We start from the raw sequence: 57,671 nt of genomic DNA on the forward strand, positions 1-57,671 counted from the left end.
TGGGCACGGCGTGGTATCCGGAGCAATGGCCGGAGTCGCGTTGGGATGCCGATCTCGAACTCATGCAGAAGGCCGGCATCCACATGGTGCGGGTCGGCGAGTTTGCCTGGAGCCGCATGGAGCCGAGTGAAGGTCAGTACGATCTCGATTGGCTCGATCATGCGATCGCGGCCGCTTCGAAGCACGGCATCTACACCGTTCTGGGAACTCCGAGCGCCGCTCCACCTGCATGGCTCACGCAGAAATATCCGGAAACACTGCGCATGGAAGAAGACGGGCGCCGGGCCGAGCACGGGAATCGGCAGCAGTTCAACTTTGCCAATCCGAAATACCGCCAACTGGCGCGCAGCATTGCCGAGCAGATGGCGAAGCGATTTGGACATAATCCTTGGGTGATCGGATGGCAGATCGACAACGAGTACGCCGAAGAATCCTATGATCCAGACACAAAGGCGCAATTCCAGCAATGGCTCAAGGCCCGATACGGGACTCTCGATAACCTGAATACACGCTGGACCACAGCGTACTGGAGCCAGACCTATTCCAGCTGGAACCAGATTCCGATCGAAACCCGATACGGGAATCCCGGCCTCCTGCTGAGTTGGCGACGATTCGTGAGCGATACCTGGCGCAGCTATCAGAAGAACCAGCTCGATGTGATCCGCGCCAACTCCGATCCGCGACAGTTCATTACCACAAACATGATGGGATGGTTCGATCGTTACGATCACTATGTCGTCAGCCAGGATCTCGACCTGGCTTCTTGGGACGACTACGTCGGTGAAGGCCATCTTGATCCGGCAAAGAATGGTGCAACGCACGATCTGACGCGCGGCTTCAAGCGCAAGAACTTCTGGGTGATGGAGACCCAGCCCGGCTCAGTGAACTGGGCACCGATAAACAATGCACTCAACAAAGGCGAAGTGCGCGCCATGGCGTGGCACGCGATCGGCCACGGCGCTGACACGGTGAGCTACTGGCAGTGGCGCAGCGCTCTCAATGGTCAGGAGGAGTATCATGGCACGCTGGTTGGAGCCGATGGCACACCAGTACCGCTCTACTCAGAGGTTCAGCAGCTTGGTCAGGAGTTTGCGAAGGCGAGTCCGGTGCTCGCGGGAACTACGGTGAAGTCGGATGTCGCCATTCTGCATTCTTACGACAGCCGCTGGGCGATCAACTGGCAGAAGCACAATTCGAAATACGATCCCGTAGCGGAGATCGTGAGCTACTACAAGCCGCTGCGCGCGATCAGCCAGTCGATCGATATCGTCGCGCCTACAGCTCCGCTCACGCAGTACAAGCTTGTGGTTGCCCCTGGACTGAATGTCCTGTCGGACGCTGCCGCGAAGAACCTCGAGAACTATGTGCGGCAGGGCGGGCATCTTGTGCTGGGTCAGCGCTTGGGAATGAAGGATGACGACAACGCTCTGCAGACGGAACGTCAACCGGGTCCGCTGGTCAATCTGCTCGGCGGACGCGTCGAGCAGTATTACGCACTCACCGATCCCGTTCCCGTTCAGGGAAACCTCGGATCGGGCGAATCGAAGCTGTGGGCAGAGTTGCTGAGCGCCAAGGACTCGGGAACGGAGGTCCTCGAGACCTATGGCAAGAGCAATGGATGGCTCGATGGTCAGCCGGCAGCAATCACGCGCAAGGTTGGCAATGGCCGGATCACTTACATTGGGGCATGGCTCGACGATGCTGCCATGCAGTCCGCTGCGAAATGGATGACCGATGTCAGCGGCGTGAAACCCGTGCTTCCGTCAGTGCCCGACGGAGTCGATGTGTATCCGAGATATGGTAGCCGGGGAGCGGTCCTTATTCTGGTGAACTTCTCGAAAGCTGACCAGACGGTGCCATTGCGGACAGCGATGACCGACGTCTTAGCAGGAGGAGCGAAGCAGTCCGTGAGTTTGCCGGTGTATGGAGTGGCGGTGCTGCAAGCGTCGAGGTGAGCCAAAGGAGGAGGATCCGGCGGCTATCCTTCCCAATTCAGCAACTGCTTCAGGTTCATTTGCGAAGCAGATTCGGTGCCGCGAGGCACAGTGGGACCGATCATTAACGCTTGATTGTGGCCTTCGAACCAGACCAGGAACGACGACTGCTCGGCTCCGGGCAGGCGCTGCTGGTTTAGCCAGTTGTAGTACGCGCCGATGTCGCCGTCGATCAGGGAGCCGATCGGGTCTGGTTCGGCTGCTCCGGCATTCGCCGATAGAAGCTCGTTCATCGGTTTCTGACGCTGGCGCGGCGCGAAGCGCACCAGAAGCGTGAGCGGCTGCGCGCGCCGCAGAGCTTCACGCGCCGCCCACTGGACGAAGCTGGTACTAAAGATCTGCGTGCCTGATCCCTCGGTCAGAACTTTCATCTGAAAGCGATCGAGCACCGCGTCGTCGCCGTTGAATCCGAGATCGTCAGGCCGCATCTGGGCGAGCGTCGTCCTCAGCGCCTCAGGTCCCATTCCGGGACGCTTCGTCTGCGCATCGATCTTTTTCAAGAGTTCTCTGCGCACCGGCTCAAGCGAGGTGTAAGAAATGATGCTGAGCGCCGGATCGTGCGCCACCGGTCCGCCGCCATCGATGTACCAATGCCCGTAGTTGGCTGGATGAGCCCGAGCCCGTTCACCGACCGCATCTATCAGGCTCGCGAGCCCATTCTCCGGATCGATTTTGCTGAAGTAAGCACCGTGAGGCCTGAGCTTACGAAACAGCGCCTGGTCGTATGAAGCAACCCCTTCTCCGATAACCGTGATTCCCAATCTGGGCATCGCGGGTTGCTCGGGACGAACAGCCTGCTGCAGCAGACTCGCATAATGCACGGCGGCCGCGCGAAAGGCGTCGAGCTGATGGGTTCTCCACAGATATTCCGATAGCTGTTCTACAAATTGAGCCGGCGATGCCGCCCAGTCGAAGTCTGCCAGCGTCTGAGCGATCTGGATTGCAGCGAATCCACCGAACCACTGGGTGCGCTGTTCGGGCGAAAGAGATGCCAGGTTTTCGAGCTCCTTCTCTAATGCTCGTCGCTCAATCGGAAACTTGTAATCGTAATCCGCAACTTCTCGTAGTAGGTTTGGAAGGAAACTCAGGGGCAGAGTCTGGAATGCTCCGATGTAGTTCGTAGCCAGGCGCTTGGCTTCGGGAGGATATGAGCTGAAGTGTTCCGGTTTGAGATCGCGGGGCAGCACGTTACACCAGCTCCGAAATGGGCTTGCCTTTGGAGAGCGTGGCAGAGAATCCCAAAATGGATCCGAGCGTCGGAACCAGATCGGTTGGCTCGATGCGGCGATCGTAGATCACGCCTTCGCGAACGCCATGCCCGAGTGCCATCATCCACGTTGTACGCGAGAGCGTGTCGCCGGTGCGGTGGTGCTGGAAGCCGTTGCCGCCGGCATCTTCATCTGAATCGCGTCCAAAATCGGGAAGAATGAACAGAGTGGTCTTGCCCGCGTATTCGGGTTCAGACTGGATTGTCTTCCATAGCTCGGCGCACAGACGGTCCGTACGGCGAATTCCTTCGATATATAGCGAGTATGCACCGGCGTGGGCGATGTCGATGTCGTGCATCGTAATCCACAGCAGACTGGGCGCGACTTCACGCATCAGCCGTTTGGCAATGTAGAGCGAGAGCTCGTCGGGGCTGGAGAGCGTGCGCGCATGCGCGCGAAAATCGTCGACCGAGAGTTTCAGGATGGATTCCAACTGCTGCAGCTCAAATTCACTCCCGCCGAGTTGCGGAGCGTAGAACGGTGTTTCGTAATTGTCACGAAGCAGATGTTCGTAATCGGGGGCGCCGGAGGTCGCTGCAGTCAGCAAGTGTTTCGGCAGAATTACGCGTGCTCCGAGTCCGGAGCCGTAAGAGCGATTGCTGCTCTCGCCAATATGGTTAAATCCATTGCTCGGAGCTACCACCCAGGCATCCGATGACGGCCGTTTCTGCTCTTTACGGAAGTACTCAAATACCGTGGGGTTTTCGGGAGGCAGTGAGGCGAAGTTATTGATGGTTTCGTAAGCTCCAGTAGCGAGACTTGCCGTCGCGACATAGTGGCCGAGGATGCCGCGATTCACCACCTGGCCGAAGAAAGTCGATTGCGGAATCAGCTCCCGCATCAAATTGGGAATATTTTCCTGACCTTCAGGGGCGAAGGTCTCCTGGTCGCGCGCTCCGCCGCCAAAGGTAACTACAACTACCTTTCTCTTCGAAGTCGGAGCAGCCCAGGAGAACGCACGCGAACCGAGAAGAGTACTCCCGAGCGCGAGTCGAGCCGACGTTCGCAGAAAATCGCGACGGCTGCTGACAAGAGAACGCGCGAGTTCCTGCGCAGACTCTCGCGATGCGCGCGTCGCCGATTTCAGGAAAGTGGTAGACATTACTCTATTCGTGTGTCGCCAAGCCTATGACGAGTGTCACACGCAAATCAAGAATTCTTCTCTTCCTTCCTCACTCCGACTTTGGCGGAGACGCATTTTTGGCCGAGTACACGAACTGCCGGATCTCAGCTTTCTGCTGATCGATTTCCGCCAAATGCTGCGTTCGCAATTTTTGATAAACATCGAACTGCTGCTGGGCATGTTGCTTGTCACCAGTCCGCACGTACGCTTGCCCAAGCCGGTAGTGCGCGTCGGCTAGATCGGGATTTTGCGTCAAGGCCTGCATATATTCCGGAATCGCCTCTGCGTAATGCTTCTGGTCGGAATAGAGATTGCCCAACTGGAGATGAGCTTCGGCGAATTTGTTATCGAGCGCGATCGACGATTTCAGAAGCTTCGCGATCTCGCTAAGGTCTTGATCCGTTTGCTGCGCTCGCTTCCCTTTCCACAAGCTCATCGCGTAGTAGTAGAGCGCTCGAGGGTTACGCGGCTGAAGCTGCGCGTAACGATGGAAGCGCTCAATCACTTCATCCGCCTGATTGGGAGAGCTGTCGTAGGCACGCGACAAGAATAAGTAGCAGCCCGGATCAGACGGATTCAGGTCAGCCGCCCGCAGCAGCGACTTCACCGCATCCTCGTAGTTCCCACGCGCGTACAAAGCCATGCCCAGTCCAACCGCCAGCCGCGCCGATTTGGGATAAAGTTCGGTGGCTTTCTGGAACACTTCAACTGAGGGATCGAGCGTGCGATGCACCAGCAGTTCGCTGCCCCAGTCGAAAAGATTGCTCTCGCTGGGCTCCATATGAGCGGCAGTTTCATATTCATTGGCTGCGGCAACAAACTTGCCTTCCTTCTCCTCTACTTCCGCGAGCAGGTTGTGCAGCTCGGCGGTGTTCTTCCTCGCAATGAGTGAACCGATCGTCTCGCGCGCCTCATTCGTCTTGCCGATGAGCAGATATGCACGCGCGAGGTCGTATCCGTTGTCATACGAGTCAGGCTCGATCTTCTGCGCCTTCGCCAGAGATTCCGCAGCCTGTTGAAGCTTTCCGCGCTGAATATACAGTTCGCCGAGATTGTGATTGGCGTCGAAATTGTTCGGCTCCAATTCGACGGCTTTCGCGAACTGAACTTCGGCCAAATCGAGCTTCTTCCGTCGAACGAGGTTGGCAGCCAGGTTCGTTCTCGCCGCAGCTGAAGCCGGATTGAGGCTCACGGCCTTCTGCAGATGTTCCGTTGCTTTCGCGTTCTGAGATTCCGCGGAATATATGAGACCAAGCAGTTCATGAACATCGAAACTGTTTGGTGCCTGTGGCAGTAGTGCTTCGAGCTTTGAAGCAGCTTGAGGAAAATGACCGGCGTTGTAGTCAGCGACGGCGGACTGGAAGGATCGATCAAGATTGCGAGATTGCCCATTCGTCTGGGCAGCAAGGAGTCCGCAGGCAACGATTGCCCAAGTAGTAAAGAGGCCCAGACAGAATCGGAGAGTCACAGCCTTCGCATGCTATCACCGTATTGTGGAGCACGCGACCACATGATCGAAAAGGAAAACCGTTGTGCTACTGGCGGAGAGGCTTCCCCTGAAGCCTCTCCGCCTCTACGGCTAGTAATACAACTTCAAAGCAAACTGAATCTGTCGCGGGTCGTAGGGAGCATCGCGAGTCGATCCAATCGCCCCAAAGTTCGAGTTCGTGAAGTTAGTTGATCCAGGAATGGCGACCACACCGTTCCCGCCGAATCCCGGAGCGTTGAAGTTCGGGTGATTAAGGATGTTGAACATCTCCGCCCGGAACTGCAGGTGAAAGCGCTCCTTAATCGGGAATTCCTTGAACATTGAGAAATCGAGGCGATGGAATCCCGGCCCCTCAAGTTCGTTGATTCCGCCCAACGCAGCATTCCCGGTAAGCGGGACGCATCCGGCGGGCTGATTTGGAATGGGAGCGCCTCCGGCTCCCAAAACGCACGGCTGCGTGAATGCCTTGGGGTTGAAGAATTGAGTAACGTTATGTGGGCCAGCATAAGGATCCTGCCCAGGAATCTTCAAAGATTGGCAGCCCACCCCAGCAGCCACACCGGTGGGACAACCAATTGTGACCGGCTGTCCACCCTGTAGTGTGGCCGACCAGACAATACTCCAGCCTCCAAGCATGCCATTGGTCGCGGCGCTGGATGAGTTCATATAGCGTTTGCCGTTGCCGAATGGAAGTTGGTACGTGCCGCTGAAATGAAAGACGTTACGAATATCGAACGGAGCCAAGGCGTAATCTGCCTTGATTCCCATTCCGGGAACGCCCGGAGCCCGGTAGCCAGAAACGCTGCCGCCGTTGAGCAAGTCACGGGCGTCACTGCGCACTTGCGACCACGTGTAGGTTGCGAGGAAGTTCAGGCCTCCTGAAAATCGCTTTTCAGCTTTGGTCTGCAGCCCGTGATACGCGCTCGCTCCCTCGGTAATCGCATAGCTAGATCCACGAGCAAAGTCAGGGAATGGAATGAACTGATTCGCGTTCGCCGACGCGGGCAAGATCTGCGTGACGATGTTCGATCCGGGGAACACCTCCAAGTGGCGCGCCAGGGACGTCACGTAACCAGCCTGTACGGCGAAGGTGGGCGTAACCTCATATTCCAAGGTTAGATTGCCCCCCATGGAGTAGGGCGTTGCATAGTTGAACTGAATGCCGCGCAGGTTCAGTCCGTTCGCATTCACTAGCAGCGGATTCAGCGGGGTACAGGAGAATCCAGTCTCGAATGTCGCAGTGCCACCGGGACCAGCAGTGCTGCAGCCGGAAAACACTGGCGCATTCCCCGCGCTATTCAGGATCGGATTCGCATCGTTCGGGCTGTTAAACGTGAAATTAAATTGGAAAGGATAGTTCTCTCCGAGATTTGGCGAAAATCCGCGATTCTCGAACCCGTTGTAGAAGATGCCGAATCCCGCCCTTGCTACCAGCTTCGGGGTGACTTGATAGGCGAAACCGACCCGCGGAGCGAAATTGTTCTTTTGCGAGTTTCCGAGACCCTGCCCATAAGCATTTGTGATTGCGAGCTTGATCCCATCCTTGGTTAAGAGATCAGTGAAGCAAGTTGCGCAACCCGAAGACAAGTTATTGGCGTTGGGCCCAACTGGGATTATGTACATCGGTCCTCCAGTTGGAGGGCCACCGGGCACAAAGTTCGCCTGGTTTTCATGATGCTCGCCGACCAACCCGAAGAAGTCATAACGGAGACCGAGATTCACAGTCAGCTTTGACGTAGCTTTCCAGTCATCCTGGAGATAGCCTCCGTAATACTCCTTACCGTTATCAGTCAGCGAGATGTTCGAAATTTGGACGGTCGTCGCACCGCCCACGAAGTTGATTCCACCGGGTACCGTGGATGCAGTTGGACTTAGCAGGAATGCCGCGCGCCCGGTATTGCCACCCCCAACGTTGGGGATATCAGTGTAGTTGCCGTTGTAATCGAACTCGCCATGCGACCAGGGTGGCTGGAGAGTCGAGAACTTTACGTGCTGGAACTCGAATCCCATTTTGAAAGTGTGCTTGCCGTAGATCTTCGTCAGATCGTCAGTCGCCTGGAATGTGGAAGTCACCTCATCGGAAGGCAAGAATGCATTGCTTCCCAAGGTCTGAAGGCCGTTAATGCCGAAAGCCGGAAGACCACCATTGTTGTTTTGTTGAGGAATTCCCTGGATTCCATATTGAGCCGGGATGTTGCTCAGATCAGTCGCAACCGGACCCGCGCGGGTAGTGTGCAGATAGTTGAGGCCTGCTCGAGCAACGTTGACCAGAGTTGATGAGAAAACGTGCGTCTCCGCTAGAGCAGCCTGCTCAGCAAGAGCGGTTTGATTGCCTTGGAAAAATCCACCACCATCGGCTATTCCGCCAAAGATGCTTGGGATGAAGATGGGATCATCGACGAGGCTAAACCGGAAGAACGTCTGATCTTTTGCGCTGAAGTTGACATCCATTCTCGAGTCAAATGCATTCCGATGCTCATTCAGCTTTGGCGAATTAGTGAAATTCTGGAAAAGGCTCGAGCCCGTCGGCTGAGGATAAAGACTCAGCAGCTTAATGGCATTGGGATCCAAGCGACCCGCGGGCAGTACATTGAGGCCACAAGTAGCAAGGGTAAAGGTAGTTGTGCTCGCGGGACAGCTCCCAAACGGATCACGAACAAAGCCTGTCGCTGTAGCGACAATGCCCGAGACAGGATCCGCTACGCCTTTCGTGACCGCCCTTGTTGTTGCAGGATCCAGAATCGTACCTAGTGGAATTGATCTTCCCAGCGCATCGGTGCGAGCATTGCCGGACTGACCAGTGATCAGATCAGTAAAGTTCGTGAAGTTGCTATTCCGTTCAGCTAGTGTCGGGACTGAGCCACTCAGAATGGTGCCTTGAATTCTCCGCGTACCTTCATAGTCGGCAAAGAAGAAAACCTTATCCCGACCGTTGAATAATTTGGGAATCACAACAGGTCCGCCAACAGAGAATCCAAATTGATTCTGCCGGAGTTCGCCTTTGTGGGTGGTGCAGGCTCCGTTATTGCAAGTCCGCTCGAAATAATCAGCAGCATCAAATTTGTCGTTACGCAGGAACTCCCAGATTGTTCCATGCACGCTGTTGGTTCCTGACTTAATGGTGGCATTCAGAACCGCGGCGCCCGAGCGTCCATACTCCGCGCTGAAATCGGAAGTCTGGACTTTGAACTCTTGAATCGCGTCTGGAGGAGGCAGCACGACGTAGTTCGTTCCATTCAGGAAATCGACGGTATCAGAGTTATTGTCGATACCATCGAGCAAATAGTTGTTCTGCGCTGGACGCAGACCGTTAGCCGAAAAGGCTCCACTGGCGGCATTGCCGCGCGTGTCGGCCTGCGGAGTGTTTACGCCGGCGGCGAGCTGGGCCAGGAAGGTAAAGTTTCGTCCATTCAACGGCAGACTGTCGACATTCTGGCGATCGATAACCTGACCAACCGATGCGCTCTGGGTCTCCAGCACCGGCGCGCTGCCAGTGACTTCGACTACTTCGGTCACATTGCCCGGCTTAAGCGCGAAGTTCGCCTGTACATGGGAACTAACGTCCACGACGATGTTGCGCTGGCTGGAGGTTTGGAACCCAGGCGCGGATACGTCGATCTTGTAGTTCCCTACCCTGACAGGCGTAAACGTGTAGGTACCGTCCGATCCGCTGGTGGTCGAGAGCGTGGCGTTGGTGCCGAGGTTGGTAAGAGTGGCCTTGGCGCCTGAAACCACCGCGCCGGAGGGATCGGTCACCGTTCCCGAAATGGTACCGGTGTCCACTTGAGCTTGAACCGAGATCAAGCCGAAAGAAACGAAAGCGACGAGCAACAACGAACGGACCCAGGAAACGGCTCCAGGCTTCATGACCTTGCCCTCCTCGGTTCTTCCGGATTCCTGGCCGAAAGACCGCGTCTGCTGTTTGCACAACCCTATGGATGACAGAGTTCTTGACTGCGGCACAGACGAAACGTCAGACAGGCTCGACCTAGTCCGAGAGTCGGCAAGTAGCGGCGCTCGGGGACCAGCGCGAGGAGTCTGCTTACTTGGGGCCCAACTGCTTAAGACAACCGCCGTTTTCTTTCGAAACGGCTAAAACAACTTAAACGCTTAACCTGCGTTGGTGTCTTGGGATATCACGTTGATTTGAACATTGTCAAGATTTTTTTGATCGTCTATACTCCGCCGCATCTCTGCTGGGCCCAATTGATACAACGGGAAATCGCTTGCCAACCCCGCCGAACAATCGCGCGAAGAGCCTCACCATTCTCGACGTTGCAAAAGCTGCGGGCGTCTCGACTGCAACTGTTTCGAACGTGCTGAACAAGACCGGCAAGGTCGGCGAGAAGACGCAGAGGCTCGTTCTCTCTACGGTGAAATTGTTGGGATATGTTCCCGACGCGCATGCGCGCAGACTTGCATCTGGCGCGGGGAAAACGTTTGGCATCATCGTTTCCGATATCGAAAACCCGTTCTTCCCGGAAGTGATCAAGAGCTTTGAAACACGCGCGCGGCAACTCGGATACGAAGCGATCCTGAGCGATACAAATTACGATCCGCGACGCACGCGTGAAGCCGCCGAGCGCATGATGGAACACAAGGTCCGCGGTGTCGCCGTGATGACTTCCGAGATTAGCTTGAAGTTGATTCACGAACTGGCGCGCCGGCGAATCGCGGTTACGTTTCTCGATCTCGCTCCCGTGCGCGAGTACGTGAGCAAACTGAAGATCGATTACGTAGCCGGCATTCAGCAGATAGTGCAATACCTCTACGGACTTGGACATCGCCGGATTGCATTTATTGCCGGCCGACCTGGTTTGAAATCGAATGTGGTGCGCCTGAAGGCCTATGAGAAATCGATGCGAGCGGTAGGACTCGAGCCAGGACCAATCCTGCGCGGTGATCTCCGTTTCGAAGGTGGATTAGCCGCAGGCCATGCCGTTGCAAAACTCAATCCGCGACCCACGGCAGTAATGGCAATCAATGATCTCACTGCGGTCGGCGTGATCAAGGGACTGTTCCAAGCAGGAGTTCGCGTACCCGACGAAATTTCCATAACCGGTTTCGATAAGACGCGGTTGGCCGAATACAGCAACCCCACCATTACCACGGTTGATGTCCATCGCGAGATGCTCGGCAAGATCGCTGCCGATGCCCTGCACGAACTTTCGGTGTCGTCAAATCCACAGGGTAAGGAGTATCTAATTGGGGCGGAGCTGATCGTCGGCGAGTCGTCTGGGCCAGCGCCGGTTGAAGAGCGCTCACCAATGCACGCCGCTTTCGTACCGATTCCGCCAATCTAACGTGGAGCCGGGCGCCCTCGCCCGGGTTTTGCTGTTGCGTTCTGTCATTCCAAAGCACGGCTGTCAATGTGAGGAATGCCTACGGATTTACAGAATCCCACGTGTATGAATGCGCCATGGATTCTCCGCTTCTGCTCATGCGAAAAGCACGCCTGAGGCCACGGCGGGATGGGAAAGCAACACCCGGGCGATGGCGCCCGGCCCCACGTCGTTGGTGTTTCGCTTTCAAGCGCGCAAATGCTAGCATCCGAGCACACCACCCCGGGCGCAATTGAGGAATGTCGGCTTCTCACAAATCAATCACAATTTCCCGCCGAACATTGCTCAAACAGTTACGCTGGGCGCCAGTGCTCTTTCTGCCTGGAAGGCTTGCCGGCCTTCCCTTTCGTTCGACAGACCGAAATCGAATAGGCTCAGATTGCGAGTTTCACGACCGTCATTTAATTCCGCACTACGCAACCAAGCCTCCCATTGAAGATATGTTCGTTCAACTCCTGCCCGGAGCCGATGAATTCTTCAGCGAGAAATATGCTGCGGAACTCGAAGCAGTACTAGCGGAGTGGTCGCGCGAACTGAAGGCGGGCGGATCTTCTTCCATTTTGGGAAAACACTTTGGTTCGCGGGTGGAAGCGATTTCCTTTTCTCCAGTTCGCGACAGCGTGGTTCGCTCGCTGTATGAAATGGAAGTGCGGCGGCGGCAGTTCGGGAGTGCGCAAGACGTCAAAGCCGAGGCTGTAATTCGCAATTTCGATTTGTTTTTTAAGGCCTTTAATCAGATCGAGGTTGCTGAGTTTCATCTCCTCTCCCTGCATGAAAGCTCTCCATCTCAATTCGAAACGCGAATTCGATATGAAATTGCCGGTCAGCAGGCGCAGGGCGCTTGCGAGCAGCGAATCGGACATTGGCGGATGCAGTGGTCGCGTGCCGGCGAAGGTCAATGGCGAATCCTGAAATGGGAAGCCGAGGAAGAGAGTGCCGCTCGCGTTCGCGCTCCGCTCTTCGCAGACATCACGGACAAAGCGCTCGGTGCAAACGACTCCTATAAACATCAACTCCTGCACGGAAACGACTACTGGCGCACCGTTCTCGATGGTGCTTGCGGAATCGACGTCTATGGAAACAACGGCATTGCCGTGGGCGATTTCGATGGGGATGGATTCGATGATCTCTATATCTGCCAGCCCGCAGGCTTACCCAATCGTCTCTATCGCAACCGGGGCGATGGCACGTTTGAAGATGCAACTGAAAGTTCTGGACTAGGCGTTCTCGACAATACCTCCTGCGCGCTCTTTGCTGATTTTGAAAACAAAGGAGTCCAGGATCTGCTCGTAGTTTGTGGAAGTGGTCCCCTGCTCCTTCTGAACGACGGCAAAGGCAAGTACTCGCTCAAGCCTGACGCATTCAAGTTTCAACGGCCTCCGGAAGGCACCTTCACCCACGCCGCTCTTGCTGACTACGACCACGACGGCCGCCTCGAAATCTATTTTTGCCTCTACAACTACTATTTAGGCCTCGATCAGTATCACTATCCAGCTCCGTATTTCGATGCCCGAAATGGGCCTCCTAATTTCCTCATGCACAACGAGGGCAATGGCACCTTCATTGACCGCACCGACGCTGCTGGTTTGAATGTCGAAAATGATCGCTACAGCTTTGCCTGTGCGTGGGGCGACATGAACGGAAATGGCTGGCCGGATCTGTACGTCGCCAACGACTTCGGCCGCAGCAATCTGTATCGCAATAACGGCGATGGAACCTTCACCGCCATTTCCTCGGACGCTCACGCCAACGATGCTGGCGCAGGCATGAGTGCGTGCTGGTTCGACTACGACAATGATGGTAAGCAGGACATCTATGTCGCAAATATGTGGTCGGCGGCAGGAATGCGCATTTCCGAGGAGCAGGTTTTTCATCAGAACGATTCAGAAGAAGTACGCGCCGACTATCGACGGCATGCTCGCGGCAATTCTTTGTACAGGAATGTCGGAACTAACAAATTTGAAAATGCCGCTGCAACTGCAAATGCCGCCGTAGGCCGCTGGGCCTGGTCGTCGGACGCATGGGACTTCGACCATGACGGCTATTCAGATCTCTACATTGCCAACGGTTACATTTCGGGCTTCGACGCGCAAGATGCCTCGAGTTTTTTCTGGAGACATGTCGTCGCCAGGTCGCCCGCTTCGGCGACTCCGAGTTCCCCTTATGAACTAGGTTGGAACGCAATCAATGAACTCATCCGCTCGGATCGTTCGTGGAATGGGCCGGAACGAAATGTCTTTTATCTGAATAATCGCGACGGCAGCTTCTCCGATATCTCTGCGGCCGCGGGCCTCGATTTTGCCGACGACGCCCGATCATTTGCCTTACTCGATCTCGATCACGACGGCCGGCCTGAAGTCGTAATCAAGAACCGCAACGCGCCGCAGGTGCGTGTGCTGCGAAATGTAATGACTGAGCTTGGGCACTCGATCAGCTTTCGCCTGCGCGGCACAAAGAGCAATCGCGATGCGGTCGGCGCTGCAGTAACGATCGAGGCTCCGCATCGGCAGACGAAATACGTGCAAGCCGGTTCGGGATTTTTGTCGCAACACACCAAGGAGCTTTTCTTTGGTTTGGGAGATTCCTCCGCACCGATTCGAGCCGTTGTTCACTGGCCCAGCGGACTCACGCAGACCTTTGCCGATCTGCCTATAAATTCCCGAATTGAGATCGAGGAGGGATCCGACAGGTTCGCTGCCAAGCCGTTTGCTGCCCAAGCCCGTTTCGGTCCGGAGGCTGCCCGGGATAACAGCGACCCGCTGCCGGATTCCGTAGAGACTTGGCTGATTCAGCCGTTAAAGGCTCCAGATTTTGGGCTCCCAGATCTGAACGGCAAATCCTGGCAGCTTGCATCGCTTCGTGGCTCTTGGGTGTTGCTGCATTTTTGGACGAAATCGTCCAGCGCGTGCAGCAAACATCTTCAGTTGCTAGAGCAGCACAGGGCGGACCTAAGCAGCGTTGGTCTGAAGGTCGCGTCCGTTAACGTTGACGATGCGCAGGATCAAAGCTCTATTAAGACGTTTGCTGCGACAACTGGCCTCCTCTCGTTTCCCATCCTGCTCGCGAGTCCGGAGATCGCGGGAATTTACAACGTGACCTTCCGCTACCTTTTCGATCGCCATCGCGATCTGCCGATTCCTTCAGCGTTTCTCGTCGATCCGGCAGGAATGATCGTGAAAGTTTTTCAGGGCGACGTGAATCCCGACCAGCTGGTTCGCGACATACGCTCCACCTCGCCTGGAGATGAATCTCGCATCACGAAAGCTCTTCCCTTTCCGGGAACACTTCATCTCGGCACATTTGGCCGCAACGACTTCACCTACGGCGTAGCGCTGTTTCAGCGCGGCTATCTCGATGAGGCGGTCGAGTCCTTCAAACAGGTGATCGCAGCCAAACCGCAGGAACCGGAGGCGTATTACAACCTCGGCACTCTGTATCTGCGAAAAAATGATTTCGATCAGGCGCGCCAATATCTGGAACAGACGGTGAAGCTGCGCCCCACGCACGCGGAAGCATGGAACAATCTGGGAATGCTGGCTGCGCAAACAGGCCAGACTGAAGAAGGGGTTCGCGACTTCCAGCAATCGCTGAGCATTAAGCCGAACTATGCGACGGCTCTGTTGAACTTAGGAAATCTGTATCGCCGGGCACGCAATTTTTCGGAGGCCGAGGATCTTCTTGGTCGCGCTCTGGAGGCCGAACCTGATAATCCGGAGGCGAACTACAACCTGGGCATGGTCTATGCACAACAGAATCAGTTTCCGAAAGCTTCTGAATACTTCGAACGAGCTTTAGCCCTGCGGCCCGATTATCCTGACGCACTCAACAATCTCGGCGTTCTTCTCGTGCGCCAGGGACATTACGCAGAAGCACAAGAGAAGTTCGCAAGCTGCATTCGCGTCGCGCCCAATCTGGATCAGGGATATCTCAATCTCGCGCGTCTCTACGCCGTGATGAACGACAAGGAGAAAGCCAGATCGGTGTTGCAGGACTTGTTACAGCGTCAACCGGAAAACAAAATCGCCCAGCAATCACTAGAAATGCTAAAGTGAGCCTGCATTTTCGCGCGTACGAAAACCAGAGAACCAGAGGCCCAAAAGGCCGAAAGATGCGGAGCCCAGGGGCGTGAGCCCTGGTTGATAAAAGGCAGTTCTGCCTGAGCCCTGAAAGGGCGACACGTATTATCGATCAGAACTAGACAGTTGTTGCGGCGTGAAAAGACCTTCCTCAGAATTGAACTCCATTAACGGCTCCCGGCGAACGATATTTGGCACTGGGGCAATGAAATGTCGCCCTTTCAGGGCTCGACCATTCGGATTTGTCTACCCAGGGTTTACGCCGCTGGGCTCCGCTTATTCCGGCCCTTCGGGCCTGGCAGTTGTATCAGGAGCCGAACCAAGAAGACCATTTTGGAACCGCTGTGCATTCCTGAGTCTCTGCTGGATTCTCCTCATCCTTTGTGGTCAGGCTCTCGCACAAAAAGCGCCCCACTCATCTCAAAATCGCGACCCACTCCTGGTAGAAGCGGAAACGCTGATGAGCCAGGGCCAGACCGCCGAAGCCAAAGAGAAGCTGACGCAGGCAATCGCGGAAAATCCGTCGAGTGTCGAAGCCTACAACCTGCTGGGGATCATCTACACCGGCGAGAAGGACTTCTCCAATGCCTCCAACGCACTGCAGCACGCTCTCAAGCTGGATGCGAACTCGGCGGGAACGCGTATCAACTTGGGAAACTTGTACATCGCGGAAGGCAAATCTGCTCTTGCTGAGCAGGAATTCCGGAGAGTCTTACAGAGCCAGCCGGCGAATGCCGAGGCAAACTACGACCTTGGCGTCCTGCTCCTAAGTTCCGGCAAGCCGGCCGAGGCCATTCTGCGCTTCAAACGCGTGCAGCCACAGAATGTACAAAGCCAGATGAATCTGGTTCGCGCGTATCTTCACGCACGCCATACAGCTCAAGCTCTGGCGCTCGCAAAGCAACTTTCGGCTGCGCACAAAGACCAGGTACAGGTGCATTTCACGCTGGGCATGCTGTTAGCGGGAGAAAAACAATATCGTCCGGCATTACTCGAGCTTGAAACCGCCGACGCACTCGCGCCCGAAACCTTCGAGATCCTGCGTAACCTGGGAGAGACCTATTTTCGCGCTGGAGACTACGCGAAATCGGAGATCGCGCTCAACCGCGCACTCAAGATCAAGCCTGAGTCGGCGGATACGTTGTACGTGCTCGGCGAGGTTTATGCCGGCCAGGGACGCTCCGTTGATGCGCTCGATGCCTTGGTACGCGCGCACAAGCTCGCGCCGGAGAACCTCGACATCATCCTTCTGCTCGGACGCAGCAGCATCGCGCAAAACTACTTCGAAGATGCGATTCCCCTTTTGGAATCGGGTGTCAAGCTGGCTCCCCAGCGGGCGGATTTGCGCGCCGCCCTGGGTGAGGGTTATTTCCTTTCTGGAAAGGTCGAAAAATCTCTCGATGAATTCCAATCGTTAGTTTCTCTCGATCCTTCGGCTCGCTCTTATGCGCTTCTCGGGCTCACGTACCGCCATTTGGGCCGATTCGCAGAGGCGTCAAAGTATTTTCACGAAGGGCTCAAGCACGATCCTCGCAACGCATTCTGCATTTTTAACCTCGGATATATCGAAGAGCGGCAAGGCAACACGGCGAAGGCCGAAGTACTGTTTCGTGATTCCTTGCGATTGAATCCAAACCTGGCGGACGCGCTGCTGGAATTGGCCGATCTCCGCATCGCGAGCAAGAATTTCGCGGAAGCGGCGCAGATGCTGCGGCGCTATGTAAAGCTCAGTCCGAATCCCGCTTCGGGATACTACAAGCTCGCAATGGTCGAGCGCAGCCTGCATCAGACTGAGGCAGCAGACCGAGACCTCGCGACCTTTCAAACGCTTTCAAAAGATACTTCCGCAGGCGCATATCATCCCCACCTGTTCGATTATCTGGATGATCGCGCGAGTCTTAGCCCGCAAGCTCGCGCCGAAGTCGATGTCGCAGAGTTAAAAGAGCGAGTTCAGCAGCATCCCGACAGCACGCAGGACCTTTATCTGTTGGCCGGCACGCAGTTCAAATTGGGAAATCGCGCGGAGGCGCTGCAGGCCATCGCGCAGCTCGATCAGCTCAGCAAGGGCGATGAACGTTTGCAGACTGCGCTGGGAGTGCTGCTGGCCCGATATCATCTGTACCAACCCGCCATTCAGCATTTTCAAACCGCACTGCAAGTCAATTCCGAATCCGACGACGTGAAGTTTGACTTGGCGGAAGCGTATTTCCGGACCGGCAACTATACCGAGGCACTGGCTTCCGCCAAGACAATTTCCGAGTCTGCGCAGCAGGAAGACGCATATCTCGCCCTCGCAGGTGATATCGAGGCTCACCTTGGCAACACTGACGATGCGATCGCGGCGTTTCATAAAGCCCTTCAGCGGAGTCCAGACAACGATCAGTATTACCTCTCCCTGGGTCTCGCCCAGCTCCGCCGAAGCGACCTAGACGCAGCGAGGAGCACGCTTTCGCAAGGACTGGCCAGGATTCCTAATTCAGGAAAGCTGCTGTGGGGCATGGGCCTGGTCGCCGTCCTTGAGGGCAAGGACGCCGAAGCAGCCGATCGGCTGGAGCGCTCGGTAGATCTGCTGCCGGAATGGCCGGGGAGCTATGCGACGTTAGGCGTCTTCTACTATCAAACCGGCCAGATCGCGAAAGCTCGTGAGGTCTTGCAGAGGTTCAAGTCCAGCGACACGAGCAGCGGGTTGGATATTGGTCGTATCGAGCAGGTTCTAGCCAGCGCGCCTGCGTCCAATGAACATCCGCGATCGACGATCACGCCCGAAGCTCGCCAGCAACTGCTTCAGTTCGCTCTCTTGGTCGCTGATCGGACCTTATAATTTGTTCACTCCCAATGGTTGATCCGCTACCTACATGATCCTCTCCCGGCGACGGTTCCTCGGCTCCTCCTTATTCGCACTCAGCAGCACGATGCTTGACGCGCTGACCACGCCGTTGTGGAGATGGAGAAATTCAGTATCCATTGAGACCAAGCCGAAGGTCTCTGCGGCAACCCCCGTCACTTTTGTCGATGTCGCACGCGAAGCTGGATTAAACGCGCCGAACGTCTGGGGAGCGGTCGATCGCAAGCGCTACATCATCGAGGCGAAGGGCAGCGGGTTGGCCTTCTTCGACTATGACAACGACGGATGGCTGGATATCTATCTGACGAACGGCACTCGTCTCGAAACGAAGTGGCCTGCGGGAAAGGCGCCCGCCTCGCATCTTTACAAGAACAATCGCGACGGCACCTTCACCGACGTGACAGAAAAATCCGGCCTCGCGCGCACCGGATGGCAGACCGGCGTCTGCGTTGGCGACTACGACAACGACGGTTGGGACGACCTCTTCTGCACCTTCTGGGGGCACAACATTCTGTTCCACAACAATGGTGACGGAACTTTTGCGGACGTAACCCAGAAAGCGGGACTCTACAACGAGCAGATTCGCTGGGGAGCCGGCTCCTGTTGGCTGGATTACGATCGCGACGGCCGTTTAGATCTCTTCGTCTGCAACTACATCAAGCTCGATCCGGAGAAGCTGCCGTCCCAAAATGACATTTACTGCCAGTGGAAAGGTATTCCGGTAATGTGCGGCCCGCGGGGCCTGACCGGCGACACGAACATCCTCTATCACAACAACGGCGACGGCACCTTCACAGACGTGAGCGACAAAGCGGGGATTCTCAAGCCCGGCCCTCGATATTCGATCACTCCGGTCTCGTACGACTTTGACAACGACGGCTGGCCCGACATCTACGTTGCCGTCGACTCGGAGCCGAGCATTCTCTTCCACAATAACCACGATGGCACGTTTACCGACATTGCAGTCATGGCAGGCTGCGCTTACAGCGCTGATGGACACGAGCAATCAGGGATGGGCGTTGCAGTAGCCGACTACGATTGCGATGGCTGGTTCGACATCTTCAAAACCAACTTTGCCGATGATACCTGCAATCTGTACCACAACAATGGCGATGGCACCTTCAGCGACGTGACCTTTGCATCAGGCGTGGGAATCAACAACCGCTACGTAGCCTGGGGCTGCGGATTCATCGACTACGACAACGATGGCTGGGCCGACATCCTGCAGGTCAATGGTCATGTGTACCCTGAAATCGACTCGCACGACGTCGGACAGACCTTCAAGAACCCACGACTGATCTACAAGAACCTCGGCAACGGCAAATTCAGAGACGTCTCTGCGGAAATGGGACCAGGAATCAGCGAGAAGTTCTCAAGCCGCGGCGCAGCCTTCGGCGATTACGACAACGATGGCGACATCGACACGCTAATTCTCAATATGAACGATCTGCCTTCCCTGCTGCGCAACGACGGCGGCAACGCGAAGAACTGGATCAAGCTCAAGTTGGTCGGCACGCACTGCAATCGCACGGCGATTGGAGCGCGCGTGCGAGTGATCACAGGTAAACACGCGCAAATGGACGAAGTACACAGCGGCGGGAGCGTGATGTCGCAAAGCGATCTCCGCCTGCACTTCGGATTGGGAAGCGCTCAAAGCGTCGATCTGATCGAGGTGAAGTGGCCGACGACGCAGAAAATCGAGCGCTTCACCCAAATAGCAGCGAACCAGATACTCACAATCCGCGAAGGCGACGGAATCGTGAAACGATCAAAGGCGGGCAAATGAGAGCCGAACTTTACTCAATAATGGCGAACTTCTTCAGCGCATCCTCCTGAATGGTGAGGCCCAATCCGGGAATCTCATCGCTTAAATCGATGGAGCCGTTCACTGGAGTCGGTTCTCCCCTAAAGATGTACCAGAACAGTTCGTTCCCAACTTCAACATCAACGATCGGAAAGAATTCAGCCATCGGGGAATTCAGGCTCGCCATCACCACATGAAAGTTGTGCATTTGTCCGGCATGAGGTACTACGGGCACCGAGTAAGCCTCGGCAAGCGCTGCAATCTTGCGAGCCTGTGTGATGCCGCCGACTCGGTTCGTATCGAATTGGATGTAGTCCACGGCCTTCGCATCGAGCAACTCGCGAAATCCGTATAAAGTGAACTCGTGTTCCCCGCTCGCGATGGGTATCGTTCCCAGGGCTTTGAGCGCAGCGAGTCCGCCGATGTCATCTGGAATTACCGCTTCTTCGAGCCATCGCAGTTGATATGGTTCCAGAAGAGGAATCATGCGGCGCGCATAATCTAGGTTCCAGCCCATGTATGCGTCGGCCATCAGATCGAGGTCATAGCCAACGACTTCACGAACCGTCTTCACCAGATCCACATTCTTTTGCATGCCTGCTGCGCCATCGAGTGGTCCCCATCCAAAGCGCAGCTTCATCGCGGTGTAGCCCTGGTCTTTGTAGCCCTTTGCCTCGCCGGCGAGTTGATCGAGCGGCTGGCTGTAAAGACGGCTCGCGTAAACAGGAATTCGCTTTTTTGTTCTGCCTCCAAGCAAACGAAAGACCGGCAGCTTCGTGGCTTTGCCCATCAAATCCCAAATAGCAATATCGACTGCGCTGATCGCTGCCATGCCAGCGCCCTTGCGACCGAACGCAATCGTCTGCCGATACATGTGCTGCCAGAGAAACTCGTTGTCGAAAGGGTCTTTCCCGATCAAAAGAGGCGTGAGATAGATGTCGATCAGTTGTTTTGTTACTCTCGGTGATAGCGCAGCATTGCCGATTCCAACATGCCCATCGTCGGTAAACACTTCTACGATGAGCCAACCATGGAAGCGAAAGCTGGCCATAGCGTCGCCGCCAAGATCGAGCACGTCTATCGGGTTTGTGCAGAAATGCGGTTGCGGAGGAACACTCGGGCCGCGCCATTCGACAACCCTTGTTCGAACTTCCGTGATCTTCATGGTCCTTTGCTCTCGAAATTCGACTGAGTGTACCAGTCCAAACGATTAAAACCTTTTCTGCCGGATCGTTTCTGAAGTTTCTGAGTTGACAGCTATCGATGCAGGCACTAGGAATCTTTATTCATGCGATTACGCTGGAAAATCGCAATGCTGGTCAGCGCTGCAGTCGCTATCAGCTATCTCGACCGCCAGACTGTTTCCGTCGCGATCGCGGCAATACAGCGCGATATTCCAATCTCCAACATACAGTTCTCGCAATTGCAGGCGGCGTTTCTGGTAGCGTACGCGTTGATGTACGTCGGAGGCGGACGCCTGCTCGACGTGCTCGGAACCAGGCGCGGTTTCGCATTGATCATGATTTGGTGGTCAATCGCTTGCGCTGGTCATGCTCTCGCGACTGGAGTTGCCGTGCTCACAGTGTTTCGATTTTTGCTGGGCATGGGCGAAGGCGGAACTTTTCCTGCCGCCACGAAGGCCGTTGCGGAATGGTTTCCCGCCCGAGAACGCTCTCTGGCAATGGGCATCATTAACGCGGGCACTGCGGTAGGAGCTGTCGCAGCGCCACCAGCCATCGCAGCAATCATCATGACGGCCGGCTGGCGCTGGGTATTTGTGGCGGTTGGAATTCTCGGCCCTCTTTGGGCGCTCTGGTGGTGGCGCGACTACTTTCCCGCTTCGGAACATGCAAAGCTCACCGATAGTGAACGTGTAGAAATCAGAGAAGTCTTCTCTGAGCCGAGCATGTCGGGCCGGACTTCGTGGTTCAAGCTCTTCTCATTCGTAGAGGTCTGGGGATTAGTCATCGCCAAGTTCCTCAGCGACGCCGGCTGGTACTTCTACCTGTTCTGGCTGCCCAAGTATCTGTATGACGTGCGCGGATTCGACACCAAGAAAGTCGGATATTACGCCTGGATTCCCTATGCCGCAGCCGGTGTGGGCTGTCTCGTTGGCGGGTGGTTTTCCGGATGGCTGATTGGAAGAGGGCGTTCTCTAGACTTCGCGCGAAAGGCCGCTTTGGGCGCAAGTGCTGCCGTGATGCCTTTGATCGTCTTTGTTCCGCGGGTTCCCGTTCAGTGGGCGATTGTACTGTTTAGCATTGCGTTTTTCGGACAGCAGTCATGGTCAACGCTGGTGATGATCGTTCCGACGGATCTCTTTCCACGTCGCATCGTGGGCTCAGTCGCGGGTCTGGTTGGCTTCGGCGGATCGATGGGCGGGGTGGTATTCGGAATCGTGGTCGGATATCTGCTCGACCACGGCTTCGGCTACGGCGCCGTGTTTGCGATCGTGAGTACATTTCATGTCGCGGCGTTCTGTCTTATCCTGCTTACGGTTCGACGCATACAACCTCTGATTGTTTCTGAATCGCAATATTCAATGGTTCGTGCGTAATCACTTCCCAGTCTGGGACAGGAGAAATCGAGCAGATCGAGGGTCTTTTCATTTATGGAGCAGATTGGGTTCATCGGACTAGGAATTATGGGCTCAGGCATGGCCAGCCGACTGTTGAAAGCAGGCTATCCCGTGAAGGTCTACAACCGGACGCTATCACGAGCAGCGCCGCTGCAAAATATGGACGCGCATGTTGCAGCCACACCGGCCGAGGCAGCGAGAGCTTCTGATGTAGTGATCTCAATGGTGGCAGATGATGCGGCATCGCGAAGCGTGTGGCTTGGCGAGAATGGCATTCTGTCTTCGATCAAACCCGGCGCAGTCGCGCTGGAGTGCAGCACTCTCTCTCCTAAGTGGATTCGAGAACTCGCACAAGCTGCGAAGGAGCGCGGTTGCGAGTTCCTCGATGCTCCAGTCACCGGCAGTAAATCCCAGGCTACCGCCGGAGAACTTCAGTTTCTCATCGGCGGCCACGCTGCCGCGGTGGAACGAATCCGGCCGGTGCTCTCGGTGATGAGCCGCAACGTCATCCATCTCGGAGACAACGGCAGTGGAGCGCTCTTGAAGTTGATCAATAACTATCTCTGCGGAGTGCAGGTGGCTTCCCTGGCCGAGGCTTTGGCTGCGATTGAGCACAGCGGCTTAAATCGGGAGCGAGCGCTCGAAATGCTCAACAAAGGCGCACCCGGCAGTCCATTAATCAACGCGCTCTCAGCTCGCATGGTATCGCGAAGCTACGACGTAAATTTTGTCCTCCATCTCATGGAGAAAGATCTCACATACGCCATCAGCGAAGCGCGCAACCATGGCGTGCAGTTTGAGACGGGCCGCGCCGCTCTGAAACTCTTCGAGCTTGCTCGCGCGCGCGGATGGGGGGAACAAGACTTCTCGGCGGTGGTGGAAGCTTTGCGATGAGATTGCTGCAACTGAAAGATAGAACAGGCCGCCGGGGTGTCGGAGTAGTCGAGGATGAGCGCGTACATCTGCTCAGCCGAGTTGATTCTATTTACGCACTCGCCCAGCAGGCGCTCGCCGTACACGAATCCCTCGTTGATCAAGCCAAGAAACTCCGCGCAAGCGACTCGCTTTCGTACGATGACATTTACGCAGGCAGTTCGGACTGGCGCATCATGCCAGCCATCGATCATCCACATGAGCCCGCTCGATGTCTTCTAAGCGGGACTGGGTTAACTCACCTCAAGAGTGCTCAAAGTCGCCAGGCCATGCATGCCTCGGGAAATGCCCCAAGCGACAGTATGCGCATGTACGAGTGGGGAATCGAGGGAGGACGCCCTGCGCACGGACAAATCGGCACCTCGCCTGAGTGGTTCTACAAGGGCTGTGGGACGATGTTGCGGGCTCATGGAGAGCCATTGCTGATTCCACCTCACGCCGAGGACGGTGGTGAAGAGGCAGAGATCGCGGGTATCTACATCATCGACGCAGCCGGATCACCGCGCCGCCTCGGAATGGCAATTGGAAACGAGTTCTCCGATCATGTCGTGGAAAAGAAAAACTACCTCTATCTTGCGGCTTCCAAGCTCATGTTTTGCGCGATCGGGCCGGAGTTGGTGACCGATGCGCAGTTCGACTCTCTGGCCGGTGAGGTCGCGATCAAGCGCGACGGGGAACTTCTATGGCAACGCGAGATTCACAGCGGCGAGAAGGCTATGTGCCATAGCCTCGCGAATATCGAATACCACCACTTCAAACATGGGCTGCATCGTCGCCCTGGAGATGTGCACGTCCACTTCTTCGGCGCCGACGCTTTCAGTTCAGGGGAGGACGTAAAGCTCAAAGATGGAGATGTAATGCGCATTACCTTTGAAGGTATGGGGCGTGCACTAATGAATCCTGTCGCTGTAGACGCGAACCCACAAGCCCACTTTTGCGCGTCGCCGCTTTAGGCGCTAAGGCCTGGTGCCAATAGCTACCCCCTGTCCTCGGTTCCGATAGTAACCGCCCCTTCCTGACCTCCTATATTTCCGGGGCTCTGGGCAGTCCGTATCCATTGAGCGAGTGCCTCCCCCACCCAGAGCGACCTTTATGCTTATGCGTAGGAGAAAGCCTCAGCTGCTGATGACGGCAGAAACCTCGACCGACGTCAATGGGTCGTGTTCAGCCTGCCTCCGCAGCTTCCATGTGTACGTGCGCGGTGCGAGATCGACCGCGCTGCGGCGTTTGCGGCAAAGCTTCAATCTGCATTGTCGGCTGTGCCACAAGCATCTCCGGGCTGGATGCGGAAGAGGGTGGAGTGCGCCTTTTTCTGGACCGCCCACGAGCTGACCGTGATGGCCCCGTTTCAGGTCGCAGTGAAACCCACACCGTTCTAAGAAAAGCTCAACTTCGAAACAGGTGGTTAACGGGATTTACTCCCTTGCCGATCGCATACGAATTCTCTAACGCTCCTTTGACGTAGCTCTTTGAGGCTTGAACCGCTTCGGTCAGCGGGAGTCCCTGCGCCAGATTGCATGCCAACGAGGCCGAAAACGCACACCCGGTTCCATGGGTATTCATGGTTGCGATCTTCTCGCCAACGAAGGTTCGACATGCCACGCCGCCGTTGGGCTCCGATTCGGCGAGCAAGTCAGTCGCATCGTCGAGATGGCCCCCGGTTATCACTACCGATTTCGCGCCTCCCCGGACCAGGATGCCGGCCGCCTCCCTCATGGAAGGTAGGTCGCGAACTGGCACTCCGGCCAGGAAACCTGCCTCTTCGAGGTTCGGCGTGATCACATCAGCGGAGGCAAAAAGTCGACGCTGGAGAACCTCCCAGCCGGTCCCGTCAAGCAGTTCAGTGCCTGAAGATGACCGCAACACTGGATCAAGCACGACATTGGGCAAACGGAACGACTTGAGAAAGTCGGCCACCGTCTCAGCGATTTCCCCAGATCCCAGCATGCCTATTTTCACGGCAGCGGGCGGAACGTCGGCGATCAGGGTTTCCAAAGTCTCCCAAACCAGCGTCGGATCGACCGGCTGAACCCGACTGACTCCCTGGGTGCTTTGGACGGTTAGAGCAGTGATGCAGGCGATCCCATATAGATGATGGGCCGCGATGGTCTTCAGATCGGCCGTGATGCCGGCACCCGAGGAGGGGTCAAAACCGGCAATGGTCAGAACGACTTTCGGCGGATCTTCGCTCATGCAGAGGTAAATATAACAAAACAAGCCCGCTAAAGCTCTGTTTTTGACCGTGTACAGGTGCAACTCTCGACAGGCCCGGGGAGCTCTAAATTCGGAGCGTTCGCCACCGTCAAACCGCCGAATTGGGAACCACAACTGATGCAAAAATGCAACAGTTATTTTCGCGTTCTTAAAATAAAAAGTAACGACAGCTGCTTTGTTTTCTTATAATTACTGCAGGCGAATCGGAGAGAATTGATTCGGGAGTTTAAGGTGAAACGCGTACACAAAGTCGTGCTTAACACCATCGCCGTCGGAGCATTTGTCTCCGGCTCGATGGCTGCGTCTGCGCCTACTCGTTCTGATCATGAGATTACTCCAAACGCTCAGCCGAGTCAGCGCACGGAAGTACACAAACCAACGCGCGTGAAGCGCACCAAGCCCTTCGACGTAGGCACTGCTTCCTGGTATGGATCCTATTTTGAAGGTAGGCCGACCGCCAGTGGCGAGCCGTACGATATGTACGAGCTCACCGCCGCGCATCGCACGCTGCGGCTCGGCACGTGGGTGAAGGTCACCAACCTTCGCAACCACCGCTGGGTTCTGGTTCGGATCAATGACCGCGGCCCGGTACCAACCGATCGAATCATCGACCTCTCCTACGGAGCCGCCAGGATTCTTAAAATGAGCGGTCGCGGGCTAGCCAAAGTCCGACTCGATGTAGTCGAAACGCCAGAAGCGACCTCCGATCTGGCAATGCTCAACTCCCCTCGATAATTCCCAAGTGGCTCAATACCTCCGCGGTAGCAGGACGGGTGTGTCTGCATTGACTTCTTGACCCATCCGTTACCGCGGACGGTACTGACTTTCGCGCTAGAATGCCAGCGTGACCTCCCCAAAAGACCGCCTGATCGTCGCCTTGGACGTGCCTTCCGCCGTCGATGCGCAGGAGATCGTCTATGAGCTCGGCGACTCGGTTTCCTTCTACAAGGTCGGTCTTCAGCTCTTCACCGCTGAGGGGCCAAAGATCGTTTCTGAGCTGGTCAACTCCGGGCGCAAAGTCTTCCTCGACCTGAAACTCCACGACATCCCGAACACCGTGGCCGGAGCCGTCAAGGCGGCTTCCGAGTTGGGTGTCACCATGCTCACGGTTCATGCTGCAGGAGGAAGCAAGATGCTGACGGTAGCCACTGAAGCCGCAAAGCAAGCTCCGCAGCCTTTAACTATCTTGGCTGTGACCGTGCTCACCAGCTTGGCACAAGAGGACCTTCGAGAATCAGGAGTGCAAGGCTCCATGCCCGATCAGGTTCTGCGGCTGGCGATGTTGGCGAAGTCGACGGGATGTGGCGGGATTGTCAGTTCGCCGCAGGAATCTAAGAAGCTGCGCTCCGCGCTGGGTCCGGAGATGGCGATCGTGACTCCCGGCATCCGTCCAGTGGGAGCAAATCTCGGCGATCAATCTCGTGTGGCGACGCCCACTGCAGCCATCCAGGCGGGAGCATCGCATATCGTCGTAGGACGTCCAATACTTTCCGCCCCGAACCGCAATGAGGCAGCGGCCGCAATCGTCCGCGAGCTGAGCTCGGCGCTGCGCACGGCAGAAATGGAAATGGCCGGCATGCGGCCGGCCTGATCCAATCTCGAAAGCCCGCTAGAGCTTTTCGTAAAACTCGCACGCTGAGCAAGAGATGAATACCCCTCCGCCCACACCGCGTTCGCGATCTTTCACCCGCTTCACAATGCGGGTCGGCTTGCCGCACTTGGGGCAATCCGTGCTCTTGGATGTGTCCATGACCTTCTTACGGTCCGCTGTCTTGGCGATCTTTGCCATGTCTTATTGGTGACTCCAGAAAGGAAATTACGTTCTTATTGTACGCGAGGAAATCAGTTCGCCGAGCGTCAATCAGGGGAAGCAGAAGCCAAAACCTGACGCGGATTTCGCGGATTGGACGCGGATCAACGCAGAGGTTTGAAATGAGATCGTTCACTCCAGAAACACCAATGCCGTTTTGCATTGGAATTAGCAATGTGAAGATCCCCTAGATCCGCGGGCGAAGCATCCACGCAACCCCGTCAGATTTGCAATTTGGATTTATTTCACTTCGCCCGATCACCCGATTACTTTGGATCGACCGGCGGCAAGGATCCGGCCCCAGGCAACGGCGCATCCGGAGAACTAGTCGTTGGACTCTGCGGATTCTGCGCGGGTCCGGTCTGTGCTGCGCCCGTCGTCGTCGGTGCTGGCTTCGTTCCCCATTCCGGCTCTTGCGTCGATCCTCCAGCCGGAATCGGCTTCGAACCTAGCTCGCCCGGCATCGTCGATGCAGCCTTCTGATCCTCGGGCTCCTCGCCCGCACGACGCAGTGTTGGAGGCTTCGGCGGTTTCTTGGCTTCCGCAGTCTGGGTCTGTTCGGGTTGCGCCGCTGTTGCCGTTTGCGGTGAGTTGGGATCGATCATCGTCGCCGCGCCGGTTACGGCGTTTACCTTCACCTCGCGCGCGGTCTTGATCGTGGTCTCGCCGCCAACCTGGCTGTGCTCCACGCGAATGACCTCTTCGTTCACGAAGCGAATAAACTGCACATCCCCCGGCGGCTCGCCATAGATCCATTCTTCGTAATCGACATTGTTGTCAGACTCGCGAATGCGCTTCGGTGGACGGCCGAGAGCGTCGATCACCATCTCCTTGCTCATCCCAACCAGCGCCTCATGGTTCTGGATCGAGGTCTTCAGCTTCGGTGGAAGCGTGTCGAGGTATGCCTGCGTGGGCGATTTCACAGAAAAATCGATAACTGGCTCGAGCAGCTTTTTCACATCTGCGGTAGTCATCTCCGGGACATACTTCGGGAAGACCAGCGACAGCGTGCATCCGGGGTTGGCAGCGCCCTTTTCCTGATGGATCGGAGTCATTCCACCGCCGCCGCCCACTTCGATGTGATCGTACCAATGCCCTTTGCGCCTAGATCCGCCATTAATGTCGAACACGATCTCGCTGCCCTTGATTACGACATCCGTGATTTGCAGCTTGTCGCCCGGACGCGCCGCAGGGCCGTTCGCTGCCACCTGCATCATGATGGCCTGATCGTCCGGGGAAATCTGGCCCGAGGTGGTCAGTTGAAGTCCCTTATCGCCTTTGGGAAAGAGCTTCTTCGCAAATCCAAACTCCGCCTGCAAGGTGCGGATCAGTTCAATGCGGGTTTGCTTCGAGACCGGCGGACGCCCCTGCAAGTCAGGCGGCAATTCAGTCGGTTTGGCTGCAGCTTTGGCTGGTTCCTTATCTGGCGTTGTAATCGTTACTTGCCCATAAGTGAGCGAAGCGAAGATCAACAGGGAACAGAGTAGGCGGAAGTACTTCATAAAAGCCTCGGGACGAAACGGGCAGCCGCAAGTACTCACATTCTTTTGGATGCGCCGCTGGGCCTATGATTCGCCTGTTTCTGCAGAAAAGCAATATCCACATGCGCCAGAGTTGGCGAGTTACCATAGCTCTGCAGGAGGTCCTGGCATGAGCTTCACCCCCGACGACGTTCGCAGAAATGCCGACTACTTCGCTCACAAGCTGCACGCCGAGAAGCAGCGCAATGACGTGCTCAAAGCGGTGGAAGGCAGCGGCAAGTACGATTTCGTGCTCCTCGACACGCGCGGCCGCGACGCCTTCAACAGCGGCCATATTCCCGGCGCCTGGCTGGTTCCCGATTCAGGAATTGACCAGATCGCCTCTACCCTTCCCAAAGACAAGGAAATCGTGACCTACTGCTGGAGTCATGATTGACAGCTCTCCGCAAAAGCAGCTTTGCAGTTGGCAAAGCAAGGATTCTTCGCCAAGGAAATGAACGTCGGCTGGAAAGAGTGGACTTACAACCGCCATCCCACGCACCAGGAGAAAGTCGGCGCGGATGGCGTTCATTGCTCGTGCAGTAAATAGTACCTAACCGAACCGCCGCCGATTCCGAGATCCTTAGGTGAGCGCCGATTGCTCTGACCGGGGTTAACACGAAGGTCACGAAGTTTGGAAAGCAAGTTCACGAAGATAGTTTGCGATTTCTCCGTGACCTTGACATTCAAACTTCGTGACCTTCGTGTTAACCCCGGGTGTTTTCGTTCGTGCCGACAGCCTTCTTTGATACCCTTTCTCCCGATGAAATTCCTTTGCGTGCTGTTACTGTTCCCTGCGGCCCTGCTGTTCGCTCAACAACCCACGACAACTTCAACTCAACAAGGCCCGCCGTGGAACCTGATGCCCGTGCCTGCCAAGATTCAGCCGGGCACCGGACAATGGCTCGTCAATCAGGCGCTCACGATTTCCATTAGCGGCGCCGACGATCCTCGGGTGCACTCTGCTGCAGTTCGCTTCGTCGATCGCCTTTCGCGCGCTACCGGCATTCCTCTGCGCTACCAATCCGCCGAGGAAGGCAAGGCGACGGTCGCGATCCACTGCGATAAGCCTGGCGAAAAAATACAGAAGCTCGGTGAAGACGAATCCTACGTTCTCGACGTCAGCGACTCCGGGGCGAAGCTCACAGCGCCAAATCCGTTAGGCTTGATTCATGGGCTGCAAACGTTATTGCAACTAGTCGAGCCAAGCCAGCAAGGATTCGCCGCGCCCGCCGTCCACATCGAAGATGCACCGCGCTTTCCCTGGCGCGGATTGCTGCTCGACGCATGCCGCCACTGGATGCCGATGGACGTGGTCAAACGCACCCTCGATGGCCTCGAAGCCGTGAAGATGAACGTCCTGCACTTCCATCTGAGCGAGTACCAGGCGTTCCGCATCGAGAGCAAGAAATTCCCAAAACTGCAAGAGATGGGCTCCAATGGCCTCTATTACACGCAGGACGAAATCAAAGAGATCATTGCCTATGCGCGCGATCGCGGCATCCGCGTGATGCCTGAATTCGACATGCCCGGACACAGCACCAGCTGGTTCGTCGGCTATCCCGAATTGGCATCCGGCCCCGGACCGTATGAACTCGAAAAACATTGGGGCGTCTTCGATCCGGCCATGGACCCGACCAAGGAATCGACATATAAGTTCCTGGAAAAGTTCATTGGCGAAATGGCCGAGCTCTTCCCCGACGACTTCTTTCACCTCGGCGGCGACGAGGTCAACGGCAAGCAGTGGGACCGCAATCCGGAAATTCAGAGCTTCATGAAATCCCACAACATGAAGACCAATGCCGATCTGCAGACCTACTTCAACCAGCACGTGGTGAAAATCATCGAGAAGCACAAGAAGACCCCGGTCGGCTGGGATGAGGTCCTCACGCCCGACCTGCCGAAGGACGTGGTCGTTCAGTCGTGGCGCGGGCCGGAGTCAGAAGCAAAGGCCGTGCAGGACGGCCATCGCGCCCTGCTCTCGAATGGCTACTACCTCGATCTCGCCCAATCGGCGGAGAAGCACTACGCGGTCGACCCGCTCGGCGGAGCCGCAGCGCAGCTTTCTCCTGAACAGCAGAAGATGATTCTCGGCGGCGAAGCCTGTATGTGGTCGGAGATGGTCGATGCAGAGAACGTGGATTCGCGCATATGGCCGCGCAATGCTGCCGTAGCCGAGCGATTGTGGTCGCCTGGCGACGTTCGCGACGTCAACTCGATGTATCAGCGCATGCAGGTTCTGAGCGAGCGCCTCGATACGCTAGGCCTCACGCACCATTCCGCTCTGCGCACCATGCAGGAGCGGCTCGCGCCGGAGCATGTTGATGCTTTGCGCATTCTCGGCAACGCTGTTGAACCGGCAAAAGGCTACGCTCGCGCGAGCAGCCATCGCTACGACGTCGATGCGCCACTGAATCACCTTCCCGATTCGGTACCGCCGGAGAGCTTCGAGTCACGCAAGTTTTCGCAGCTCATCGACCGCATCGTCGCGGGTAGTCCGTCACCAGATGACGTAGCGCAAGCGCGCGATTTGATGACGGCATGGAAGACCAACCACGATCGCCTTGCTGCAGCATTGCAGAATGAGCTGCTGGCAGAAGATGCACCGGTCTCTCAGAATCTGACGACTGCCGGAACAATCGGCCTGCAGGCGTTAGATCTGTTCACCTCGCACTCAGCCCCGCAGCCAGGCTGGGCCGATCAGCAGATCGCACAGCTCGAACAGATGAAGAAGCCGCAATCAGAATTGTTGCTGATGATCGTGCCGGGAGTGGAGAAGCTGGTGCAAAGCTTGGGACGTTGACCTCTGCGCCTTGTCATTCCGAGCGAAGCGAGGAATCCCTATCTCTACCCATCCCGCATGGGAGTGGATAGGGATTCCTCGCCGCACAAACCGCGGCTCGGAATGACAAAACGACCGCATTCCTCCGTGCCTCCGTGTCTCCGTGGTGAAAATGGATCCCTTGCTAAACTAAATAGATTCCTATGCGTCACCTCTCCGGTTCTGAAGCGCGCGAGACTTTCTTACGCTTCTTCGAAAGCAAAGGACACCGTCGCGTGCACTCATCGTCGCTGGTTCCGGCGAACGATCCTACGCTGTTGTTCACCAATGCCGGCATGAACCAGTTCAAGGACGTCTTCCTCGGCATCGAGAAGCGCGACTACTCGCGCGCGACGACCTCGCAGAAATGCGTCCGCGCCGGCGGCAAGCACAACGATCTGGAGAACGTCGGCTTCACCCGCCGCCACCACACATTTTTCGAGATGCTGGGGAACTTCTCCTTCGGTGACTACTTCAAGAAGGATGCGGTCGCTTACGCATGGGAGCTGGTCACATCCGACGAGTGGTACGGCCTGCCGAAAGACAAGCTCTACTGCACGATCTTCAAAGGCGAGCAGGGCGTTCCCAAAGACGAAGAAGCCGAGCGCTACTGGCGCGATCAGGGCGTTCCGCAGGAGCGCATCTTCGCCATGGGCATGAAGGACAACTTCTGGGCAATGGGCGACACCGGTCCGTGCGGCCCCTGCAGCGAGATTCACTACGACATGGGTCCGGCGGCGTCCGATGCCGGCCACACCGACTGCAAGTTTCCCTGCGACTGCGGACGCTACGTCGAGATCTGGAACCTCGTCTTCATGCAGTTCGACCGCAACGCCCAAGGCCAGCTCACACCGTTGCCCAAGCCGTCCATCGATACCGGAATGGGACTGGAGCGCGTGTCGGCTGTGCTGCAAGGCGTTCTGTCGAATTACGACACCGATCTGTTCAGAAAAATCATAGAAAAGCCGGCTAGTCGGAAGGCATACAGATATGGCTCCGATCCAAAAAAGGACGCCTCGTTACGCATTATCGCCGACCATGCGCGCGCAGCCACCTTCTTGATTTCTGATGGCGTGCTACCGAGCAACGAGCGGAGAGGTTATGTCCTGAGAAAGATCATGCGCCGGGCCTTCCGACACATCATGCTATTTGGCATTGAAGAAATTTTCTTGGCCGAGGTTGCGCAGCGAGTCTATGAGTTAATGGGCGCTCCAGATAGCGACCTGCGAGAGCCGGGAGAAAAGCCAGCATATCCCGAACTGCAACACTCAATCTCTCAAGTCAAGACCGTCATCAGGACAGAAGAGCATCGGTTTCGCATGACTCTTGGCGCGGCCCTACCTCGCCTTGACGAGGATCTCAAACCACTAGTTGAGCTGAGAGCACAACAAGACGCATGGCTGTACAAAAAGCGGATGAGTGTCCCGAGCGAAGCTCCAATGCCGGCGCCGCTTTATCCAGGAGAAAAGGCGTTTAGGCTTTACGATACGTTCGGCCTTCCTCTTGATTTCATGATCGATGCAACGAGGGATCAAGGAATTCAATTCGATCAAGCTGGCTTTGATCGCGCCATGCAGGAGCAGCGCGAGCGCGCTCGTGCTTCTTGGAAAGGCGGAGCGAAGCAGTCCGCGAGTCCCGTCTATCGCAATCTCGACAAGACCGTCTTCGAAGGCTATCGACAAACTTCCTCTCCCGATTGCGAAGTAGTCGCCATCGTCAAAGACGGCCAGGGCGTTCCCGAATTGAAAGCGGGCGAGGAAGGCGAGGTCGTGCTCGATCACACGCCCTTCTACGCCGATTCCGGCGGACAGGTTGGCGACATCGGCGTCTTCCGCGACAGCTCCGGGAACGTGATCGCTGAAGTGAATGGATGCGTGATGCCAGTTCAAGGCGTACGCGCGCACAAAGTCAAAGCACGGCAGCCGATTCATCTTGGAGAGAAAGTTGAAGCCGTGGTTCACGCCGACGTGCGTGAGGCGACCAAGCGCAATCACACCGGCACACATCTGCTTCATGCTGCGCTGCGCGAGACATTAGGCAAGCAAGTGAAGCAGGCGGGATCGCTGGTTGAGCCTGGCCATCTTCGCTTCGACTTTTCACACTTCACTGCAGTCGCCGACGAAGAATTGCAAGATATCGAAGACCTGATCAACCGCGAGGTGCTGAAGAACAGGCGCGTCGAGACGCTCGAAGACGTTCCGATTGACGTGGCCATCAATGAGTACAAAGCCATGGCGCTCTTCGGCGAGAAGTACGGCGAGCGCGTGCGCGTGGTGAAGATCGGCGACTTCTCCACCGAACTCTGTGGCGGTACGCATACCTCGGCCACCGGCGAAATCGGCTTGCTCAAGATTTTGCGCGAAGGCAGCGTGTCGTCGGGTGTGCGACGCGTAGAAGCCGTGAGCGGCGAAGGCTCACTGCAGCATTTCCGCAAAGATCATCAGCTCGAGCACGTGGTCTCGACCTTCATCGGACGCGCCGACGAGTCGCCCGCACAGGCTCTGAAAACGGAACTCGAACGCCGCGATGAAGAAATTCGCCGTCTGCGCAAGGAACTGGAGCAGATGCGCATGAAGTCGGCTGCATCTGCTGTGTCTTCCGCCGCAGATCATGTGGAGGAAGCCAATGGCATTAAAGTTCTCACTCAGCGCGTCGACAATCTCGAACGCAACCAGATGCGCACGCTGGTGGACAACATGCGCAACAAACTCGGCTCAGGCGTGGTCGTGCTAGGGTCCGTGCAGGACGGCAAAGTCGCTCTGATCGTCGGCGTGACTAAAGACCTCACCCAACGCGTGCAGGCAGGCAAGATCATCGCCGAGGTCGCGAAGAAGGTAGGCGGCAAAGGCGGCGGCCGTCCTGATCTCGCGGAAGCCGGCGGCTCCGAGCCTGGCGCGCTCGATTCCGCACTGAAGAGTTCGGTAGACGTGGTAAAGCAGTTGGCATCGTAGGCTTCCCACAGTCAGCCGATCGCCGAATGCCGACACCCGGGATGTAGAAATGCGGGACGAATCTGTCGGCCCGGGAACCATGCTCCAGGCGCGTCCGTACTTAATTCGAAGGTGTAGCATGATTTCCCGCGGAGGAATCTCGTGAACAAAAGACTATGTTTTGTGTTGGCTGCCGTGATGGCGCTGCCCGGTGCTGTACTCGCGCAGGAGAAGGCACAGGCGCAATCCGCGCCGCCGGCGAACCCGATTACGACGAGTGAAAAAGGTCTGTACTCGTTCGTGAGTGCAGCCGTGGTCGCTGCAGCGCAGAAGATGCCCGAAGAAAACTACTCGTTTAGACCGACACCCGAAGTTCGGAGTTTTGGCCAGATCGTTGGCCACGTAGCCGACGCTCAGTACATGTTCTGCTCGCTGGCGTCCGGCCAACCCAATCCTTCAAAGGGAATCGAGAAAACGAAGACTTCGAAGTCTGATCTTGTTGCAGCGCTGAAGGACGCCGTTGCATATTGCAACGACACGTACGACGGCATGACCGACGCAAAAGGGAGTGAGCTGGCAAAATTCATGAACTACAACCTTGCCAAGCTCACGATACTCTCGCTCAATACAGCGCACGCTGATGAGCACTACGGGAACATCGTCACGTATCTCCGAATCAAGGGAATCGTGCCGCCGACAAGCGAAAATCCGCCCGCGCGCTCGCCGAAATAAACGAGCGACACTCCATAACTCAGGACAAAACCGGCCGGACAGGAAACGCATTCTGATATTTTTCCGATTTAGGAACCCGTTCCCTTGTCCCCAGTTTTAAATGGTCGGGTATGGCACGTCCTGGCGCGCTCCAAAACAAAAGGCGGCCCTCATCGGACCGCCTTCGTTCAGTCGAGCTGAAGCTAGTTGTTGTCGCGCTTGTGCAGCGTTGGACGATCGTCGTCGGTGGATTTGCCTTTGTCGTCGGTCTTGTTCGAAGCACGACGAAGCGAGGGCTTGTTCGCGTCCTTGTCGTCCGTAACCTTTTTGCGATTCTCGAGGGCTGCGAGGCGAGCTTTCACCTGGTCGAACTCCGAGGTCGTGACTACATACTCGTCCTTCGGAGGTAGGATTTTGGCGATTTCGTCTTGCGTATGCTCTACGCGATCCGGAGTTGCTGGATGCGAGGCAAAGGCCTTCGCTAACGCGCCAGGCTTCTTCTTTTCTGTAGCCTCGATCTTCTCGAAAAAGTCGACCATGGCTTGCGGATCGTATCCGCTGGCGTAGAGATACTGCGTGCCGAGGTAGTCAGCCTGGGCTTCGAATCCACGCGAGAACTTCATGAACGTTAAGGGGATGCCGATACCGGCCGCTTCATATGCCGCGTATCCGATGCCGCCGCCAATGAAGATCAGCGGGATCGTCGCGAAGTTCGCCCAGTTGGCGCGGGTCATCTGCCGCATCGCATGGCGAGCGCAGACGTGCGCGATCTCGTGTGCCATCACGCCGGCGAGTTCGGATTCATCGTCAGCCGCGAGGATCGTGCCGGTATTGACGTAAAAAAATCCGCCGGGAAGCGCGAAGGCATTGATCTGGTCGTCGTCGATGACCTTGATTGTGAACGGAACCTTCGCGTCGGAGTGGCGAACGAGGTTCTGGCCGATGCGGTTCACATACTCGGTAATCACCGGGTCGGTGATCAATTTTGCGCTCTGCTCCACCTGCTGCGCGTACTGCTTGCCCATGGCAACTTCCTTCTCAAGCGAGTACCAGTTGCCAAGGCCCTTGCCTCCGATGTCGCGGTTGCCGATGGCGTTGACGTCATCGAGACTGCCCTTTTTTACTTTGTCGTAGCTTGGGACTGGTTCGATCTTCGGGTCTTTTGAATCTTCCTTGTCCTTGGACTTGTCTTTGGGCTGAGCGACAGCGGGAACAACCATGGAGATTGAGAGGACTCCGGCCAGCAACTTGGATAGGAATTTCATGATGCTTTACTCCGTTCGCGCGCGGCAGTTCCGAGACACGGATGCCTAACCTGTATAGACGTAAGTTTTGGCAGCTAAGTTTCGGTTTAAACGCACTTAATTCTGCTGGCCCGTCCCCGATCGCGCCAGTCTTTAGTGTACCCCCAGTGGCAAGCTGCTGATGCAGATTTCTGGATTCGATTCGGGACGGGGGCCGGCCGCCCCCGGCTGGGTTTTCGGCGAATAGCGAAATGCATTGGGGCGTATTGAAGACCCCCTTTATTGGCTCTCCCACGGAACACCCGGGCGAGGGCGCCCGTCTCCAAGCTGCTGTGCTTAAATCCGCAGTCTGACCTGATCCACGGCAGGCAGTTTAAGGATGAGTATGTCCGAGGCGATCCACTCGCCGTGGCTGTCTTCGTCAGCGGTAACGCGGATTTCCGCGTTGTCTCGCAGCGATTCGGCGGCGCTTTGTAACCTCTGGGACGAAGGGACACCATCGCCAAATCGCACCCGGCAGCGCTGAATATTGACCCGCCGTAAGTAGCCTGTCTTTCCAGCAACATAGATGTACTTGCCCGCTTCGCGCTTGGTCCCCTCAACCACGAGGCCCTGGAAAATGCCCTTGGTCGCAAATAGTGGAAGCGTAGCGAAGAGGCAAAGTGCCAGCGAGAGGTGTTTCGTGCCGATCCGCCAATGTAAGCAGCCGTGCATCTGTGGGTGAGATGCACATCTTACGTCGGGAGATGACGACTGCTCTTTAGCGAAAAAACCGAGTGCCGAGTTAGGCATCCAGAGGCTGGCGATCGGGGCTCACCTCAGTCGTAATACTCCAGCCCCAAGTGCGTGATCATCTCTTCGCCGCGCAGATGGCGCAGCGTGTTCTTCAGCTTCATCGACTGAATGAAGAGATCATGTTCTGGATAGAGTCCAGGCGCAGTCATCGGCGATTTGAAGAAAAAGCTCAGCCATTCCTGAATGCCGATTCCCTGCAACTCAGGCGTCCGGTGAGCTAAATCGAGGAATAGAACCAGGTCAAGGACGATCGGAGCTGCAAGGATCGAGTCTCGGCAGAGGAAATCGACCTTGATCTGCATCGGGTAGTTGAGCCAACCGAAGATGTCGATGTTGTCCCAGCCTTCTTTGTTATCGCCGCGCGGTGGGTAGTAGTTGATCCGGACCTTGTGAAAGATATTGCCGTAGAGCTCGGGATAGAGATCGGGCTGGAGGATGTGCTCTAGGACGCCGAGCTTGGATTCTTCTTTGGTTTTGAATGACTCGGGATCGTCGAGTACCTCGCCGTCGCGATTCCCCAGGATATTCGTCGAGTACCAGCCGCTCACGCCTAACATGCGGGCTTTGAAAGTTGGAGCAAGCACAGTTTTGATGAGCGTCTGTCCCGTTTTGAAATCCTTGCCGCATATTGGTGCGCTATTGCGACGGGAGAGCTCCTGCATGGCTGGAATGTCGACCGTCAGATTCGGGGCGCCGTTTGCGAAAGGCACACCTTCCGAGAGCGCCGCGTAGGCGTAGATCATCGAGGGAGCGATGTCCTGACTGTTCTGCTGCAGAGCTTTTTCGAATGTTTTTACCGAAGTGTGCGCCTCGGTCTGCTGCATGAAGATCTCAGTCGATCCGCACCAGATCATCACCAGACGATCCGCGCCGGAACTTTTTTTGAACTCGCGAATGTCAGCGCGGACCTGCTCGGCGAGGTCCATCTTCGACTTGCCTTTCTTCACGTTGTGGCCGTCGAGTTTCTTCACGTAGTGCCGGTCGAAGACAGCCTGGCGCGGCTTCACCGATTGCAGGAACGGCTTCACTTTGTCGAGCAAATCTTTCTCGATCACGCCCGCCTTGCTGGCGGCGGTGTACATGTCATCTTCGAAGATATCCCAGCCGGTAAAGACGAGATCGTTGAGGCCGGCGAGCGGAACGAATTCCTTTACCTTCGGTGTGCGGCCCTCGGTGCGCTTGCCCAAACGCACCGTGCCCATTTGCGTCATCGAGCCGATTGGCTTTGCGTGTCCTTTACGGACGGCTTCGACTCCGGCAACGAACGTGGTTGCCACTGCTCCCATTCCGGGAATCATGATGCCTAGCTTGCCCTTGGCAGCTGCAATCTTGTCGCTGGCAGTCTTCTTCTCTTTCGCCATTCTCGGCTCGTCACTCCTGGTGAATTTTCGAGGTGAAGTGCAAAGGATTTATGTTCTCGTAACCAGAGTTGATTTGCAAACTTCTGGGATTGAACACGGAGGACACGAAGGACACAGAGGAACTTTCTTGTCTTGTGATTCCGAACCGTAGTTGGGGTTAGGAATGTGTATAAATCAAACCAGCGTATGCATTGGGCTATTGGAGGGCGAACATCTGTCTGTCCAAATGCAACGGTTTTGATGATTCTAGAGATTCGTGCGGAGGACGACGAGTTTGGAGCTGCGATGAATCAATCCTTCGTCCCCTCCGTGTCCTCCGTGTTCGCTCTTTCGCCGGTGGCAGCTACAATTCCAGCGCATGAATACGAAGAGAGTCGCAGTCGTTACCGGCAGCTCCAGCGGCTTTGGCTTGCTGACGGTCGTGGAACTCGCAAAAGCTGGACATTTCGTTGTTGCGACCATGCGCGATGTGAATCGGCGCGAGCGATTGGACGCTGCGCTCGCGTCTGCCGGAAAACTGGCTGATCGAGTCGAGGTGCGACAGCTTGACATAACAGAATTCGAGAAAATTCCTTCAGTAATCTCCGATATAGCTCGCGATCACAGTCGCATTGATGTTCTCGTGAATAACGCAGGCTTTGCCGTCGGTGGCTTTGCGGAAGATGTCGCCCTCGACGAACTGCGGCTGCAGCTCGATACAAACTTCTTCGGGCAAGTTGCCGTGACAAAGGCCGTGCTTCCAACGATGCGCGCGCAACGATCCGGGCACATCATTATGGTCTCTTCCATTTTGGGACTAATCGGACAGCCGATGGTTTCGAGCTACTGCGCTTCGAAGCACGCCCTCGAAGGATGGGCTGAAGCGTTACGCATCGAAGTTCGGTCGCTTGGAATCAAAGTTGTGTTGGTCGAACCAGGCGGCTACAAAACAGACATCTGGACTCGCAATGTTCTGGTCAGTCGAGCATCGACGGACGGCACGTCTCCGAACAAAGAACGTAGCAGGAGGTACGTCGATGGCGTGAAGGAGTCGCATCGAGAGTTGCCGGACCCGATCGATGTGGCAAGCCTGATCGTTCGCGTCTCGCAGGATCCGAATCCAAAGCTGCGCTACCGCTCAGGACGGGACGCCAAGATGGGCTACTTCATGCGCGCGATGCTGCCCTGGAGCGTTTGGGAGCGTATGGTGGAAAGGCGAACGAAGATTGGTTGAGGAGAAGCTTGTGAGTGCTCCATTGCAGGACAAAGTCGCCATCGTAACCGGTGGAAGCCGCGGCATCGGCCTGGCGATTGCCGAGAAGCTTGCCGGAATGGGATGCGAGGTCGTAATCACTGCGCGCAAGCGCGACGAATTGGAAAAGGTCGCGCAGAGTATTCGCAAGACTGGCGGCAAATGCGAAGGCGTGCCTTGTGACGTGAGCTCGCTATCCGACGTGCAGCAACTCGCGGGCAAGATCGGCGATCGCCCGAAGAAGCTCAAGATCGTGATCAACAACGCCGGAATCGGCGGCTTTTCGTCACCGCTGCACGAGACCGATCCTGAGACTTGGGACAAAATCATCAATACCAATCTGCGTGGTGTGTACTACATGATCCGCGCATTTGCCCCCATCTTGATCGCGAACGGCGGAGGCGACATCGTCAACATCTCCTCGCTCGCGGGCAAGAACGCGTTGCCGAATGGCGCGACTTACTCGGCTTCGAAATGGGGCCTGAACGGATTGTCGTACTCGGTTGCAGAAGAGCTGCGGGCGCACAACATTCGCGTGACCGTGGTCTGTCCCGGATCGGTGAACACAGACCTGAGTCCGCACACCGGAAAGAATCTCAGCAAAATGCTGCAACCGGCCGACGTGGCGCATGTCGTGGCGATGGTCGTTACGCAGGCGCCACAGTCTTTCGCTAGCGAGATCCTTCTGCGGCCTACGCAAAAACCTTAAAGCTGAACACGGAGGACACGAAGGACACAGAGGTTGTCACCGGCGTCGACACCAATGTCGTGCATGCGACGAACTCTCTATCTATAAGAAGAGATTTGCAACAAACTCTGACAATCCTTCGTGACCTCCGTGACCTCCGTGTTCAATCCGCCGTTTGATTTATTCTCAAGTCGTGTCAGCCCACCTCCAGAACGGAACGCCGCAAACGCTGCTCATCGACGCGGATGACACGCTCTGGGAGAACAACATCTACTTCGAGCGCGCGATTGCAGATTTCATCTCTTTCCTCAATCATCACGCGTTCACGCCGGAGCAGGTTCGCGCGCGGCTGAACGAAGTCGAGAGGGAGTCGATCAAGACGCACGGATACGGCATTCGCAGTTTTGCCAACGCGCTCTGCAAGACATTCGAGTGTCTGAGCGTCGAAGCATTGACAGGAGAGCTGCGCGATAAAATCCATGCGTTTGCATTTCGGATTGCCGAGTATCCGGTAGAAGTTATCGCGGGAGTTCCAGAAACGCTCAAGCATCTCAACGCGCGAGAGCATCACCTCATCCTGATGACCAAAGGCAATCCTGCCGAGCAGATTTCCAAAGTGGAACGATCGGGATTGCAGGAGTACTTCGCTGCCGTGGAAGTTGTGGCAGAGAAGAATGCGGGAGCCTATCACGGCGTCGCTGAAAAGTATGGTCTTGATCAGGAGGTTACATGGATGGTCGGCAACAGCCCGCGTTCCGACGTGAATCCGGCGCTGGAGGCTGGCTTGCACGCCGTGTTTGTGCCGCATGACATGACTTGGGTCCTGGAGCACGAAGAGATCGGCACCCCCTCACGTTCGGGACAGAGATTGCTGACTCTGGGGCGATTTACCGAGCTTCAGAAGCACTTCTGAAGCTGAACGTTAATCATTGCTGATACAGGCGTTCCCGCCCTAACCGTCATAAGTCTCGGACGGTCAAAGCGTTAGCTCAAAAGCCGCGATTACTGCCGGCGAGTCTTCTGGTGCACGATTCCTGAAACTTTCATCTGTTTTCGGGTTTTAATCAGGGGACGAACTGCTGTACTGTCGCACCTGGAGAGACGTTCCTATGCACAAGAATCGGAAGCTATTGGCCTCGCTGCTTCTGCTTCTAACGCTGACTTCGGCGCTCGCCGTCGTCGCCGCCGACAAGAAGAAAAACAAAAAATCAAAAGCTCAGGCCAACGCTGCTGCGATGCAGATGGACGAGCAGAAGCGGGCGATCCACGTGCTCAATCGCTTTACCTTTGGCCCACGGCCGGGCGACGTGCAGCGTGTCGAAGCCATAGGCATCGACAACTGGTTCGAGCAACAGCTTCATCCGGAGAAGATCGACGACTCGGCGCTCGAAGCGCGGCTAGCTCCGTTTCGAACGCTCAAGATGAGCACGAATGAGCTCGTGCGGGACTTCCCTCCTCCGCAGGTGATCAAGGCAGTCGAAAAAGGCAAGGCTTCGATCCCACGTGATCCGCAGGAAAAGGCGATCTACGAAGCAGCACTTGATCGTCAGCGCCAGAAGCAGGAAGCCAAGCAGGACGCTGCGAATGCTCAAGCCGCGGCGCAGAATGGCGACACCCAGGCCCCACCAGATGCCAGAGGAGGAAAACGACGTAGAGGCGGCGCCGATATGGAAGATCGCATGTACGCGTCGCTCAGCGCCGACTCTCTAATGGACGAGCCTCCTGACCAGCGCTTCAAAGATCTGATGAAGATGGGGCCCGATGACATGCGCGCGGTTGCACGATCGCTGAATCAGCAGGAGCGCGAGCGACTGGTCGACGGCTTCACACCGCAGCAAAAGGAAACCTTGCTGGCAATGGTGAATCCGCAGCAAGTGGTGCAGGGCGAGCTTATCCAGGCGAAGCTGCTGCGCGCGATCTACAGCGAGCGCCAGCTTGATGAAGTGATGACCGACTTCTGGATGAACCACTTCAACGTCTTCATCAACAAAGGCGCTGATCGTTACATGCTCACCGCGTATGAGCGGGATGTGATTCGTCCGCATGCGCTGGGCAAATTCAAAGATCTGCTGGTGGCTACGGCGAAGAGCCCAGCGATGCTCTTCTACCTCGACAACTGGCAAAGCATTGGACCCGATTCCGATTTCGCGCGCTTCGGTGGAGAGCGCCAAAGGCCTGGCCGTTTGCGCCGCGGTCCGTTTGGAATGATCGTGTACGATCCGCCACGGCCGCGTCGCGAGCAGAATCCAGAACAAAAGAAAAAACGTGCGAGTGGACTGAACGAGAACTACGCGCGCGAGATTATGGAGCTGCACACGCTCGGGGTCGATGGCGGCTACACACAGAAAGACGTCACGGAACTCGCGAAGGTGTTGACCGGCTGGACCATCGATAAGCCGCAACAGGGCGGCGAATTTAAGTTTGACGAGCGCCGTCACGAGCCGGGCACGAAGATCGTGCTTGGCAAGAAATTCAAAGAGGACGGCGAGAACGAAGGCATGAAGGCGCTCGACATGCTCGCGCACTATCCTTCGACGGCTCGCTTCATCTCCAAAAAGCTCGCGATGCGATTCGTCTCTGACGATCCACCGCAGTCGTTAGTGGATCACATGGCGAAAACTTTCTTGGACTCCGACGGCGACATCCGCGAAGTTCTGCGCACGATGTATCACTCGCCTGAGTTTTGGGCTCCGCAGACATATCGGGCAAAGGTAAAGACTCCGCTGGAATTTGTGGTTTCGGCGATCAGGGCGTCAGGTGCGGATGTGCAGACTCCGCAAGCTCTAAATAACCAATTGCAAAAGCTCGGCATGCCGCTGTATGCGATGCAGCCTCCCACCGGTTATTCGATGAAGGCCGACGCGTGGGTGAACTCTGCGGCGCTGCTGAATCGCATGAACTTCGGTTTGGCGCTGGCATCAGGAAAGCTGCCGGGCATTCAGTGGAATCCGTCGGCAACGTTGAACGAGAACCAAATGCCGCATGATCCTGACGGAGCATTAGCCAATTTCGAGAACGCGTTGCTCGACGGTGACGTATCGAAGCAGACGCATGCGACGATTCTGAACGAATTGAATGATCCCCAAGCTGCAGCGCGCAACAACGTTCCGGCAGCCGAGGGTACAAATTTGCGACTAATCGCTGGATTGCTTCTGGGATCACCGGAGTTCCAGCGTCGATAGGTTACGCAGAGACGTTTTCTCAGCAGTAAGAATTGGAGTAGATATATGGCAATCACAAGAAGAGCATTCCTGAAGGGTGGCGCGATGGCGCTTGTGGGAACCTCGGCGATCCCGAGCTTCCTCACCCGGGCGGTCTATGGATCCACGGCTCCCATAACGGGAAAGAAGCGCCTGGTGGTGCTCTTTCAGCGCGGCGCCGCGGACGGTCTGAACATCGTCGTGCCGCACGGCGAGCAGGCGTATTACTCGATGCGTCCGACGATTGCTATTCCTCGTCCTTCAACCGGTCAGCTCTCGGCCATCGATCTCGATGGATTCTTTGGACTGCATCCTGCGATGGAATCTTTCAAGCCACTGTGGGATCAGGGACATCTCGCGATCATTCACGCTGCCGGCTCTCCCGACGAAACACGCTCGCACTTCGACGCGCAGGATTTCATGGAGTCGGGCACACCAGGATTGAAGTCCACCGAAGATGGCTGGCTGAACCGCGCGATGCAGACGCTCCAGGAACAGCACTCTCCGTTTAGCGCAGTCGCGTTGAGCACAGCGCTGCCGCGTACGCTTGCGGGAAAATTTCCCGCAGTCGCGTTGAGCAACATCAATGACTTCGGCGTCGGCGGTCGCAATCCGAATGCAGCGCCGATCAGCAACACGTTCGAGGCGATGTACGCGCAGTCGGTGGATAGCATCCTTCATGGCACCGGCCAAGAGACCTTCGAAGCCGTGAAGATGCTCAAGGCCGCCGATCCGGCGCGGTACACGCCGGCTCCCGGAGCAAATTATCCGCGTGGCCGATTTGGAGACAGCCTGCGACAAGTTGCACAACTGCTGAAAGCCGATCTTGGAGTAGAAGTGGCGTTCGCCGATATTGGCGGGTGGGACCATCATGTAAACGAAGGCAGCACACAAGGTCAGCTCGCTAACGTGCTGCGCGAGTTCTCGCAATCTATCGCAGCGTTCTGGAACGACCTCGGCGATCTCGGCGAAAACACCGTGCTGGTTTCAATGTCAGAGTTCGGGCGCACCGCGCGTCAGAATGGCAACGGTGGCACGGACCACGGACACGCTAACGTGATGTTCGTTGTAGGTGGTCCAGTGCGCGGCGGAAAAGTGTACGGCCGCTGGCCGGGTCTCGATCAATCGCAGCTCTATCAAGGCCGCGACCTTGCGCTGACAACCGATTTCCGCCAGGTGCTCGGAGAAATGGTCGATCGCCACTTGGGAAATCGCGATCTCGCGCAGGTGTTCCCGGGATTCCAGAGTTCTTCGAACAAATTCTTGAGAATTTTGGGATAACCGACGTCCCAAGCACTACTCGTCATCGCCGATTCGGGAGGACTGTTAACATAGGGGCATGACACCAAGAGCACAGGATTTGCTCATCGCATTTGAGCACCTCGAAGCCGAGGAGAAGCGAGAATTCGCTGGCGAAATCCTGCGCCGGTGCTTGCCTTTTGATTCGGGTCCGCTAGCTGATAGCGAGATCGGCGCTGCGTCCTCTGCTCTCTTCCGTACACTCGCCGACGAAGATGCCGATACCAAGTCGCGGTGAGGTTTGGCTCATCGATTTTGGTTTCGCCGGCAAGACCAGACCTGCGCTCGTCGTTAGCGTCTCGTTTGGGGATCAGGATCGGGCACTAATCACTGTTGTACCTCACACGACTTCGCTGCGGGGTTCGCAATTTGAAGTCACGGTTCCAGCGTCATTCCTGAAACCGGGCGCATTCCTTGTTCAAGGAGTGACCACTTTTCCGTCAGCCACGGCGTTGCACAAACTAGGTGCGCTCCGTCCTGAAGCTTTCGAAGAAGTGCTTTCCGCCTTGCTGCGCTGGCTGGGGTACTCGAAACCGTAGGAGTTGTTACGCCCGATTTCTTCGGGAAGTCCTTGCGTTCGGACTAAGGGAACATGACAGGCACAAAGTTGTATTGGATTGATGGCCCATGGCCAGGACAACTTGCGATTGCATCGCGACCTCGAGGTGGAGAATGGCTCGCGGATGAAATGTTGACTTGGCGTCGGGCCGGAATCAGTCACATTGTCTCTTTGCTCACTTCCGAAGAAGAAAGAGATTTGAGTCTGACAAAGGAAGTTCGCGAAGCCGAATCGCAAGGAATGACATTCACATCTTTTCCGATTGCCGATCGTCGCATTCCAACTTCCGAAGCATCGATAAGAAGCTTAGTCGAGAGGCTCAAGTCGGAACTTTTGAGTGGAGAAAAAGTTGTGATTCACTGCAGACAAGGAGTAGGTCGCAGCGGTTTGCTGGCTGCATCGATTCTTATCGGAAGAGGCTTTAGTCCCGGGACAGCTACCGATCAACTCAGCCATATTCGTGGAGTTGCAGTCCCTGAAACGGTCGAACAACGCGCATGGCTTGATCGTTTCGCATCGACCACCGTCACTTCGAAATAATTCCTCAGCTCAGAAATCCTGAATACGCATTCCCGGTGTCCAACTCAGAGGGAAACTTCTCCACTCAGCAAAGGACTCCGCCCTGTGCATTCTGTGGAAGCTCTGAACAAAACTTCTCGCAGAAAATTTGCGCTGATGCCCAGCAATTCTTCAAGCGACACTGCAACATCTCTCTGCAGATTCTCGGAACGAACAACTTCTCGGAAGTTTTTCTCATGCTCCATCACATTTTTTTCTTTCACGCAAGTGATTGAACGTTTATTGCTCACCAAGTCATCTCCGGATGCGTTGACAAAAATTCCGTGCGGGTTAGAATACGAATGCTTCCTGTCACTTCTTGAGTAGAAATCACCCGACCTTGAATTCAGTGCTGACCCAACCCGACCTTCCCGCGACGTTGCATGCTCAGGGCAAGGTGCGGGACATCTACGAGGCGGGTGAGCATCTCCTCTTCGTCGCTTCGGACAGAATCTCGGCCTTCGACCACATTCTCGCCAGCACAATTCCCGATAAGGGAAAAGTTCTCACGCAGCTCTCGCTCTTCTGGTTTGATTTTCTGCGCAACGTGGTTCCGAATCACGTGATCACGGCGCGAGTGGAAGATTATCCCGAGCCGCTGCGTGAATTTGGCGAGCAACTTCGTGGAAGATCGATGCTCGTGCGTCGCGCGAAGATGTTTCCAGTCGAGTGCGTGGCTCGCGGATACCTTTCCGGCTCCGGCTGGAAGGAATATCAACAGACCGGAGCGGTCTGTGGAATCAAACTTCCCGCGGGACTGCGCGAATCCGACCGCTTGCCGGAACCGATCTTCACTCCGGCGAGAAAATCGACGAGTGGACACGACATCAACATTCCATTTGCCGAAATGATGAAAATGGTCGGACAAACCACCGCAGAGAAGCTGCGCGATCTCACGCTTCGCATCTACTCGCTCGCGGTTGAGCACGCGAAAAAACGCGGCATTGTCATTGCTGATACAAAGTTTGAATTCGGCCTGATCGATGGAAACATCGCTCTCGCCGACGAAGTACTCACTCCCGACTCCTCGCGCTTCTGGCCGGCCGAGAGCTACCGTCCTGGAGGACAGCAGCTCTCCTACGATAAGCAATTCGTGCGCGACTATCTTGAATCCATTCGGTGGGACAAGAACCCACCGGCTCCCGCGCTTCCTGACCACATTGTTCAGAAGACGCGCGAGAAATACATTCAGGCGTACCGCCAACTCTCCGGCAAGGAGCTCGAACTGTGACGCTCGTTGACTGGGCCATCGTTGGCGTGATTTTGCTTTCGATCCTGTTGTCGGCTGCTCAAGGGTTCTTGTACGAGATCTTCTCTCTGGCCGGAGTGGTTCTCGGATACTTGAGCGCGGTTTGGGGATATCACCGTCTCTCGGGCGTATACCGCCCATACGTCAACGCAACTCAATACGCTGACATCGCCGCCTTCCTGACGATCTTTTTCGCTGTGTTGATCCTCGCAGGAATGGTCGGACGCCTCGCACGTTGGGCGATGAAGGAAGTGGGATTCAGTTGGGTTGACCGTCTGCTCGGAGGAGCCTTCGGACTCGTTCGAGGCGTCGCTATCGTCACCGTCGGCGTGCTTGCGATCGCCGCATTTGCTCCTGACAATCAAGCCCTTGCCCGGTCGAGCATGGGCGGCTACTTCCTAGTGGCTGCTCGCACTGCGACCTGGGTTGCGCCTTACGATTTGCGCGCGCGTGTGCGCGCCGGGGCGCAGGCGATTGGCAAATGGCAGGAGGATGCGGAGTTGCGCGCCGAGTCTGGGAAGAAAGCTGTTCCGGCGGGGACAGCCAAGTAGTTTTCATTCGCTCATACCCTGCGGCCTTGTGGCTGCCTGCTGTTGACTTGATTTATTGGCGTGTTTTGGAGGCTCTGTGAAGAACCAGCTTGAGGCACTCGTCGCGCAAATGCATGAGTCCGGCATTCTCTATTCTGAAGCAGTCCGGGAATTCAAGAAGCGCTTCATCATGAATGTGCTTGACCGCAATCATGGCAATCAGAGCAAGGCAGCCCGCGAGCTCGGGATGCACCGCAATACCCTCAGCCGCACCATCTCTGAACTGAATCTCGACTTAGGAGAGCTGCGCAACGGCGCTCGCCGTCCTCCACGCAGCGCTCGCCCCGAATTGGAACCGCTGGAGAGAAAAGCTGTACGATGAGGAGATGAAGCTTCGCCAAGCCGACGACGAGGCAATCGGGACACAATCAACGCAAGAGCATTTACCCACAGTATCTGGTCCGAAACTGAAGACCGGGTGGGCAGGTGCTGCCGAAATTCCCACGAGCCAGGCACCTTCGATTCATATAAAACCTGGAGTCGATTGGAAGGCGGCAGACGCTTACCTATTCGATATCGACGGAACACTGCTAAACAGCCGTGATGCTGTTCATTACTTCGCGTTTCATCACGCTGTACAACAAGTCTTCGGACTTGACTTCCGCATCGACGGTGTCCCTGTTCACGGAAACACCGATGTCGGCATACTTCGCGCTTACCTCGAAGTAGCGGGAGTGCCTGAGAGCGAATGGCGACCTAAATTGCCTTCTGTATTGCGAATCATGACAGATGAGGTCGAGCGCAACGCCGCCGATCTTCGTCCAGAGCTTTGTCCGTCCATTCGGGAATTGGTTGAACACCTGTCAGCAGAAGGAAAGCTACTCGGTGTAGCGTCAGGCAATCTCGAACCCGTTGGCTGGGCAAAGCTCCGTGCCTGCGGCCTGCGCGATTACTTCTCGTTCGGAGCCTTCTCCGGAGAGAGGGAAAAACGAGACGACATCATCGCCTTCGGAGTACAGACCGCGCGTGAGCTTCGCGGCTCAAAAGCCAAAGTGTACGTTGTCGGTGACACGCCTGCCGATATTCGCTCGGCGCATGCCAACGAGATCCCAGCGATCGCCGTCGCTACGGGAATCTACAGCTTTGAAGAACTGCTCGCTCATGCGCCGGAAATCTGCATATCCTGCTGCCGTGATCTCATACAAAGCTAGGCGCAAGAAAGCCTTACTGCTTCGTTCAAAGTTGCAGCTCGACTAGAATCTCACCATGCGTACATGTCTCGTTCTCATGGCTGGCCTTTGCCTCCTGTGTCCTGCATATGCAGGCAACAAGAACGAGCGCAATCGCAAGAAAGCTGACAAAGATTACACCGCCGCAATCGATTCAATTCGAGCTGGCGACTTCGCACGCGCGAAGAATCTCCTTGATGAGGCTATTGAGCTCGACCCAGACAACATACAGGTTCTCACTGCGGAGGAACTGCTTCGCCAGAATGACATCCGTCAAAAGATCAGGCAGGCTACTCAGGATCTTGCTGGAAATCAAAGGGAGCAAGCGATCTCAAACTTTCGCGCAGCCCTTGCCCTCGACCCGAAGAATGCCGTCGCGGAGCAAGGATTGCGTTCTGCGCTGGGGGAAACCTCAGCATCGGAACCAAAGATCCGCTATCGCGATGCAGACGACATATATCTGGAGCCCAAGGACGCGCCGCATGATTTCCACTACAAAGGGGACACTCGCGGGCTGCTGAATGAAGTTTGGAATGCTTACGGCATACGTCCGCTGATCGACAACTCCGTCACGAGCAAGCAGCAGCGCTTCGATATTGATGGCGCAAGCTTCGCGACCGCGATCACTATCGCGTCGCAGATGACCGACACGTTTTATGTTCCAGTTGCCGCCAATCAGGCACTCGTCTTCGCAGACACTCCAGAAAACCGGCGAAACTTCGAACGGCTCGCAATGCGCACGTTCTACATCGGTGACGCGTCATCAGCACAAGACATCAATGATGCAGTGACGTTGCTGCGCACGATCTTCGATATCCGCTTCGTCATGCCTGCAACCAGTTCGAACCAAGTTACTGTACGTGCGCCGATGCCGATGCTCGATGCGGCTACGCGGATTCTGGAGGATCTTTATTCCGGTAAACCGCAGGTGATGCTGGAGGTGAACGTCTATCAGGTGGAGCAAACTCTGGCGCGCGATCTTGGTTTGCTTATTCCCACTCAGTTCACGCTCTTCAACGTGAACACTGAAGCGCAGAAGCTTCTGAGCGGAGCAAATCAGGACGTGATCAATCAACTGATTTCCAGCGGCGCTATCAATCAGGCAAACAGCTCCTCGATTGCAGCGCTCCTTGCGGGACTGGCAGCGGGAGGGCAGAATTCGATTCTGAATCAACCTATCGCAACCTTTGGCGGAGGAATTTCCCGCAGTGGACTCATCGTTCCCGGAACTTCGCTGCATGCATCTTTGGATACGTCCTCATTTCGCTCCCTTGATCACGTGCTGCTTCGTGCTGAGCAAGGCGATCCGGCAACATTTCGCGATGGCACGCGGTATCCCATTCTGAATGCCAGCTTCGCACCGATCTTTAACACAGCAGCAATTTCTCAGGTTCTCGGTAATGGATCGTTCACGGCTCCGTTTCCGTCTTTTTCCTACGAAGACCTTGGACTCACGCTGAAAGCCACGCCGACGATTCATGGAGCGCGTGATGTTTCCCTGAAACTCGAATTTCAGCTTCGCGGGCTTGGGGCAACTCAACTCAACGGCGTGCCGGTGATTACGAACCGCGAATACACGGGGACTATAGGAATACCAATCGGCGCGACTGCAGTGCTAGCGGGAATGGTGACGAGGCAGGAGCAGCTGAGTTTGCAGGGTCTACCCGGCATCGCTCAGCTTCCGATACTCGGACCGGGCACTTCGCTCCACAATAAGCAAACGGATGATGCCGAACTGCTGATTACCATCCGTCCTCATCTCGTCCGCGACTCTCTGCACAACGCGAATGCAAGCACCGTGTTCGTTCCACCACCGAGCAGTCCGTAGCCATGACTATTTCTTCTGTGATTCGCTGGCTTCGAAGTCGATCATTTGTTTGAGAACTTCAACCGGCGTGTCATTCACATTTTCGATCTTCCTGCCGTTCAGGAACAGCGTAGGCGTGGCATTCACTCCAACCGAAACGCCTAACTCGTACTGCTGATTCACGCGAGTCTTCGTTTCTGGTGAGTTCGCGCACGTAGCGGTGGCGCCAGCATCGACCCCAGCATCGGTAGCAAGAGCGCTCAGCTTGCTTGCAGCCGTTTCGGCGGTGATCTGTTCCTGCTGATCGAAAACCGAATGGAAAAACTTCCAGAACTTGTCGGGATTACTGCGCGCGACGCAATCCGCATAGGCCGCAGCCAAATCGGCCCATTTGTGGATACTTGAAAGAGGGAAGTTCTCAAAGACGAGACGCGCATTGGGCGACTCGTTCATGAGTTGTTCCAGTTTTGGCTGCGCCTTCTTGCAGTGGGGACATTCGAAATCGCTGAATTCTACGATCTCAACCGGAGCGCTCGCGCTCCCTTGAACCGGGCCTTTGGCTTCAGCAGCGAGCTTGTTCCGCACCGGGCCAAACGGATCAGCTCCGAAAGGAATGATCTGGCCGATAAAGGCGTGCTCCAGATCGCTGCCGACATAAAAAGCCGTTCGCTGCTGCGGAGGCTCTCCGAAGGTGACAACGACCTCCGTGATGCCGGGCACTTCGGAAGGTCGCACACTCTCGACCTTCCACTTGATCATCGGATCGTAGCCAAACATGTGATGCATGAAAGAATTCAGCATCTCCATGCTTGGACGTTTAACCGTAATCGTCGCAGCTGTCGATTCCTTCGCGGCAGGAGCAGCTTTTTGAGTGCGAGCGGACTTTGCGGTCTGAGCGGAGACAATGCTGGCAAAAAGTACAGCAAAGCAAACAACGCGAATTGTCGTCTTCAAGGTTTCCCCTTTGATGAAATTGTTTCCGGAAAATCAGCATTCGCCTTCGTATTTGGCAGCAATGGGAAAACGCCGCCCTGTGCCGAAGGCTTTCTGGCTGATCTTCAAAACTGGCGCCGCCTGCTGGCGCTTGTATTCGCTGCGCTCGATCATTCGAATAACGGACATTACCACCTTGCAATCGTAGCCATGCTCTTTAGCAATTTCTTCAGCGGTTTTATATTCCTCGACGAAGCCTTCAAGAATGCAATCGATTACGTCATATGGAGGCAGCGTGTCTTGATCAGTTTGATTGGGACGCAGCTCTGCCGATGGTACCTTCTGGATCGTCGAGCGCGGGATCACTGGAGAGATCCCATTTCGGTATTCGCTCAGACGATACACCATAGTCTTGGGTACATCCGCGATAACCGCCAGGGCTCCGCACATATCGCCATATAGCGTGCAATATCCGACCGCCATTTCAGATTTGTTGCCTGTCGTAAGCACGAGCGCTCCGAATTTATTGGACAGAGCCATCAATGTGGATCCGCGAAGGCGCGATTGCAGATTCTCTTCCGTGAAATCTTCAGGTAGACCCGTGAAAGAGGGGTTAAGCACTTCACGGAAAGCATCGAATACCGAGGTGATCGGAATGACTTCGTATCTGATTCCGAGATTTCGAGCCAACTCGCGGGCGTCGTCCTTGCTACCCTGTGATGAATAGGGACCCGGCATCGAAACTCCGGCCACGTTGTCTTTCCCTAGAGCATCGCAGGCTATGGCCGCAGTCAGGGCACTATCGATGCCTCCACTCAGCCCAACCACCACTTTCTTGAAGCCGCACTTGCGAACGTAATCGCGCGTTCCAAGTACTAACGCCGCATAAGCTTCGGCGTCGGGTCCAACTGGCTGCTCATGCATATCTCCGGTCAGAGTCTCGGTATCGAAGAACACGAGATCTTCTTCGAAGGACTTGGCTTGGGCGAGCACGCGACCATCAGCGCCTATTACGAGACTCGATCCGTCGAAGATCAATCCGTCATTACCGCCGACTTGATTGCACATCACGACGGGAATCTTGAAATCTGCAGCAATGGCTTGCAGCATCTTCAGGCGAATTTCCCGTTTGTGAACTGTGAATGGCGAAGCCGAGATGTTAATCACCAGATTTCCGCCGGCGCGGACTAACTCTTCGACGGGATCAATGTTGTACAGCCGCTTTTGCCAGAAGTGTTTGTCATTCCATGCGTCTTCGCAGATCGTGAGCGCAACTTTTGAGCCATTGAAGGCAAAGATCTCTTGCTTTCGGGCGGGAGCAAAGTAGCGATCTTCGTCGAAAACGTCGTAGGTGGGCAGCAGCATCTTCGATTGCATGAATTCGACGTGCCCATCACGCAGCCAGGCGGCAGAGTTCATCACTGACTTCCCGGTTTCGCTTTTCGCCGGCGTCACCAGACCGCAGACGATGGAAATCCCCTGAGCTTCCCGAGCGAGGCGGGCAAGCGTATTGCCGCTTTGAGTGACAAAAGATGGCTTCTCAACCAGGTCACGCGGGGGATAACCGCAAATTGCCAATTCGGGAAAAAGAATGAGATCGGCGCCGCGTTCCCGAGCCTCTCGTGTGTAGGAAATAATCTTGGAGGCGTTTCCGCAGAAATCCCCTACCGTGGGATTAATCTGACCAAGGGCAATCTTCATTCATTATTGAGTGTAAGGCTCGCGCGAAAAGCTGTCATGTGTGAGTCAAGTCGTGCTCTGAATAGAACAGGGCGTCCGAGGACGCCCTGTCGCGTTTGCGATTGTTGTTTTACTGTGCAGTGACGGTAGCCGTCTGCATATAGGCAGCACCGGCACTGTCCCAGGCTTTCAAAGCCACAAGATGGCTTCCTGGAGAAACATTCAGATATGTATCCACCTGGCTCAAGGCGTTCTGATAAATGAGCGCGCCATCTATGTAAATCTGCATGGCAACAATCCCGATTGGGGAAGTTGAATATCCTTGGACGCGCATCGAGAGAGGTACCACACTATTGGCGAGTGGCGACTGCATCACCACACCTGCTTTAGCTTGTACAGTGACTGCTACCGAACCGGCGGATACCGATTTCACCGCGTCTGCTGCCTGGGCCGTAACCGTGTAAGTACCGGCTGAACCATATGTATGCGAAGCCATGGGACCAGGAGACTGAGTTCCATCTCCCCAGTAGATGGATGAATTCCCAATCGCTCCTGAAGCAGCCGACACAGTGGCCTGCACGCTGCTGCCAACGCTAACCGTTGTTGGGCTGACCGACAAAGAGGCGACCAGCGGCGCAAGCACTGTAACACTTATGCTCTTCTTGTAAGGGTTTCCGAGTTTATCCCACAATTTCACCACTACGGCGTGCGTACCTTTGCTCGCGGCAACTGTTGTGTCGAAAGATGCAGCATTTATCTGATAAACCAGGGCTCCATCAAGGTAAATCTGCATAGCATCGACGCCGCTGGGAGCCGACCCACTGGCGACCACGTGTATTGGCGAGTACGTGGAAGCTCCATTGGCAGGTTGCGCGACGTTGAGCGTAACAGTCTGAGCACTAACGTTTACAGTCGCCCTAGCCTGCGCCGTGGCGCCCTGGGTGCTGGTCGCAGAAGCTGAGACCGTATAGGTACCAGCTTGGGCATAGACGTGCGAAGCCGAAGGACCCGCAGAGCTCGTGCCGTCTCCCCATGCGATTTGTGAGCTGGCGATCGTTCCCGAACTGGAGCTCACGGTTGCAGTCACGCTCGATCCCACAGAAGTCGTGGTTGGGTTCAGGGAAAGCGAAGCCGAAAACGAAGGAGCAACAGTGACGTTAAGTGACTGCATGTAAGCATTGCCGAGCTTGTCCCAGAGCTTGAGGACAAGCAAGTGAGTGCCCGCCGCTGCACTCACTGTGGTGTCCATGGAGCTTGCATTGATCTGATACACGAGAGTGTGGTCGAGATAAATCTGGAGAGCATCCACACCGCTCGGAGCGGATCCGTTCGCCACGACATGAATGGGACCGGGCACCGTCGAATTGTTAAGCGGCTGAGTCACCGTGAGTGTCGGGTTCGCCGTTACGCTCACTGTAGCCGTCGCTTGCGCCTGCAGGTTCAGAGCGTCAGTCACCGTCGCCGAAACCGTGTACTTGCCAGTGTTGGCGTAGGTGTGGGAAGCAATGGGACCTGCGGCACTCGCACCGTCTCCGAAATTAATCGTCGAAGTAAGAGCGCTGCCCTGCGGATCGGTCGAGGAGGAAGTCGAGGCTGTAACGGTCAGGGGCGCCGTTCCTGATCCGGGACTTAGAGAGAGCCTCGCCACCGGGGGCTGAGGCTGTCCACCTCCTCCGCTGAGGTATGTGGCTGCTGCGGAGATATGATTCAGAATCGAGGGCTTTCCTACCGCCTTTACATACACCGAGTACGTTCCCGCATTGAAACCAAAGCTTGACAGATCGAGCGAATGTGTCCCGACTGGGAAATCTCCCAAAGACATCAGGTTCTGCCCGTCGCTGCTGATAAATATGGTGTAGTGATCGAGCGTGTTCTCGTTTCCGGTGATGCTCCAATTCAAGGTGCTTCCGGACACCGACGCGTTGACGCTCACGCAATTGTCAATTCCCGTTTCAATTTCCGTGGCTTCCTCGTAATCGTTCCAGGTGACAAGCTGAAACCACGCAAGCTGTTTCGAAGTCGACCACATGCTGTTAGCTTTCGCAAAGCTGCTGAGCCAAGTTTGACCGCATTGCTGTTGCATGATGCGATTGGCGCTCCAGGAAGCGAGCGTGTCGTTGAAACCTTTGTAGGAAGCTCCCACAGGAAGCTTGGCAGGATACTGCTGCGCGGTCGAGTAGAAGTCGGTCAGATAGTTCAGCGACATTGGATCGCTCTGCGTCACATTGGAAGGCTGCACCCAGGAGAATCCACCATTCGAGTACGAGCGCGTAAATCCGCCGTCATTTTCAAAGACGAACTGAAGATTACCGGCAGTGTTCGCGCGAACGCGCGTCCAGTCAATCGGGTACGACTCGACGCCAAAATAGAACACGACCGGATTGCCATTCCAGCGAATGTAGGCCGGCGAACTGATGTAGGTTTGCGTAATGTAGTTGAGGTCGGAGATAAGCGCCGCAGTAACGTCGCAGCCGCTGGTGTTGGCGCAGTTGCTGATGGCACCGGCGTCTTCCATAATGGCGAATTGGAATGCCCCGTTTCGGGATTGAGCCTCATTCGCCATTGCCAATGTCGTTGCATTTTCCTGAGAAGCATTCGGACCGTACCAGTCGATGATTACGCCGGCGATGCCGCGGCTGATCATGTCATCGACCTGCTTTTTTACCTGCGTCGGATCGGCCGAGTTATAGCCCACGTTCATGTGATAGCTCACACCGAACCACGGCATGAAGTGTGCATAGACTGCGGTGGTCGAACCGCTGTAGAGCAGCGTGCTGGTCGCAACCTTGCTTACATTTCCTGGGGTTGCGTTGCCGTTGCTCTGAGCTTGAAAACTTGGAGCCGCGCTGGTGTTGTTGCCGGATTCAGCGGCTAGAGTTGTGGTCGGTGTAATGTTGGTAGCTGAAAATGCCTGTACCGCGGAAAGAAAAATACAAACGAGCCCAATGCGCAAACGCACTACTGCCTCCGAGAAAGAGCCGGGAACATCGGGGCGCGTCTCGGCCTCGCGCCTGATCTCCGGTTGTAAGTAGCTGGATTTGCGAAGGATTCTAGACTCAGGAAACCATGGGAGGATTCCGGTTTACTACTTAGTACCGTATTCGAAGTGTCTTAATTGTTCGAATGGAGACCTCGATTACAGAAGCTCGAGTGTTTGAAATCAGTGACTTACGAATTCAGCAAAGAGCACTCGTGCCGTGTCCTGAAAAGCGAGGTAACCACACCTGAGTTACGCAAACAACTAAAACCGTTGATTTTGCCTCTAAGCAAGTGGGAACTTCTACCCTCAAATGCGGGAAGGTTAAGATGTCTGCACAGACTCAGATGGAACCAACTTCCAAGATTCCCTCCGACATCAGTACCGAACTTCGCCGTTTGGCGCATGATTTGAGCAACTCGCTGGAGACGATCATGCAGGCGTCGTACCTGCTCAGCCAATCCAAACTGGATGAGACCTCAAAGCGGTGGGCTGGCCTGATCGACAACGCCACACGCGACGCCGCCCGCATCAATCGTGAGGTGAGAGAGATTCTGCGGTCGCGCAGTACATAGCAAACCTATTTCGCGATTTCGTGATTTCGCGATTTCGGGATTTGCAGACCTGAGTTCCCCTCATTCCTTGGCCTGATAGTCGCGACGAGCAGCTTAGTGTCGTCTGAGATGATTCCATCGACGCCGAGCTCCCTGAGCCGTTCCATTTCTCGCCTGCTATTCACAGTCCAGATGAAGGTCTGCAACCGAGCCGAGTGAAGTTCGTCAATCAAGCTCTTATCCGCGAGACGCCAGTTCATGATGACTGCGCCAATGGGCAACTTCGGCCAGCGTCGAAGTTGCCGGAAGGTTTCGCAAA

Annotated in this window: 42 protein-coding genes (2 of these 42 cut by a window edge); 27 read left to right on the forward strand and 15 right to left on the reverse strand. The window is 55.9% G+C overall.

The window, feature by feature from the left end:
* Positions 1-1,955 carry the 3' portion of a beta-galactosidase gene (locus VFU50_19345; GenBank protein HEU5235021.1) on the forward strand. Its footprint begins 118 nt before the window's first position, so the window shows 1,955 of its 2,073 coding nt (coding positions 119-2,073); the start codon falls outside the window, past its left edge; the stop codon is at positions 1,953-1,955.
* Between the two features lie 23 nt (positions 1,956-1,978).
* On the opposite strand, the gene VFU50_19350 is transcribed toward VFU50_19345, so the two are convergent.
* The 4 genes from VFU50_19350 to VFU50_19365 form a co-directional block, all read right to left on the reverse strand.
* Positions 1,979-3,181 carry a hypothetical protein gene (locus VFU50_19350; protein HEU5235022.1) on the reverse strand — a complete coding sequence of 401 codons (1,203 nt, stop codon included), beginning with the start codon at positions 3,179-3,181 and terminating at the stop codon, positions 1,979-1,981.
* Between the two features lies 1 nt (position 3,182).
* Complete coding sequence (locus VFU50_19355) at positions 3,183-4,364, reverse strand: hypothetical protein (GenBank protein HEU5235023.1); 1,182 nt, start codon at positions 4,362-4,364, stop codon at positions 3,183-3,185.
* A gap of 70 nt (positions 4,365-4,434) precedes the next feature.
* A complete protein-coding gene (locus VFU50_19360) occupies positions 4,435-5,853 on the reverse strand; it encodes a tetratricopeptide repeat protein (protein HEU5235024.1) in 1,419 nt (472 codons plus the stop codon).
* Between the two features lie 111 nt (positions 5,854-5,964).
* Positions 5,965-9,741: a TonB-dependent receptor gene (locus VFU50_19365; protein ID HEU5235025.1), complete on the reverse strand. Its 3,777-nt coding sequence runs from the start codon at positions 9,739-9,741 to the stop codon at positions 5,965-5,967.
* A gap of 359 nt (positions 9,742-10,100) precedes the next feature.
* On the opposite strand from VFU50_19365, the gene VFU50_19370 reads away from it, so the two are divergent.
* The 4 genes from VFU50_19370 to VFU50_19385 all read left to right on the forward strand — a co-directional run bounded on the left by VFU50_19370 (position 10,101) and on the right by VFU50_19385 (position 19,923).
* A complete protein-coding gene (locus VFU50_19370; GenBank protein ID HEU5235026.1) occupies positions 10,101-11,177 on the forward strand; it encodes a LacI family DNA-binding transcriptional regulator in 1,077 nt (358 codons plus the stop codon).
* Positions 11,178-11,656: 479 nt separating this feature from the next.
* A complete protein-coding gene (locus tag VFU50_19375) occupies positions 11,657-15,268 on the forward strand; it encodes a tetratricopeptide repeat protein (protein ID HEU5235027.1) in 3,612 nt (1,203 codons plus the stop codon).
* Positions 15,269-15,497: 229 nt separating this feature from the next.
* Positions 15,498-18,113: a tetratricopeptide repeat protein gene (locus tag VFU50_19380; GenBank protein ID HEU5235028.1), complete on the forward strand. Its 2,616-nt coding sequence runs from the start codon at positions 15,498-15,500 to the stop codon at positions 18,111-18,113.
* Positions 18,114-18,204: 91 nt separating this feature from the next.
* Positions 18,205-19,923 (forward strand): CRTAC1 family protein, encoded by a 1,719-nt coding sequence (locus VFU50_19385; protein ID HEU5235029.1) that lies wholly within the window; start codon positions 18,205-18,207, stop codon positions 19,921-19,923.
* Between the two features lie 10 nt (positions 19,924-19,933).
* On the opposite strand, the gene VFU50_19390 is transcribed toward VFU50_19385, so the two are convergent.
* Complete coding sequence (locus VFU50_19390) at positions 19,934-21,106, reverse strand: L-rhamnonate dehydratase (GenBank protein HEU5235030.1); 1,173 nt, start codon at positions 21,104-21,106, stop codon at positions 19,934-19,936.
* A 123-nt stretch (positions 21,107-21,229) separates the two neighbouring features.
* On the opposite strand from VFU50_19390, the gene VFU50_19395 reads away from it, so the two are divergent.
* The 3 genes from VFU50_19395 to araD1 are packed head-to-tail and all read left to right on the forward strand — an operon-like array spanning position 21,230 to position 24,405.
* Entirely contained in the window at positions 21,230-22,498 is a 1,269-nt protein-coding gene (locus VFU50_19395) for an MFS transporter (protein ID HEU5235031.1), read from the forward strand.
* 54 nt (positions 22,499-22,552) lie between these two features.
* Positions 22,553-23,413: an NAD(P)-dependent oxidoreductase gene (locus VFU50_19400; protein ID HEU5235032.1), complete on the forward strand. Its 861-nt coding sequence runs from the start codon at positions 22,553-22,555 to the stop codon at positions 23,411-23,413.
* Entirely contained in the window at positions 23,410-24,405 is a 996-nt protein-coding gene (araD1, locus tag VFU50_19405) for an AraD1 family protein (GenBank protein HEU5235033.1), read from the forward strand. The genes VFU50_19400 and araD1 overlap by 4 nt, the downstream gene beginning before the upstream one ends.
* A gap of 433 nt (positions 24,406-24,838) precedes the next feature.
* Here the strand turns inward: araD1 and thiD are convergent, their stop codons facing one another.
* Complete coding sequence (gene thiD, locus VFU50_19410) at positions 24,839-25,645, reverse strand: bifunctional hydroxymethylpyrimidine kinase/phosphomethylpyrimidine kinase (protein HEU5235034.1); 807 nt, start codon at positions 25,643-25,645, stop codon at positions 24,839-24,841.
* A gap of 252 nt (positions 25,646-25,897) precedes the next feature.
* Here thiD and VFU50_19415 point away from each other — a divergent pair, with 252 nt between their 5' ends.
* Entirely contained in the window at positions 25,898-26,401 is a 504-nt protein-coding gene (locus VFU50_19415; GenBank protein ID HEU5235035.1) for a septal ring lytic transglycosylase RlpA family protein, read from the forward strand.
* A gap of 109 nt (positions 26,402-26,510) precedes the next feature.
* Positions 26,511-27,257, forward strand: a complete 747-nt coding sequence (gene pyrF / locus VFU50_19420; protein ID HEU5235036.1) for an orotidine-5'-phosphate decarboxylase — start codon at positions 26,511-26,513, stop codon at positions 27,255-27,257.
* A gap of 18 nt (positions 27,258-27,275) precedes the next feature.
* Here the strand turns inward: pyrF and VFU50_19425 are convergent, their stop codons facing one another.
* Entirely contained in the window at positions 27,276-27,455 is a 180-nt protein-coding gene (locus VFU50_19425; GenBank protein ID HEU5235037.1) for a hypothetical protein, read from the reverse strand.
* A gap of 287 nt (positions 27,456-27,742) precedes the next feature.
* Positions 27,743-28,978, reverse strand: coding sequence for a hypothetical protein (locus VFU50_19430; protein HEU5235038.1), 1,236 nt, complete (start codon positions 28,976-28,978; stop codon positions 27,743-27,745).
* Between the two features lie 148 nt (positions 28,979-29,126).
* Here VFU50_19430 and VFU50_19435 point away from each other — a divergent pair, with 148 nt between their 5' ends.
* From VFU50_19435 to VFU50_19450, 4 genes are all read left to right on the forward strand, one after another.
* On the forward strand, positions 29,127-29,393 hold the full coding sequence (locus tag VFU50_19435) for a rhodanese-like domain-containing protein (protein HEU5235039.1): 267 nt from the start codon (positions 29,127-29,129) through the stop codon (positions 29,391-29,393).
* 366 nt (positions 29,394-29,759) lie between these two features.
* A complete protein-coding gene (locus VFU50_19440; protein HEU5235040.1) occupies positions 29,760-31,799 on the forward strand; it encodes a family 20 glycosylhydrolase in 2,040 nt (679 codons plus the stop codon).
* 182 nt (positions 31,800-31,981) lie between these two features.
* Positions 31,982-34,768, forward strand: coding sequence for an alanine--tRNA ligase (gene alaS / locus VFU50_19445; GenBank protein HEU5235041.1), 2,787 nt, complete (start codon positions 31,982-31,984; stop codon positions 34,766-34,768).
* 141 nt (positions 34,769-34,909) lie between these two features.
* Entirely contained in the window at positions 34,910-35,479 is a 570-nt protein-coding gene (locus VFU50_19450) for a DinB family protein (protein ID HEU5235042.1), read from the forward strand.
* A 182-nt stretch (positions 35,480-35,661) separates the two neighbouring features.
* Here VFU50_19450 and VFU50_19455 read toward each other — a convergent pair whose 3' ends face one another.
* The 3 genes from VFU50_19455 to VFU50_19465 all read right to left on the reverse strand — a co-directional run bounded on the left by VFU50_19455 (position 35,662) and on the right by VFU50_19465 (position 38,858).
* Positions 35,662-36,723 carry a M48 family metallopeptidase gene (locus VFU50_19455; GenBank protein HEU5235043.1) on the reverse strand — a complete coding sequence of 354 codons (1,062 nt, stop codon included), beginning with the start codon at positions 36,721-36,723 and terminating at the stop codon, positions 35,662-35,664.
* A gap of 315 nt (positions 36,724-37,038) precedes the next feature.
* Positions 37,039-37,416 (reverse strand): hypothetical protein, encoded by a 378-nt coding sequence (locus VFU50_19460; protein HEU5235044.1) that lies wholly within the window; start codon positions 37,414-37,416, stop codon positions 37,039-37,041.
* A 104-nt stretch (positions 37,417-37,520) separates the two neighbouring features.
* Positions 37,521-38,858, reverse strand: coding sequence for an inositol-3-phosphate synthase (locus VFU50_19465; GenBank protein HEU5235045.1), 1,338 nt, complete (start codon positions 38,856-38,858; stop codon positions 37,521-37,523).
* A 358-nt stretch (positions 38,859-39,216) separates the two neighbouring features.
* Here VFU50_19465 and VFU50_19470 point away from each other — a divergent pair, with 358 nt between their 5' ends.
* The 12 genes from VFU50_19470 (at position 39,217) to VFU50_19525 (ending at position 51,229) form a co-directional block, all read left to right on the forward strand.
* Positions 39,217-40,071 carry an SDR family oxidoreductase gene (locus VFU50_19470; protein ID HEU5235046.1) on the forward strand — a complete coding sequence of 285 codons (855 nt, stop codon included), beginning with the start codon at positions 39,217-39,219 and terminating at the stop codon, positions 40,069-40,071.
* A gap of 10 nt (positions 40,072-40,081) precedes the next feature.
* Positions 40,082-40,798, forward strand: a complete 717-nt coding sequence (locus VFU50_19475; protein ID HEU5235047.1) for an SDR family NAD(P)-dependent oxidoreductase — start codon at positions 40,082-40,084, stop codon at positions 40,796-40,798.
* Between the two features lie 172 nt (positions 40,799-40,970).
* On the forward strand, positions 40,971-41,690 hold the full coding sequence (locus tag VFU50_19480; protein ID HEU5235048.1) for an HAD family hydrolase: 720 nt from the start codon (positions 40,971-40,973) through the stop codon (positions 41,688-41,690).
* Positions 41,691-41,886: 196 nt separating this feature from the next.
* Positions 41,887-43,959 carry a DUF1800 domain-containing protein gene (locus VFU50_19485; protein ID HEU5235049.1) on the forward strand — a complete coding sequence of 691 codons (2,073 nt, stop codon included), beginning with the start codon at positions 41,887-41,889 and terminating at the stop codon, positions 43,957-43,959.
* 45 nt (positions 43,960-44,004) lie between these two features.
* Positions 44,005-45,258, forward strand: coding sequence for a DUF1501 domain-containing protein (locus VFU50_19490; GenBank protein ID HEU5235050.1), 1,254 nt, complete (start codon positions 44,005-44,007; stop codon positions 45,256-45,258).
* Positions 45,259-45,316: 58 nt separating this feature from the next.
* On the forward strand, positions 45,317-45,514 hold the full coding sequence (locus tag VFU50_19495; GenBank protein ID HEU5235051.1) for a hypothetical protein: 198 nt from the start codon (positions 45,317-45,319) through the stop codon (positions 45,512-45,514).
* A complete protein-coding gene (locus VFU50_19500) occupies positions 45,492-45,815 on the forward strand; it encodes a type II toxin-antitoxin system PemK/MazF family toxin (protein ID HEU5235052.1) in 324 nt (107 codons plus the stop codon). The genes VFU50_19495 and VFU50_19500 overlap by 23 nt, the downstream gene beginning before the upstream one ends.
* Positions 45,816-46,742: 927 nt before the next feature.
* On the forward strand, positions 46,743-47,624 hold the full coding sequence (locus VFU50_19505) for a phosphoribosylaminoimidazolesuccinocarboxamide synthase (protein HEU5235053.1): 882 nt from the start codon (positions 46,743-46,745) through the stop codon (positions 47,622-47,624).
* Positions 47,621-48,193 carry a CvpA family protein gene (locus tag VFU50_19510; protein HEU5235054.1) on the forward strand — a complete coding sequence of 191 codons (573 nt, stop codon included), beginning with the start codon at positions 47,621-47,623 and terminating at the stop codon, positions 48,191-48,193. Before VFU50_19505 ends, VFU50_19510 begins: the two co-directional genes overlap by 4 nt.
* A gap of 76 nt (positions 48,194-48,269) precedes the next feature.
* Positions 48,270-48,554: a helix-turn-helix domain-containing protein gene (locus VFU50_19515; GenBank protein ID HEU5235055.1), complete on the forward strand. Its 285-nt coding sequence runs from the start codon at positions 48,270-48,272 to the stop codon at positions 48,552-48,554.
* Between the two features lie 4 nt (positions 48,555-48,558).
* Positions 48,559-49,383: an HAD family hydrolase gene (locus tag VFU50_19520; GenBank protein HEU5235056.1), complete on the forward strand. Its 825-nt coding sequence runs from the start codon at positions 48,559-48,561 to the stop codon at positions 49,381-49,383.
* A 55-nt stretch (positions 49,384-49,438) separates the two neighbouring features.
* Positions 49,439-51,229, forward strand: a complete 1,791-nt coding sequence (locus tag VFU50_19525; GenBank protein ID HEU5235057.1) for a hypothetical protein — start codon at positions 49,439-49,441, stop codon at positions 51,227-51,229.
* Positions 51,230-51,235: 6 nt separating this feature from the next.
* Here the strand turns inward: VFU50_19525 and VFU50_19530 are convergent, their stop codons facing one another.
* The 3 genes from VFU50_19530 to VFU50_19540 all read right to left on the reverse strand — a co-directional run bounded on the left by VFU50_19530 (position 51,236) and on the right by VFU50_19540 (position 56,780).
* A complete protein-coding gene (locus VFU50_19530; GenBank protein ID HEU5235058.1) occupies positions 51,236-52,162 on the reverse strand; it encodes a thioredoxin domain-containing protein in 927 nt (308 codons plus the stop codon).
* A 33-nt stretch (positions 52,163-52,195) separates the two neighbouring features.
* Positions 52,196-53,842, reverse strand: a complete 1,647-nt coding sequence (locus VFU50_19535) for an NAD+ synthase (GenBank protein ID HEU5235059.1) — start codon at positions 53,840-53,842, stop codon at positions 52,196-52,198.
* Between the two features lie 109 nt (positions 53,843-53,951).
* Positions 53,952-56,780 carry a PKD domain-containing protein gene (locus VFU50_19540; GenBank protein ID HEU5235060.1) on the reverse strand — a complete coding sequence of 943 codons (2,829 nt, stop codon included), beginning with the start codon at positions 56,778-56,780 and terminating at the stop codon, positions 53,952-53,954.
* Positions 56,781-57,127: 347 nt separating this feature from the next.
* On the opposite strand from VFU50_19540, the gene VFU50_19545 reads away from it, so the two are divergent.
* Positions 57,128-57,373: a hypothetical protein gene (locus VFU50_19545; protein ID HEU5235061.1), complete on the forward strand. Its 246-nt coding sequence runs from the start codon at positions 57,128-57,130 to the stop codon at positions 57,371-57,373.
* A gap of 5 nt (positions 57,374-57,378) precedes the next feature.
* Here the strand turns inward: VFU50_19545 and VFU50_19550 are convergent, their stop codons facing one another.
* Positions 57,379-57,671, reverse strand: the final stretch of a protein-coding gene (locus VFU50_19550; GenBank protein HEU5235062.1) for a glycerophosphodiester phosphodiesterase. Its footprint extends 409 nt past the window's final position; only the last 293 of its 702 coding nucleotides appear in the window; its start codon lies beyond the right edge, outside the window; the stop codon is at positions 57,379-57,381.

The sequence above is a fragment of the Terriglobales bacterium genome, assembly GCA_035764005.1.
Classification (GTDB): Bacteria; Acidobacteriota; Terriglobia; order Terriglobales; family Acidobacteriaceae; genus Gp1-AA112.

Excerpts from the sequence above, each read along its gene's own strand:
- VFU50_19460 (HEU5235044.1), bottom strand. The coding sequence starts at position 37,416 with ATGCACGGCTGCTTACATTGGCGGATCGGCACGAAACACCTCTCGCTG.
- VFU50_19380 (HEU5235028.1), top strand. The coding sequence starts at position 15,498 with ATGAAATGTCGCCCTTTCAGGGCTCGACCATTCGGATTTGTCTACCCA.
- VFU50_19395 (HEU5235031.1), top strand. The coding sequence starts at position 21,230 with ATGCGATTACGCTGGAAAATCGCAATGCTGGTCAGCGCTGCAGTCGCT.
- VFU50_19500 (HEU5235052.1), top strand. The coding sequence starts at position 45,492 with ATGCCGATACCAAGTCGCGGTGAGGTTTGGCTCATCGATTTTGGTTTC.
- VFU50_19425 (HEU5235037.1), bottom strand. The coding sequence starts at position 27,455 with ATGGCAAAGATCGCCAAGACAGCGGACCGTAAGAAGGTCATGGACACA.
- VFU50_19400 (HEU5235032.1), top strand. The coding sequence starts at position 22,553 with ATGGAGCAGATTGGGTTCATCGGACTAGGAATTATGGGCTCAGGCATG.
- araD1 (HEU5235033.1), top strand. The coding sequence starts at position 23,410 with ATGAGATTGCTGCAACTGAAAGATAGAACAGGCCGCCGGGGTGTCGGA.
- VFU50_19375 (HEU5235027.1), top strand. The coding sequence starts at position 11,657 with ATGTTCGTTCAACTCCTGCCCGGAGCCGATGAATTCTTCAGCGAGAAA.
- VFU50_19440 (HEU5235040.1), top strand. The coding sequence starts at position 29,760 with ATGAAATTCCTTTGCGTGCTGTTACTGTTCCCTGCGGCCCTGCTGTTC.
- VFU50_19545 (HEU5235061.1), top strand. The coding sequence starts at position 57,128 with ATGTCTGCACAGACTCAGATGGAACCAACTTCCAAGATTCCCTCCGAC.
- VFU50_19465 (HEU5235045.1), bottom strand. The coding sequence starts at position 38,858 with ATGGCGAAAGAGAAGAAGACTGCCAGCGACAAGATTGCAGCTGCCAAG.
- VFU50_19385 (HEU5235029.1), top strand. The coding sequence starts at position 18,205 with ATGCTTGACGCGCTGACCACGCCGTTGTGGAGATGGAGAAATTCAGTA.
- VFU50_19365 (HEU5235025.1), bottom strand. The coding sequence starts at position 9,741 with ATGAAGCCTGGAGCCGTTTCCTGGGTCCGTTCGTTGTTGCTCGTCGCT.
- VFU50_19490 (HEU5235050.1), top strand. The coding sequence starts at position 44,005 with ATGGCAATCACAAGAAGAGCATTCCTGAAGGGTGGCGCGATGGCGCTT.
- VFU50_19495 (HEU5235051.1), top strand. The coding sequence starts at position 45,317 with ATGACACCAAGAGCACAGGATTTGCTCATCGCATTTGAGCACCTCGAA.
- thiD (HEU5235034.1), bottom strand. The coding sequence starts at position 25,645 with ATGAGCGAAGATCCGCCGAAAGTCGTTCTGACCATTGCCGGTTTTGAC.
- VFU50_19435 (HEU5235039.1), top strand. The coding sequence starts at position 29,127 with ATGAGCTTCACCCCCGACGACGTTCGCAGAAATGCCGACTACTTCGCT.
- alaS (HEU5235041.1), top strand. The coding sequence starts at position 31,982 with ATGCGTCACCTCTCCGGTTCTGAAGCGCGCGAGACTTTCTTACGCTTC.
- VFU50_19525 (HEU5235057.1), top strand. The coding sequence starts at position 49,439 with ATGCGTACATGTCTCGTTCTCATGGCTGGCCTTTGCCTCCTGTGTCCT.
- VFU50_19390 (HEU5235030.1), bottom strand. The coding sequence starts at position 21,106 with ATGAAGATCACGGAAGTTCGAACAAGGGTTGTCGAATGGCGCGGCCCG.
- VFU50_19520 (HEU5235056.1), top strand. The coding sequence starts at position 48,559 with ATGAAGCTTCGCCAAGCCGACGACGAGGCAATCGGGACACAATCAACG.
- VFU50_19485 (HEU5235049.1), top strand. The coding sequence starts at position 41,887 with ATGCACAAGAATCGGAAGCTATTGGCCTCGCTGCTTCTGCTTCTAACG.
- VFU50_19535 (HEU5235059.1), bottom strand. The coding sequence starts at position 53,842 with ATGAAGATTGCCCTTGGTCAGATTAATCCCACGGTAGGGGATTTCTGC.
- VFU50_19455 (HEU5235043.1), bottom strand. The coding sequence starts at position 36,723 with ATGAAATTCCTATCCAAGTTGCTGGCCGGAGTCCTCTCAATCTCCATG.
- VFU50_19355 (HEU5235023.1), bottom strand. The coding sequence starts at position 4,364 with ATGTCTACCACTTTCCTGAAATCGGCGACGCGCGCATCGCGAGAGTCT.
- VFU50_19430 (HEU5235038.1), bottom strand. The coding sequence starts at position 28,978 with ATGAAGTACTTCCGCCTACTCTGTTCCCTGTTGATCTTCGCTTCGCTC.
- VFU50_19470 (HEU5235046.1), top strand. The coding sequence starts at position 39,217 with ATGAATACGAAGAGAGTCGCAGTCGTTACCGGCAGCTCCAGCGGCTTT.